We start from the raw sequence: 54,538 nt of genomic DNA on the forward strand, positions 1-54,538 counted from the left end.
ACGGTGGCCTACGAACTGGATGGGCAACTGCCCGAGCCGCCTCGGGCGCGCGGCGCCGGCGCGGCCGCCATGCCCGCGCAGAACATGCCCGCGAAGAACATCGAAGTGCAGGTTCGCAAACCCGTCAGGGCCCATTCGGGCCACTGACGCTTTATTCAACCCTTCTCTCTCGAAGACATCATGAAATCCAATCTCAAAAACACCGTCATCGCCGCACTTGCTGCTCTTGCCGCAGCCGGCGCCTTTGCGGCCGGAACCCATGCCGGCGGCCATGGCCACGATGACGCGATCGGCAAGCCGGGCGTCGCTGCGAAGGCGACACGCACCGTGAACGTCGACATGACCGATGGCATGCGTTTCAACCCTTCGAGCATCGACGTGAAGCAGAACGAGACGGTGCGCTTCGTCGTCACCAACTCCGGAAAGCTCAAGCACGAGCTGGTGCTCGGCACCGAGAAGGAGTTGAAGGAGCACTACGAAGTCATGAAGAAGAACCCGGAGATGGAACACGCCGATCCGAACATGGTGACGCTCGCCGCCGGCAAGACCGGCGAGATCGTCTGGCAGTTCACCAAGGCCGGGAAAGTCGACTTCGCGTGCCTGCAGCCGGGTCACTACGACGCCGGCATGAAAGGCGCCGTCAACGTGACCAAGGCCGCCGCTCGCAAGTAGTCAACCCCGACCCACTCCGAAGGAACTCACATGATCGACATTCGTACCGCTCTCGCCGCAGCCGTTGCTGCACTCGCCCTCTCCGGTTTGGCCTCCGCCAGCGACCTCGCCGAGGGCGAGGTCCGCAAGGTGGACAAGGAAGGCAAGAAGCTCACGCTCAAGCATGGTCCGATGAAGAACCTCGACATGCCTGCCATGACGATGGTCTTCCAGGTGAAGGAAGATGCCCTGCTGGACAAGGTCCAGGCCGGGGACAAGGTCCGTTTCCAGGCCGAGAAGATCGACGGCAAGTTCACCGTCACCAGGCTCGAAGCGGCGCGCTAGGTCTCGGTTCGCCGGCTCGGCCGGCACTTCAACCCAAGGAGAACGCCATGTCACACGAGAAATACGCCCAGTGCATCGCTGCCTGCAACGATTGCGCGACGGCGTGCAATCACTGCGCCGCGGCTTGCCTGGCCGAGGACGACGTGAAGATGATGGCCAAGTGCATCGCGCTGGACATCGATTGCGCTGCCATCTGCCAGTTGGCCGCTGCAGCGATGGCGCGCGGCAGCGCCTACGCGAGCGCCATCTGCAAGTTGTGCGCCGAGATCTGCACGGCTTGCGGCGACGAGTGCGCGAAGCACAAGGCGAAGCATTGCAAGGACTGCGCAAAGGCTTGCCACCGCTGTGCCGACGAGTGCCAGAAGATGGTCCACTAGGCCGCCTGCAAAGGGTTCCTCATCTGGCAAACGGCGTATCCCGCAAGGCCGCACCGATCTGCTCGCGAAGCGCCAGCAGCGGCGCACTCAGCGCAAGCGCCACCTCGTTCGCCGGGTCGGTGGTGGAGACGCTGGCATTGAGCACATGCACGCGCTCGTTCTCGAGCACCAGCGGCGTGGCGAGGGCGACGATCTCGGGCTGCCATGAGGCCACGCACCAGCCGCGCCGGCGCACGCTGTCGATCGCCTTGTCTATCTCCTTGCGAAGCCGCGGCCAGTCGCCGCGGCGCGCCTCGAATTCCTTCTGCAGTTCGGCACGCCGCGCCTGCGGCGCCACGGCCAGCCAGGCGCGCCCGAGCGAGGTGAGTTCGATCGGCACGCGCTGGCCGCTCACTACGCTGCGCAGCGACGCCTTCTTGTTGTAGCGGATCGATTCGAGATACAGCATCTCGGAACGGTCGGCGACCGCGAGCCCGACGTTGATGTGCAGCTTCTCAGCCACGGCACGCATCCGCGGCGCGGCCACCTGCAGCACGGCGGAGCCGGTGCGCATGGCGTGCGCGAAGCTCAGCACCGGCGCCGCCAACCGGTAGGCACGCGCCGAGCGGTCATGCTCGAGCAGGCCGGCGCCAACCAGCGTCTGCGTGAGGCGGCTCACGGTGGCCGGTGCCAGGCCGGTGCGCTCCGCGAGCTCGCCGTTGCCGAGCAGCGTGGAGCCGGGACGGAAGGCGCGGAGGATCTCGATTCCGCGTTCGAGCGAGCGGTTGGGTGGGGTCGCCATGCGATGTCTCCTTGCGCGCCTCCTCTCTAATTCCATCCAGTGGAATGAGGCGGGTGCGTTCGCCGAGTATGCGTCCTAAGCTTTGGACACATCGATTCACCCAGAGAAAGAGAGACATCCATGCATGCATTCCTTCGATTCGCCGCGACGCTCGCGTTCGCGGCGCTCACTGCGCCACCCGCCCTCGCGGCCTTCCCGGACAAGCCGCTGCGCGTCATCGTCCCCTTCGCGCCCGGCGGCGGCACCGACGCCATCACGCGCTCGCTCGGCATCGGCCTGAGCGAAGCGCTGGGCCAGCCCGTCATCGTCGACAACAAGCCGGGTGCGGGCACCATCATCGGCACCGACGCCGTCGCCAAGAGCGCGCCCGACGGCTACACGCTGGTGATGGCCACCTTCGCGCACGCCGTCAATCCCGCGCTGCAACCCAAGCTGCCTTACGACACGGACAAGGCCTTCGCACCGATCGCGCTGATCGGCGTCTCGCCCAACGTGCTGGTGGTGCGCGCCGACCGGCCCTACAAGACGGTCGCGGAGCTGGTGGCGGCTGCCAAGGCCAAGCCGGGTTCGCTGACCTTCGCCTCGCAGGGCAACGGCACTTCGGCGCACCTGGCCGGCGAGCTCTTCAAGAGCCTGGCCAAGGTCAACATCACCCACGTGCCCTACCGTGGCGCGGGGCCGGCGATGACCGACCTGCTCGGCGGCCAGGTCGACATGATGTTCGCCACCGCAGCTGCCGCGCGGCCCTTCGTCAGCGCGGGAAAGATGCGCGCGCTCGCAGTGACCACCGCGCATCGTTCGCCGGCCTATGCCGACGTGCCCACGCTCGCCGAATCCGGCGTGCCGGGCTACGCGGCGGAGAGTTGGTACGGCCTCTATGCGGCGGCCGGCACGCCCAAGGACGTGATCGCGCGCCTGAACGACGCGGTGCGCCGTGCCGTGAAGGCCGACGCCTTCGTGAAGCAGACCCAGGCGGAAGGCCTGGCGGTCAACGTCGGCACGCCGCAGGAACTCGATCGCTACGTGCGGGCCGAGGAGGTGCGTTGGCGCAAGGTCGTCAAGGACGGAAACATCACAGTCGATTGAAGAACCCATCATGAACACATCCACCCAGATCGAGCTGAAGGTCGAGGCCGGCATCGCCACCCTTACCCTCAACCGCCCCGAGAAGCGCAACGCCATCAGCGATGCGATGCGCAGCGAGCTCATCGCCGCGCTCGAACAGGTTGCCGGCGACGCCAAGATCCGCGCACTCGTGCTGACCGGCAACGGCAAGGGCTTCTGCGCCGGCGGCGACGTGGCCGGCATGCAGCGGCGCATGGACGCACCGGCCGGCGAAGTCGGCTTCAACGGCTGGACGCGACAGCAGCGCGTACATCACTCGGTCGCGTTGCTGCACACGATGCCGAAGCCGGTGATCGCGGCCGTGAACGGCTCGGCCAACGGCCTGGGCGCCGATATGGCGCTGGCCTGCGACTTCGTCATCGCTTCCGAAGAAGCCAGCTTCGCCTGGAGCTATATCAAGCGCGGGCTGATCCCCGACGGCGGCGGCATGTACTTCCTGCCGCGGCGCGTCGGCCTGTCGCGCGCCAAGCAGTTGATCTTCACGGGGCGCAAGGTCGAAGCCGCCGAGGCCCTGCAGCTCGGCATTGCCGATCGCCTGTGCCGGCCCGATGCGCTGCTGGCCGATGCGCAGGCCTGGGCAGGCGAACTGTCGCAGGGCTCGGCGGCGGCGCTGGCGTTCGGCAAATCCATCATCGACCAGAGCTTCGAGTTGCCGGCCGAGCAGGTCTTCGCGCGGGGCAGCCAGGCGCAGGGCATCTGCTACACGACGCAGGAACATCGCGATGCGGTGCTGGCCTTCCTGAATGTCGGCACGAAGGAGAAATCGGCATGAACGACGCGATCGCGCGCCTCCTCAAGCCCCGCAGCGTGGCAGTGATCGGCGCTTCGGCCGATCCGTCCAAGACGGCCGGCCGGCCAGTCGCCTACCTGACCAAGCACGGCTTCACCGGCGCGATCTACCCGGTGAATCCGCGCGCTGCCGAGATCGGCGGACTGAAGAGCTACCCCGATGTGCAGTCGCTGCCCGAGGCGCCCGACGTCGGCATCGTGCTCCTGGGCGCGGAGCGCGCGCATGAAGCGGTGCGCGAACTCGCCGCGCGCGGCACCTCGGCCGCGATCGTGCTGGCGAGCGGCTACACCGAGGTCGGCGAAGAAGGCGCGCGCCGCCAGCAGCAGTTGATGGAAGCCGCGGGCCGCATGCGCATCCTCGGACCCAACACGATCGGCCTGGTCAACCTCACCGACAGCATCACCTTGTCGGCGACCGGCGCGCTCGAGATGGAGGGCTTCGAGGCCGGCCACATCGGCGTAGTCTCGCAAAGCGGCGGCATCCTGGGCGCCCTGCTCTCGCGTGCGGCGGCGCGCGGCATCGGCCTGTCGAAGCTGATCTCGACCAGCAACGAGGTCGATCTCGACCTGGCCGATTTCGTCGACCACCTCGCGGACGACGAAGCCACTTCGGTGATCGCGCTCTACATGGAAGGCCTGCGCCATCCGGCCAGGTTCCGCGCGGCGGCACTGAAGGCGGCGCAGAAGGGCAAGCCGGTGGTGGTGTTCAAGGTCGGCCGCTCGGAGGCCGGCGCCACGGCCGCCGTGTCGCATACCGGCGCGCTGGCCGGCGCGGACCGCATGTACGACGCGCTGTTCCGCGAGGTCGGCGTGCTCCGCGCGCAGAGCTTTGCCGACCTGCTCGACATTCCCGCAGCGCTGGCGACGGCGCGCGTGCCGCGCGGCAAACGCGTGGCGGTGCTCACCTCGACGGGCGGCGCCGGCACGCTGGTGGCCGACAGCCTCGGCAGCGCGGGCTTCGAAACGCCGGCGCCGGATGCGGAAACCGCGGCTAGCCTGCGCGCGCTGCAGTCGGGCGAGCATGCGGTGCTCGACCGCAATCCGATCGACGTCACGCTCGCCGGCCTGCAGCCCGCCTTGCTGCGCGGCGCGATCAAGGCGCTGCTCGCGAGTCCGTCCTACGACGCGGTGGTCGTGATCGTGGGCTCTTCGGGTCTCGCGATGCCGGACCTGATGGCCGACGCCATCCACGACAGCCTGCCGGGCAGCGACAAGCCCTTGCTGGCCTACGTGAGTCCGCACGCGCCCGGCATCGCGAGCCTGCTGAACCAGCGCGGCGTGCCGGCCTTCATGGCGCCGGAGAGCTGCACCAGCGCGCTGGCCGCGATGCGCGAGCGGGCGCTGTGGGCCGCGCCCGCGGCGGGCTCCGCGCTTCCGGCGCCGGCAGGCATCGACGACCTGCCCCGCGGGTCGCTGAACGAAGCGCAGGCCAAGCAGCTGTTCGAACGCTTCGGCGTTCCTTGCGTGCGCGAGCGTGTCGTTGCGAATGCGCAGGAGGCAGCGCATGCTGCGCGCGAACTCGGCGGCACGGTGGTGCTGAAGATCCTGTCGTCCGAGATCACGCACAAGAGCGATGTGGGCGGCGTGGCCGTCAATGTCGATTCCGAGCTGGTGGGCGCGCGGCTGGAACGCATGGCCGTCGATGTGGAATCGCGCGCGGGCGTTCGGCCGCGGCAGTTCATCGTGCAGGAGATGGTGAGCGGCGGCGTCGAACTCATCCTGGGTTTTCATCGCGACCCGCTCGGTTGCGCCGTGCTGCTCGGCATGGGCGGCGTCACGGCCGAGCTTCTGAAGGACACCACGCTCAGGATGCTGCCGCCCAGCGGCCTGTCGCGCGAGCAAGCCGGCGCGCTGGTGCGCGAGCTCAAGACCTGGCCGCTGCTCGACGGCTTTCGCGGCCGGCCGGCGTGCGATGTCGATGCGCTGGTCTCGGCCATCGTGTGCTTCTCGCAGATGGCGGCGGCGCTCGGCGAACGCCTCATCGAAGCGGAGATCAATCCGATCTTCGTGCTGCCCCAGGGGCAAGGCGTGCGCGCCGCCGACGGCGTGGCCGTGCTCGCGCCCTGATTCGATCCACAACAAAGAACGGAGACACCATGAACCCGAACCGCATTTCGCGCCGAAACTTCAACCATGTCGTCGGCTTCGCGCTGGCGGCCTTGCCGCTGCTGGCGAACGCACAGGCCTTTCCGTCCAAGCCCATCCGCATCGTCGTGCCCTTCGCGGCCGGCGGCCCGACCGACCTGATGGCGCGCGCCATCGCCAAGAACATGGCGACCAGCATGGGGCAGCCGGTGATCGTCGACAACAAGCCGGGCGGCGGCGGCGTGATCGGCATGAGCGAGGTCGCGCGCGGGCCGGCCGACGGCTACACGATGGTGTTTCCCTCGATCCTTGCGGTCACCAATCCGGCGCTGATGCCCAACTACCCCTTCGACACGCTGCGCGACTTCGCGCCGCTCACGGTGGTGGGTTTCATTCCGCATGCGGTGGTCGTGAAGCCGGACTTCCCGGCCAAGACCTTGCAGGACCTGGTGGCGATGGCCAAGGCCAAACCCGAAAGCCTCTCCTACGGCTCCTCGGGCAACGGCACCTCGGCGCACCTGGGAGCCGCGCTGTTCGCGCAGCGCGCGGGCATCCGCGCGACGCATGTGCCCTACCGCGGCGCGGGCCCGGCGGTGCAGGACCTGCTGGGCGGACAGATCCAGTTCATGTTTCTCGACATGAGCTCGGCGCTGGCGCAGATCAAGGCCGGCAAGCTGCGCGCGCTCGCGGTGGCACCCAAGTCGCGCTTCGCCGGCCTGCCCGAGGTGCCGAGCGTGGCCGAGCAGGGCTATCCGGGGTTCGACGTACATGGCTGGTACGGGTTGCTGCTGAAGGCCGGCACGCCGGCGCCGGTCATGCAGTGGCTCTACGCCGAGGTCAAGCGCGCGCTCGATACGCAGGAGGTGCGCGAGATCTTCCAGGCCCAGGGCATCGAGCCCGGCGGCATGCCGCCGGCCGAGTTCACGGCACTGGTGCGCGACGACCTGGCGTTGTGGAAGCGCACCGTCGAGCAACTCAACATCACGCTGCAATGAACATCGCCATCCCTGACGACTACCAGGACTGCGTCCGCACGCTCGACTGCTTCGGCAAGCTGGCGGGACACGAGGTCCGCATCTTCCACGACTCGGTCAAGAGCACCGACGAGCTCGCCGCACGCTTCGCGGATGCCGAGGCCATCGTGCTCACGCGCGAACGCACGCGCATCGACACGGCGCTGCTCGAACGCCTGCCGAAGCTGCGCCTTGTCTGCCAGACCGGCAAGCTCGCGGGCCACGTCGATCTCGCGGCCTGCACGGGCCGCGGCGTGGTGGTGACGGAAGGCAGGGGCGCAGGCTCGGCCACGGCGGAGCTCACCTGGGCGCTGACGCTGGCGAGTCGCCGGCACCTGCTCGATGAAGCCACGCGCCTTCGACAAGGCCGATGGCAAGGCCATCTAGGCCAGCAGCTCGGCGGCCAGCGCTTGGGCGTGTGGAGCTACGGGCGCATCGGCCGCCAGGTGGCTGCCTACGGTCGCGTGTTCGGCATGAAGGTCTGGGTGTGGGGCCGCGAAGGCTCGACCTCGGCGGCCCGCGCGGATGGTTTCGAAGTGGCGCCCTCGCGCGAAGCCTTCTTCGCCGAAAGCGACGTGCTCAGCCTGCATCTGAGGCTCAACGCGCACACCTGGGGCATGGTCACGGACCACGACCTCGGCCGCATGAAGACCAGCTCCCTGCTCGTAAACACCAGCCGCGCCGAGCTGATTGCCGCCGGTGCGCTGGAGCGCGCGCTGATGCTGGGGCGGCCCGGCTTCGCAGCCGTCGACGTGTTCGAGGAAGAACCAGTGCGCGGTGCCGCGCATCCGCTCGTGCACCTGCCCAACGCGCTGTGCACGCCGCACATCGGCTACGTCGAACGCGACAACTACGAGCGCTACTTCGGCATCGCCTTCGACCACATCAACCAGTTTGCCGAGGGAAGATTGAAAGAGGCGCTCAATCCTTCGGTCTTGCCGACGGCTTAGGGCTTGTCCTCGGACGTCTGGCCGAAGCGCTGGAACATGGCCGACCCGAGCCGTTTGATCTCCATCATCGCATCGGTCTTCGGCGCTTCTTCGCCGGCAAGAACGGCCGCCGCGTGCGATGCGGAGGCGCTTGCCCTTCGCGCACGGTTCGCGCACTTGGCAAGCTCCTGCTTGCGCTCGCTCGGCGTGAAGTAGGCAGCGTCCCTCAGCAAGGTCTCGGCAACCCGCAGCGCGGCCTCTGCGGCACTCAGGCTCATGTGGATGCCGGCACGTACGCGATTGCCGTAATCGTTCTCTTCCTTGAGCCGAAGCTCCGCCTCCTGCTGGGATGACGGAAGGACGCCCAGATCGGTGGGCGCGAAGTAGGGCACGGCCTGCACCCCCAGGCTTCGACCTGCGATCACCTCTTCGATGGCAGTCCTAGCTTTCTCGATCGTTTCCAGATCCAGATTTTCCATGTCAGCCTCTTTTTGCGACAGGCTCAAGTGTGGGGCGAGCAGCGCTGATGCGCACGTCTTCTGCACTGGAAACTCGGGCAACTCGTCAATTTTTGGCAACAGAAGAATCGCACAGCCGCGACCGAGAAATGCTCGGCCGCGCGAAGGTAGAACTTAACTACTGATTCGAGGATCTCTTCGAGCCGGACGCCAAGTTATCCTGTCATTCCTCCCGTCTCGCACGAGTACTTCCACGTCCCCCCGCCCATCACGCCAAGCGCTAGCCCCTCATCAAGACTCTCATGCGCTTTGAAGGAACTCTCAAGACATGGAACGACGAGCGCGGCTTCGGATTCATCGAGTCCACTCAAGGCGGGCAGGAGATCTTCGTCCACGTCAAGGCGTTCAAGGCCCGAACTGGCCGGCCGCAGATCAATCAGGTGTTCTCGTTCGAGATTGAACTCGGGCCTCAGGGCAAGAAACGTGCAAAGAACGTTGCACCCGTGCGGGCCGTCCGCACGCGCCTCAAGTCGCGTGGCGAATCTCAGGCCCAGTGGGGAGTCGCCTCGCTGTTCGCCATTCCTGTCTTCTTGATCCTGTTCGTCGCAGTCAGCTTGCTCTGGAGACCACCCCTCTGGTTTGCCGCTGTCTACGTCGTTGGCAGTGCGCTCACGTTCCTGGCCTACGCAGTCGACAAGTCGGCTGCACGCCGCCAAGCTCGGCGCACGTCGGAAAGCACTCTTCACCTTCTGGCCCTTGCTGGGGGATGGCCAGGCGCGCTCCTCGCGCAACAGTGCCTGCGTCACAAGTCCACCAAGGCTGAGTTCCGCAGCGTATTCTGGGCAACGGTCGTTCTCAATGCGCTTGGCTTCGTGGCTTTGAGCTCTCCGCTGAGTAGTTTGTGGGCGCGAGCCTGAGGTCGAATCCTTCCTTCGAGCGGGCGCCCACGACCGTCTGCTCAAGTCAAACGTCAAGCTGCATTTCATGTCTCCATCCAAGCCTCCGCTCTTTCGCAAAGTGAACACTACTGCGCATGGTGTTCATCACGCGCGTGGCAGGATGTATCTCTATGAGCGGATCGATGAGCCCTTCCAGCCTTGTCCCGCAATGCAAGTGCTGCACACACACCTTCAACGGCATTCCGTTCACCCGGGCGTTCGCTGGTCTACGCGGGACCGTTGAGCCTGGAGGCGACAGGTCCTGGTCCCCTGCAGACCCCTTCTTCCGGGGACCCACAAGCAAAAAGGGCTAGCAGCCTGGTAACTGCTAACCCTCTTGATGTTTGGCGGAGTGGACGGGACTCGAACCCGCGACCCCCGGCGTGACAGGCCGGTATTCTAACCAACTGAACTACCACTCCTGGTAGACAACGTTCGCTCCACATGGAGCCAAGTGCTGCGACTTGTGCCTGCTTCACCACTCGGTGAAAACTGGCGACCCTACGGGGATTCGAACCCCGGTAGCCACCGTGAAAGGGTGGTGTCCTAGGCCTCTAGACGATAGGGTCAAAACCTTCGGAACCGCGCTGCGATCAGCGCTTGTTTTCTCGACGCCCTGATGGTGGAGGTAAGCGGGATCGAACCGCTGACCTCTTGCATGCCATGCAAGCGCTCTCCCAGCTGAGCTATACCCCCTTGGGTGTCGAGCCTCAAATTATAGCCTGAAAAATCAGGCCGCTTTCAATCTCGTGACGACTGTTTCACGAGAAAAGAGCGAGAGCACCGCGTCGAGCGACGGCGTCTGTGGCGTTCCCATCACGAGCACGCGCACCGGCATCGCGAGCGCAGGCATCTTGAGGCCGTGCGCGGCCAGCACTTCCTTGATGGCGGCTGCGATCGCCGCCTTGTCCCATGCGGCGACGTTCGCGAGCTTGTCGGCCAGCGTCGCGATCGCGGGGCGCACGGCGTCAGTCACATGCTGCGCACGATCGGTTTCGCTCGGCGCGACGTCGGCGTAGAAGGCGGCAGCCCAGTTCGCGAGGGCGACCGTGGTGTCACAGCGATCCTTGAAAAGACCGCAGATCGCAGGCAGCCGATCGTCGGCCGCGATGTCGAGCGTCTGCAGTTGGGCCGTGACCAGCGGCGCCAGCGCGTCGTCGGCCATCGCCTTCAGGTGCTGCGCATTGACCCAGCGCAGCTTGGCCTCGTCGAACTGCGCGGCGCTGCGGCCCAGGTGATCGAGATTGAACCACTCGATGAACTGTGCGCGCGTGAAGATCTCGTCGTCGCCATGGCTCCAGCCGAGCCGCGCGAGGTAGTTGACCATCGCATCGGGCAGGAAGCCTTCGTCGCGGAACTGCGTGACGGGCTTGGCGCCGTTGCGCTTGCTCATCTTCTCGCCCTGCTCGTTGAGCACGGTCGGCAGGTGGGCGTAGACCGGCGGCTCCTTGCCGAGCGCACGGAAGATGTTGATCTGGCGCGGCGTGTTGTTGACGTGGTCGTCGCCGCGGATCACGTGCGTGATGGCCATGTCGATGTCGTCGACCACCACGCAGAAGTTGTAGGTGGGCGTTCCGTCGGGGCGTGCGATCACGAGGTCGTCGAGCTCGTCGTTGCCGATCTCGATGCGACCCTTGACCTTGTCGTCCCAGGCCACCACGCCGCCGCGTGGATTGCGAAAACGCAGCACCGGCTGCACGCCCTCGGGGACGGGTGGCAGCGTCTTGCCGGGCTCCGGGCGCCAGGTGCCGTCGTAGCGCGGCTTCTGCTTGGCAGCCATCTGCTTCTCGCGCAGCGCGTCGAGTTCGGCCACGCTCATGTAGCAGGGGTAGACCTGGTTTGCCGCCTGCAGTTCGGCCAGCACCGCCTTGTAGCGGTCCATGCGCTGCATCTGGTAGTACGGGCCCTCGTCGTGGTCGAGGCCCAGCCATTGCATGCCTTCGAGGATCACGTCGACGGCCGCCTGCGAGGAGCGCTCGAGGTCGGTGTCCTCGATGCGCAGGATGAAGTCGCCGCCCGTGGAGCGCGCGAAAGCCCATGGGTAGAGGGCGGAGCGGATGTTGCCGAGGTGAATGAAGCCGGTCGGCGAGGGAGCGAAGCGGGTACGGGTCTTTTGCGTCATGCGAGGGTGCTCAAGCCGCGCAGCAAGTCGGCCTTGATGTCGTCGATATGGTCCAGCCCGACCGCCACGCGGACCAGGCCCTGGCCGATGCCGGCCGCCTGGCGCTGCGCCTCGGTGAGGCGGCCGTGCGAGGTGGTGGCCGGATGGGTGATGGTGGTCTTGGTGTCGCCGAGGTTGGCGGTGATGCTCAGCACGCGCGTGCTGTCGATCACATGAAAAGCGTTGGCGCGCGCCGACTGCGGCTCGTCGCCCCGCACGTCGAAGGAGACCACTGCACCGCCCTGCCCCGACTGCTGGCGCATCGCGAGCTCGTGCTGCGGATGCGAGGCCAGGCCGGGGTAGTAGACGCGCGTGATGCCCGGCTGCGTTTCGAGCCACTGCGCGAGCGCGAGCGCCGCGGCGCAATGCGCCTGCATGCGGATGCCCAGCGTTTCGAGCCCCTTGAGCACGACCCAGGCGTTGAAGGGCGACAGTGCCATGCCCGCGGTGCGCACTACCGGGCCGAATACGTCGTTGATAAGCTTGGCCGGGCCGCAGATCGCACCGGCCAGCACGCGGCCCTGCCCTTCGAGGTACTTGGTGCCCGAATGGATCACGAGGTCGGCCCCCAATTCGGTGGGCCGCTGCAGGGCCGGCGAACAGAAGCAGTTGTCGACCGCCAGCAGCGCGCCCGCGTCGTGCGTGAGATCGGCCAGCGCGCGGATGTCGCACACGTCGGTCAGCGGATTGGTCGGCGTCTCGGCGAAGAGCAGCTTGGTGCTCGGTCGCATGGCCGCTTTCCATTCGGCGACATCGGTCTGCGAGACGAAAGTGGTCTCAACGCCGAACTTGCCGAACTCGCGCCCAATCAGGTTGAGCGTGGAGCCGAACACCGAGCGCGAGCACACCACGTGATCGCCGGCCTTCAGCAGCCCCATGCACATCATGAGGATCGCGCCCATGCCGCTCGACGCGCCGATCGCGGCCTCGGTGCCTTCGAGCGCGGCCAGGCGCTGTTCGAAGCTCGCGACCGTCGGGTTCGAGGTGCGCGTGTAGGTGAAGCCTTCCTCGGTGCCCGCGAAGCGGCGCGCCGAAGTCTCGGCATCGGGCTGCACGAAGCTGCTCGTGAGGAACAGCGCCTCCGAGTTCTCGCCGTACTGGCTTCGCTCGAGCGCCGTGCGCACCGCGAGCGTGTCGCGGTGCAGGCCTGGGGGCAACGATCGGTCGGTCACGTCGTGGTTCTTCTTCTATTCGCTCAGATTGGGCAGCGCGAGGCGCGAGGAGTCTTCCTCGGTCTCCTCGATGCGGGGACGGTTGCCGTTCATGCGCGTGATGGCCTCGGTGTCGATGTCGCCGGTCACGTAGACGCCGTCGAAGCACGAGGCATCGAAGCCGTCGAGCTTCAGCGTTCCCGCCGTGCCCGGCATGGCTTTCAGGATGGCGCGCTTCATGCCTTCGACGTCCTGGTAGATCAGCGCGTCGCAGCCGATCAGCTCGCGCACCTCTTCGATGGTGCGGTCGTGCGCGACCAGTTCGTCCTTGGTCGGCATGTCGATGCCGTAGACGTTGGGGTAGCGCACCGGCGGCGCGGCGCTCGCGAGGTAGACCTTGCGCGCGCCGGCCTCGCGTGCCATCTGCACGATTTCGCGGCTGGTGGTGCCGCGCACGATCGAGTCGTCGACCAGCAGCACGTTGCGGCCCTTGAACTCGCTCGCGATCACATTGAGCTTCTGGCGCACCGACTTCTTGCGCACGCCCTGCCCCGGCATGATGAAGGTGCGGCCCACGTAGCGGTTCTTCACGAAGCCTTCGCGGTACGGGACGCCCAGCAGGTGCGCGAGCTGGGTCGCGCTCGGGCGGCTCGATTCGGGGATCGGGATGATCACGTCGATCTCGTTCGGCGGCACCGTCGAGACCACGCGCTTGGCCAGCGTTTCGCCGAGGTTCAGGCGCGCCTGATAGACCGAGATGCCGTCGAGCACGGAATCCGGCCGCGCCAGGTACACGAATTCGAAGATGCACGGATTCAGGGTCGGCGACTCGGCGCATTGCTCGGCATGCACCTGGCCCTGCAGGTCGATGAACACGGCTTCGCCCGGCGCGATGTTGCGTTCGAACACGTGGCCCGAGCCTTCGAGCGCCACCGATTCGCTGGCCACCATCACGGTGCCGTCGGCGTTGCGGCCCATCGCCAGCGGCCGGATGCCGTAGGGGTCGCGGAAAGCGAGCAGGCCGTGGCCTGAAATCAGCGCCACCACGGCATAGGAGCCGCGCAACCGGCGGTGCACGTTGCGCACAGCGGCGAACAGCGTCTCGGAAGTGAGCATGCCGTCGCGCGTCACGCGGTCGAGCTCGTGCGCCAGCACGTTGAGCAGCACTTCGGAATCGCTCTCGGTGTTGGTGTGGCGATGGTCGGTCGAGAACAGCTCTGCGCGCAGCGCATGCGCATTGGTGAGGTTGCCGTTGTGCACCAGCACGATGCCGAAGGGCGCGTTCACGTAGAAGGGCTGCGCCTCTTCCTCGCTGTAGGCATTGCCGGCGGTCGGATAGCGCACCTGCCCCAGCCCGACGCTGCCCGGCAGCGCCCGCATGTTGCGCGTGCGGAACACGTCGCGCACCATGCCCTTGGCCTTGTGCATGAAGAACTTGCGTTCCAGCAGGGTGACGATGCCGGCCGCATCCTGGCCGCGGTGCTGCAGCAGCAACAGCGCGTCATAGAGCAGCTGATTGACGGGTGCGTTGCTGACAACGCCGACGATTCCACACATGAAGCGATCCTCTCAGGGCAGGTAGCTTGCCAACTTTTCAGGCAGCGCGGGTTTCAGGCCCTGCAATGCCGCATCGAGAACAATGGCGCTGCGCGATTCCTGCCACCAGGCACTGTCGCTCAACGCCAGCAAATGAACCACGACCGCCATGGCCAGCAGGGCGACCGCCCCGCGCGCCACGCCGAAGGCCGCGCCCAGCACGCGGTCCACCGGCCGCAGCCCCACGGCCGCGATGAGCTTGCGCGTGATCGCTGCCACCAGCCCGACGCCGAACGCCACCGCGACGAACACCAGCACGAACCCCGCCGCATAGCGCCAGCTGGCCGCCGGGTCGCCGAAAGGCAGCCAAGCTCCAGCATCGTCCGCCAGCCACTGCGCGCAGAAGAAGGCGGCGACCCAGCCCGCCAGCGATATCACCTCGAACACCAGGCCGCGCACCAGGCCGAAAAGCATCGACACCACCAGCAGCACGATGGCGATCCAGTCGAAGAGCGCCACGCCAGTTCTACAAGCTGAGGACGGAGGCCGACAAAGACAAGCCCTTGACGCGGCTCGCCGCCTTGTCCGCCTCGGCGCGCGTGCCGAAGGGGCCGACGCGCACACGCGTGCGCTGCTCGCCGTCGGCCGTCTTCGCGACGTTGGTGTAAGTCTTGAGCCCGGCCTTTTCCAGCTTCTGCCGCACCTCGCGCGCCTTGTCGGCATCGGCGAAGGCGCCGACCTGGACGACGAAGCGGCCGCTGTCGTCGGATGCGACGGCGGGCTTGGCTGCTGCTGCGGCGGCGGCTTTGCCTTCGAGCAAGGCGCGGGCGCGGTTGCCGTCATCGGCCGGCTTGGCCGGCGCCGGCTTTTCGGGCTTGGCCTCGGCGCGCGCTTCGGGCTTGACCTCCGGCTTCGGCTTGGGTTCGGGCTTGGGTTCCGGCTTCGCTTCGGCGACGGGTGCGGCCGGCTTGGTGTCGGCGGGCGGCGCCCCGGGTACCGGCCTGGATGGTGGGATTTCGGCACCGTCCGCCGACTCGGTGATCATGCCGCCGCCGGAGGGCGCTGTGGCACCCGTGCTCGCGCCGGTCGACGGCGTGGTGGTCGTTGCGGGCGCGGGCGTCGAAGGCGGGGCGAGCGGCTTGGCCTTGCTGCGATCCGGAATCTCGATCGGGATGTCGACCGACACGGGGCGAGGCTGGGTGTCGAACAACAAGGGGAAGCCGATCACGCCGACCAGCACCAGCACCGCGGCGCCCAGAAGCCGGTGCCGCGCGCGGCGGCGCATCGCCTCGATACTTTCCGCCGGCGCCGCTGCGACGCTGGTGTTTCGCCCTTCGTTGGCCTGCGGACCGCGGCTGCGGAACTTGAAGAACGCCATGAAATTCGTTTCCCTGATGGAGTGCAGCGTGAGTTGGAAAAGGCGCCGGAAATCAGGCCAATCAGGAGCCCGGCGACAAGTGCCGAGCCCGCAGACGAGGTGTTCCGTGCTCGAGCACACCACCCACTGTGAAGAACGATCCGAAGACGACGATTCTATCAGCGGGGTCTGCGCGATCGATGGCCGCCTGCAAGGCTTCCATCGGTGCCGGGTGCACGCTGGCCGAGGCGTCGGCGCGCGTGTTCTGCGCCTGCCACCGGGCCAGCAGATCGGCCGCCTTGGCCGCGCGCGCGGTCGGCAGATCGGTGAAGTACCAGCGGTCGATCAAGGGCCCGATGCGGGCGAACATGGGCGCCAGGTCCTTGTCGGCCATCACGCCGAACACGCCATGGGTGGTCGGATAGAAGCCCATCGCGTCGAGGTTCTCCGTCAGCGCCGCGACCGCGTGCGGGTTGTGCGCCACGTCGAGCACCAGCGCCGGCTCGCCCGGAACGATCTGGAAGCGCCCCGGCAGCTCGACCATCGCGAGGCCGGTGCGCACGGCCTGCGCCGTGACCGGCAGCCGCTGCCGCAGCGATTCCAGCGCGGCCAGCACGCCGGCCGCATTGACCAGCTGGTTGGCGCCGCGCAGCGCCGGATAGGCCAGCCCGCTGTAGCGGCGGCCGCGGCCGCTCCAGCCCCACTGCTGCTTGTCGCCCGAGATGTTGAAGTCGCGGCCCGCGCGCCAGAGATCGGCGCCGATGGCCTCCGCGTGATCGATCACGCTTTGCGGCGGCATCGGGTCGCTGACGATTGCGGGACGGCCGGCGCGCATGATGCCGGCCTTCTCGAAGCCGATGCTTTCGCGGTCCGGCCCGAGAAAATCCATGTGGTCCAGGTCGATGCTGGTGATCACGGCACAGTCGGCGTCGACGATGTTGACCGCATCCAGCCGGCCGCCCAGGCCGACTTCCAGGATCGCGACGTCGGGCTTGCTCGCCGCCGTGCACAGCAGGATGGCCAGCGTCGTGAATTCGAAGTAAGTCAGCGCGACCTCGCCGCGCGCCTGCTCGACCGCCTCGAAATGCGTCGACAGCGCGTTGCCGTCGACCGCCTCGCCGGAGAGGCGCAGCCGCTCCTCGAAGCGCACCAGGTGCGGCGAGGTGAACACCGCCGTGCGGTAGCCCGCATGCGTGAGGATCGACTCGAGCATCGCGCAGGTCGAACCCTTGCCGTTGGTGCCGGCCACGGTGATCACCGGGCAGCCGAAGGCGAGGCCGAGCTTCAGGGCGACCGCGCGCACGCGGTCGAGCCCGAGCTCGATGTTCTTGGGATGCAGGCGCTCGGCGTGCGCGAGCCAGTCGGCAAGGCTTTTCATGGAGGCCGGAATTGTCGCCGACCCGCCGCGCGGGCATCATCGCGGGCATGACTACGCTCTATGGCATCACGAACTGCGACACCGTCAAACGCGCCCGCGCCTGGCTCGACGAGCATGGCGTGGCCTACCGCTTCCACGATTTCAAGAAGGAAGGCGTGCCCGAGGCCGAACTTGACCAGTGGCTGCGCGCGCCCGGCTGGGAGGCCCTGGTCAACCGCCGCGGCACCACTTGGCGTCGGCTCGACGATGCGACGCGCGCCTCGGTGGTCGATGCCGCCTCGGCGCGTGCGGCGCTGCTCGCCAATCCGAGCCTGATCAAGCGCCCGGTGGTCAACTGGGGCCCGCTGCACGGCGTTAGCACAGGGTTCGACGCCGCCCAATGGAAGAAAGACCACGCCGTGTAAACGGTTGAACCCTGGCCCTCGGCTCGCGTCCAACCGGCTTCAGCGGGGCTTGCGCCCCAACCTCAGGAGTTTCCGACATGCGCACGCAAAAAACCATTCGCAACACCACGGCCCTTTCGCTCCTGGCAGCCCTGGCCGGCACCGCCAGCCTGGCCCAGGCGGAGCAGGTCTGGGCCCGCGTGATCTCGGCCACGCCCCAGCACGAAGCGACCGGCACCACCCGCTACAACGTCACCTACGAATACGGCGGCCGGCAGTACACCACGATCACCGACACCCGCCCCGGCGCCAGTATCCCGATCGAGGTCGGCGACTACGGCGTCGCCACCACTTCGCCGGTGGCGCCCCAGCCGCAGCTGGCGCCCCGTCCCGCCGAGGCCGGCCAACCCGACTGGAACAACGTGGTGCCCGAGCCGGGCGTGGTGGTCTCGGGCGGCGGCGCTCCGGCGCCGGTCTACAGCCAGCCGGTTCCGGTCTACACGCAGCCGGCACCCGTCTACTACGCCCCGGCCCCGGTCTACGTGGCTCCCGCCTACTATCCGCAGCCCTATATCTATCCGCCGGTGGGCATTTCGCTCAACCTCGGCTACTCCCGCGGATGGGGCGGCTATCGCGGCGGCTACCACGGCCGCTGGCGCTGAGCCCCGGGCCGGAAGGCCTGCCGGTACAGCCTAAAATCACGGGCTTTCCACCGGCGCCAGGCCTTCCTTCCCATGACGACAACCGAATCCCTTCACAGCGCCGCGGTAGCGACCAAGGCGAACGTGTATTTCGACGGCAAGTGCGTGAGCCATAGCCTCACGCTCGCCGACGGCAGCAAGAAATCGGTGGGCGTGATCCTTCCGTCCACGCTCACTTTCAACACCGGCGCGCCCGAAGTCATGGAAGGCACCGGGGGCCGCTGCGAATACCTGCTCTCCGGCAGCAGCGAATGGGCAAGCTCGGGGCCGGGCGACAAGTTCAACGTGCCGGGCAACTCCAGCTTCCAGATCCGCGTGAGCGGCGAGCCCTACAGCTACATCTGCCACTTCGGCTGAACCGGGATTCCTCTCATGTCGACCATTCTTCAGAACGTTCCCGCCGGCCAGAAGGTTGGCATCGCCTTTTCAGGCGGCCTCGACACCAGCGCCGCGCTGCACTGGATGCGCAACAAGGGCGCCATTCCCTACGCCTACACCGCCAACCTGGGCCAGCCCGACGAGCCGGACTACGACGAGATCCCGCGCAAGGCCATGCTTTACGGCGCCGAGAAGGCGCGGCTGGTCGACTGCCGCACGCAGCTCGCCGCCGAAGGCCTTGCCGCGCTGCAGGCCGGCGCCTTCCACGTCACCACCGCCGGCGTCACCTACTTCAACACCACGCCGCTGGGCCGTGCCGTCACCGGCACCATGCTGGTGTCGGCCATGAAGGAAGACGACGTCCACATCTGGGGCGACGGCAGCACCTACAAGGGCAACGACATCGAGCGCTTCTATCGCTACGGCCTGCTCACCAACCCGGCGCTGAAGATCTACAAGCCCTGGCTGGACCAGGTCTTCATCGACGAGCTGGGCGGGCGCGCCGAGATGTCCGAATTCATGCAGAAGGCCGGCTTCGCCTACAAGATGTCGGCCGAGAAGGCCTACTCGACCGACTCCAACATGCTCGGCGCCACGCACGAGGCGAAAGACCTGGAGCACCTGAACAGCGGCATGAAGATCGTGCAGCCGATCATGGGCGTGGCCTTCTGGAAGGACGAGGTCGAAGTCAAATGCGAAGAGGTCACCGTTCGCTTCGAGGAGGGCCGCCCGGTCGCGATCAACGGCGTCGAATATCCGAGCCTGGTCGAGCTGCTGCTGGAAGCCAACCGCGTCGGCGGCCGCCACGGCCTGGGCATGAGCGACCAGATCGAGAACCGCATCATCGAGGCCAAGAGCCGCGGCATCTACGAGGCCCCCGGCCTGGCGCTGCTGTTCATCGCCTACGAGCGCCTGGTCACCGGCATCCACAACGAGGACACCATCGAGCAGTACCGCGACCACGGCCGCCGCCTGGGCCGCCTGCTCTACCAGGGCCGCTGGTTCGACCCGCAGGCCATCATGCTGCGCGAGACCGCGCAGCGCTGGGTGGCGCGCGCGGTGACGGGCGAAGTCACGGTCGAGCTGCGCCGCGGCAACGACTACTCGATCCTCAATACCGAGTCGCCCAATCTCACCTACAAGCCCGAGCGGCTGACGATGGAAAAAGGCGAATCGAGCTTCTCGCCGGCCGACCGCATCGGCCAGCTCACGATGCGCAACCTCGACATCGTCGACACGCGCGACAAACTGGCGATCTACACGCAGGCCGGGCTGCTGTCTTCGGGCCATGGCGCTTCGCTGCCCCGGCTGAAGAACGACGAACGCGAGTAAGCCTGAGCGGGGGCTGCGGTCAGTCGCCGCCTCCGCCGCAGCCCGAGCCGCCGTCGCCGCCATCCCCGCCGCTCGACTCGCTGCCGCCGAAGCCGCCGGAATCGCCCGACGCGCCACCGGAATCGCCGAAGCTGCTGCCGCAGTGGGTGCCGGAGGCGGCCTGGGCATCGATGTCCTTGCAGTCCGGAACGTAGCGGAATCCGCCTTCGATGCCGAACTTGGCGTCGAGCGCGAACAGGAGCGGCAGCCGCGCCGGCGTGCGCGGATCGATGCTCTCCTCCTTGCAGGTCCAGTACCAGGTACGGCGCAGCCCGTCGTTGCGACGCGCGTCCTGCCCCAGCACCTCCGCCGGCGTGTGGTGCAGCAGCCCGCCGAAAGCCGCCGCACACCAGCGCTGGTAGCCCTGCGTGTGCAGGATGAACTCGTGCCAGGCGGCGTCGACCAGCTTGGACGGCATGGCCACGAACTGGCGGCCGCTGCGCAGATGCGCCATGAAGAACTGGCGCAGGCCGCGCAGCACCAGGTCGCAATCGCGCTCCTGCAGCTGCGGATAGGCAGCGCGCAGCTTGGCGGCCAGGAAGCGCGGGAAGCTGGCCTCGCGCACGAACTGGCGCCGCACGCTCAATTCCCAGACGGCGAGCGCATGGCCGAACACCAGCGCAATGGCGCTGGCGCCGACCAGCGCGCCGGCGGTCCGGTAACTCAGAATCACCAGAATGGCGACCAGCCACATCAGCCGCCGGCCCCACAGTAGCGCCTGGATGCGGCGCCGGAAGTTGAGCTGCAGCAGCTCCGTCACACGACCACCGGCTCCGGCTCCAACCGGATGCCGAAACGTTCGTAGACGCTGGTCTGGATCGCCTTGGCCAGCGTCATGACCTCGCCGCCGGTCACCGGATGGGCGGCGCCGCCGCGGTTGACCAGCACCAGCGCCTGCTTCTCGTAGACGCCGGCATTGCCGACCGACTTGCCCTTCCAGCCGCAGGCATCGATCAGCCAGCCAGCCGCCAGCTTGATGCTGCCGTCGGCCATCGGGTAGTGCACGATTTTCGGATCGCGCGCGATGATGTCGGCGCACTGCTCGGGCGTGACGGTCGGGTTCTTGAAGAAGCTGCCGGCATTGCCGAGCACGCGCCAGTCGGGCAGCTTGGCCGTGCGGATGGCGCAGACCCAGTCGAAGATTTCGGTCGCGCTGGGCGTGAAGTTGCCGGATTCGGCCATCTTGCGCTCCAGGTCGAGGTAGCCGAGCACCGGTTTCCAGGGGCGGGGCAGCCGAAAGCGCACGCGCGTGATCAGCGCCCGCCCGCTCAGCCCGAAATCGTTCTCGCCGCTGGCCGTGTGCTTGAACACCGAGTCGCGGTAGCCGAAGGCGCATTGCGCGGCGTCGAGCGTGAAGGCGCGGCCGGTTTCCAGGTCGATGGCGTCGAGCGCGTCGAAGCGGTCCTGCAGCTCGACGCCGTAGGCGCCGATGTTCTGCACCGGCGCGCCGCCCACCGTGCCGGGGATCAGCGCCAGGTTTTCGAGGCCGGGGAATCCCTGATCCAGCGTCCAACGCACGACCTCGTGCCAGGTCTCCCCGGCGCCCACCTCCACGATCCAGGCGCGGGGCGTCTCTTCGACCAGCCGGCGGCCCTTGATCTCGACCTTGAGCACCAGCGGCTTGACGTCGCCGGTCAGCACGATGTTGCTGCCGCCGCCGAGCACGAACTTGGCCGCGCCGCGCCACTCTGCATCCGCCAGCACCGCCGCCACGTCGGCCTCGCCCGCGACGCGCACCAGGTGCTGGGCGCGCGCGACGATGCCGAAGCTGTTGTGCTGCTGCAGCGGTACGTTGTGCTCCACGATCATGGGAGAATTGTCGCATTCACACAGAGCGAAGCCGAGGAGAGTCCATGCCGTCTTTCGATACCGTCTGCGAGCCCAATCTGCCCGAGGTCAAGAATGCCGTCGAGAACACGGCCAAGGAAATCGCCACGCGTTTCGACTTCAAGGGCACCGCGGCCGCCGTCGAACTCAAGGACAAGGAAATCACGCTGATCGGCGACGCCGAATTCCAGCTGGTGCAGGTCGAGGACATCCTGCGCAGCAAGCTCACCAAGCGCAGCGTCGACGTGCGTTTCCTCGACAAGGGCGACGTGCAGAAGATCGGCGGCGACAAGGTCAAGCAGGTGATCAAGGTCAAGAACGGCATCGAGAGCGAGACCGCCAAGAAGATCCAGCGCCTGATCAAGGACAGCAAGCTCAAGGTGCAGGCCGCGATCCAGGGCGACGCGGTGCGCGTGACCGGTGCCAAGCGCGACGACCTGCAGGCCGCGATGGCGCTGATCAAGAAGGACGTGCCCGATATGCCGCTGTCCTTCAACAACTTCCGGGACTAGTCCCCTCATGAAACCGATCCTTCCGCTGCTGCTGCTGGCCGCGGCATGCAGCTTCGCGCACGCCCAATCGGTCATGCTCACCGGCACCATCGGCAGCCGCGCCATCCTGATCGTCAACGGCGGCGCGCCGAAGACGGTCGCAGTCGGCGAAACCTTCCAGGGCGTCAAGCTGCTCTCGCTGGGCGCCGAGCAGGCGACGGTGGAGGCCGACGGCAAGCGCGTGCTGCTGCGCATGGACACGCCGGTCAGCATCGGCGGCAGCGGCCCCGGCGGTGGCGGCGGCAACCGCATCGTGCTGCCTGCCGACAGCCGCGGGCACTTCATGACGCAGGGCACGATCAACGGCCGCACGGTCAACTTCATGCTCGACACCGGCGCCACCAGCGTCGCCCTGTCGGCTGCGGATGCGCAGCGCATCGGCCTCGACTTCAGCAAGGGGCAGCTGATCCGCATGAACACGGCCAACGGCGTCGCGCAGGCCTACCGACTGCGGCTCAATTCGGTGCGCGTGGGCGACGTCGAGGTCTACGACGTCGAGGCGGTGGTCTCTCAGCAGCCGATGCCCTATGTGCTGCTGGGCAACAGCTTCATCAACCGCTTCTCGATGCGGCGCGACGCGGATCAGATGGTCCTCGAAAAACGCTACTGAGCTGCGGCGGTCACGACAATCTCGATCTTGTAGGCCGGCTTGGCCATCGCCGCCTGCACCGTCGCGCGCGGCGGCGTGTGGCCGGCGGGGATCCATGCGTCCCATACTTCGTTCATCGCCGTGATGTCGGCGATGTCGGCCAGGAAGATCTGCGTCATGAGGATGCGCGACTTGTCGCTGCCGGCCTCGGCCAGCAGGCGGTCGACCATCGCGAGCACCTGCGAGGTCTGGCCGCGGATGTCCTGCGTCGTGTCGTCGGGCACCTGGCCCGCGAGGTAGATGGTGCCGTTGTGAACCGCCGTCTCGCTGAGGCGCGGACCGACGTGAAAGCGCTGAATGGTGCCCATGGCCGATTACTCCTGTGTCCTTGTCTTCGATCCGAGCCGGGACTCGGTGCCGGCCGCGAGCCGGCGAATGTTTTCGCGATGCCGCCAGATCAGCAGCAGGCTGATCGCGACCAGTGCCGCCAGCACCGTGGGATGCAGCGGCCAGGCGATGCCGCCGCCGATCAGGTAATAGGCCGGCGCGAAGAAGGCCGCCACCAGCGAAGCCAGCGACGAATAGCGGAAGAAGACGGCGATGATCAGCCAGGTGGTGCCGGTTGCCAGCCCCAGCAGCCATTCGATGCCGACCAGCGCACCGGCCGCCGTCGCGACGCCCTTGCCGCCCTGGAAACCGAAGAACACCGGGTAGAGATGCCCCAGAAAGGCCGCCAACCCGGCCAGCGCCGCCGTGCCAGGTCCCATGCCGAAATCGGCGCCGAAGCGATGGACCAGGAACACCGGCACCCAACCCTTGAGCGCATCGAGCAGCAGCGTCGCGAGCGCCGCCCCCTTGTTGCCCGAGCGCAGCACATTGGTGGCGCCCGGGTTCTTGCTGCCGTAGCTGCGGGGGTCGGCCATGCCGAGCGATTTGCTGACGATCACCGCGAAGGACAGCGATCCGAGCAGGTAGGACAGAACGATCGCGATGAGCGAGGGAAGGTAGGAACTCACGGTGTCTCCAGGCGGCCGGCTATTCTGCCAGCGCGCACTGCACCGGTTTGGCGTCGAGCAGCCGGACGCAGACCTGCGGGTCGATACCGACCAGGTAGCCCCGCCGCCCGCCGTTGATCGCGATCTTCGGCAGATCGAGGATGGTCGACTCCACATAGACCGGCATCGCCCGCCGCGTGCCGAAGGGCGAGGTGCCGCCGACCAGGTAGCCGCTGTGCCGATTCGCCACCTCCGGCTTGCAGGGCTCGACCGACTTGGCGCCGATCTGCCGCGCCAGGTTCTTGGTCGACACCGTGCGGTTGCCGTGCATCAGCACGATCAGCGGCCTGGCGTCCTGGTCCTGCATCACCAGCGTCTTCACCACCGTGAACGGATCGAGTCCCAGCACCTCGGCGCTGTGCTGCGCGCCGCCGTACTCGAGGTACTCGTACGGGTGTTCGGTGAAGGCGACGCCGTTCGCCCGCAGCAGCTCGGTCGCGGGCGTTTCGCTGACGTGGGCCTTCTTCTTTTTCAAATGGCAGGGTCCCTCATTTCCCAGCGCAGCTTGTCGACCTCGCCCATCACCTCCGGCGTCAGCGTCGTGCCCCAGGCATCGATGTTCTCGTCGAGTTGCGCCACCGAGGTCACGCCGATGATGGTGCTTGCGACCAGCCACTTGGTATGGCAGAAGGCCAGCGCAAACTGCGTCGGCGTCATGCCGACTTCGCGCGCCAGCGCGTTGTAGCGGCGCGCCGCGTTCAGCGACTCGGGCCGGCCCCAGCGCTGCTTGCGCACCGACTCGTAGCGCGTGATGCGCGCCTCCTGAGGCGCATCGGGGCCGAGGATGCCGCTCTTGTCGTACTTGCCGGTCAGGAGCCCGAAGGCGAGCGGCGAATAGGCCAGGAAGGAAACGCCGAGCCGGTGTATGGTCTCGTCGAGCCCGTTCTGGGCCGCGCGGCTCAGCAGGTTGTAGACGTTCTGCACCGTGGCCACGCGCGGCAGGCCGTGCGCTTCGGCCAGCCGCACGAATTCATGCACGCCGTAGGGCGTCTCGTTCGAGAGGCCGATGGCACGCACCTTGCCGGCCTTCACCAGCCCCGCCAGCGCCTCGAGCTGCTCGCGGAGGGAGGTTTGCGAACGCTCCTTGGCCGGGTCGTAGTAGATGTTGCCGAAGGCCGGCACGTGCCGCTCGGGCCAGTGGATCTGATAGAGGTCGATCACGTCGGTCTGCAGGCGCCGGAGGCTGCCCTCGCAGGAGGCGACGATATCGGCCGCCGTCATGCCGCTGCCTTCTCGCACCCAGGGCGTCGCGCGCGAGGGGCCTGCAACCTTGGTGGCGAGCACGGTCCTGGCCCGCGCGCCGGGATTCTTGGCAAACCAGTTGCCGATGATGGTTTCGGTCGCGCCGTAGGTCTCCTCGCGCGTCGGCACCGCGTACATCTCGGCGGTGTCGATGAAGTCGACGCCGCGCTCGAGCGAGCGGTGGAGGATGGCGTGGGCCGTGGCTTCGTCCACCTGCTCGCCGAAAGTCATGGTGCCGAGGCAGATCGGCGTGACGCGGAGGTCGCTCTGACCGAGTTGGATTTTTTGCATGCGCGAAATGCTACAGCGGGTGCGTGTCCTGCGCCGGACTGCGCGGCTCGGTTGGCTTCCCTATCATCGACCGGATGTACCAAGCCATCCGCCCCTCCCTCAACGAATTCATCCCCGTGCGCAACCTCCGCTACCACGTGCGCGTCTGGGGCCAACCGTCGCCGAAACGCCCGCCGCTGGTGCTGCTGCACGGCTGGATGGACGTGGCCGCCTCCTGGCAGTTCGTGGTCGATGCGCTGGCCGAGGAGCGCCATGTGATCGCGCCTGACTGGCGCGGTTTCGGCCTCACCGAGGGCGGCGGCGTCGACAACTACTGGATGCCCGACTACCTGGCCGACCTGGACTGGCTGCTCGACCACTACGCGGGCGAGACGCCGGTCGACCTGGTCGGCCACAGCATGGGCGGCAACATCGCGATGCAGTACGGCGGCGTGCGCCCGCAGCGGGTGCGCCGGCTGGTCAACCTCGAAGGCTTCGGCATGCCGCTGCTGCAGCCGGACGAAGCGCCGCAGCGCTACGGCAAATGGATCGACGAGCTCAAGCGCCTGCATCGAGGCGAAATGGCACTCGCCAACTACCAGGCGCCCGCAGGCGTCGCGCGGCGCCTCATGAAGACCAACCCGCGCCTCACGCAGGACAAGGCCGACTGGCTGGCCGGCCAATGGTCCGCCGCCCGGCACCTGCCCGAGGGCGGCGAGCGCTGGGAGATCCTCGGCGACCCGGCGCACAAGATCATCAACGCCAACCTCTTCCGCGTCGACGAGGCGCTCGCGCTCTACGCCGGCATCGCCGCGCCGGTGCTGGCGGTGGTGGCCTCCGACGACAGCCTCGGCAAGTGGTGGAAGGGCCGCTACACCCTGGCCGACTTCCAGGAACGCCTCAGATCCGTGCCCGACGTGCGGCTGGCCCGCGTCGAGGAGGCCGGCCACATGCTGCACCACGACCAGCCCGCGCGGGTGGCCGCCCTGATCGAAGAGTTCCTCGCCTGAAACCGGGGCTTGACGGGCATGAGAAAATGCCCGGTTTCCCCCGAACACCGTCAGGACACCCCATGGATGCAGAGCAAATCAACCAAATCGGCGCAACCCTCGCGGACCTGAGCGCACGGACCGTCGATTTACGGAGGTATCTTTGACTACGATGCCAAAGCCGAACGTCTGAGGACGGTCAACGCATCGCTCGAAGATCCCAAGGTCTGGGACGACCCGAAGAAGGCCCAGGAGCTGGGCCGCGAGAAGAAGTCGCTCGATGACGTGGTCGTCACGCTCGACCGGCTCACCAGCGGCCTCTCGGACAACACCGAGCTCTTCGAGATGTCGAAGGAAGAAGGCGACATGGACGGCCTGCAGGCCATCGCCGATGACGCCGCCAAGCTCGAAGCCGACATCAAGCAGCTCGAGTTCCGCCGGATGTTCAACAATCCGGCCGATCCGCTCAACGCCTTCGTCGACATCCAGGCCGGCGCCGGCGGCACCGAGGCCTGCGACTGGGCCAGCATGCTGCTGCGCCAGTACCTGAAGTACGCCGAGCGCAAGGGCTTCAAGACCCAGATCGAGGACGAGACGCCCGGCGACACGGCCGGCATCAAGGGCGCCACCATCAAGGTCGAGGGCGACTACGCCTTCGGCTTGCTGCGCACCGAGACCGGCGTGCACCGCCTGGTGCGCAAGTCGCCCTTCGACTCCTCGGGCGGGCGCCACACCAGCTTTGCCAGCATCTTCGTCTACCCCGAGATCGACGACTCGATCGAGATCGAGATCAACCCGGCCGACGTGCGCACCGACACCTTCCGCGCCAGCGGCGCCGGCGGCCAGCACATCAACAAGACCGACTCGGCCGTGCGGCTCACGCACATCCCGACCGGCATCGTGGTGCAGTGCCAGGACGGCCGCAGCCAGCACAGCAACCGCGACGTGGCCTGGAAGCGCCTGCGCTCGCGCCTGTACGACCACGAGATGCGCAAGCGCCAGGAAGAGCAGCAGAAGCTGGAAGACAGCAAGACCGACGTCGGCTGGGGCCACCAGATCCGCAGCTACGTGCTGGACAACAGCCGCATCAAGGACCTGCGCACCAACGTCGAGATCAGCAACACACAGAAGGTGCTCGACGGCGACCTCGACCCCTTCATCGAAGCCTCGTTGAAGCAAGGCGTCTGATGCAGGGCGCTTCGCACAAGGCGGAAGCCCTGATCTTCGACATGGACGGCACCATGGTCGACTCCATGCCCTGGCACGCCAAGGCATGGGTCGAGTACGGCCGCCGCAAGGGCCTGGCGATCGACATCCCGGACTTCATGCGCCGCACCACCGGCCGCACGGCCTTCGAATGCGCCTGCGAGCTCATGGGCCGCGAGGTGACGGAGGCCGAGAGCATCGAGATCACGCACGCCAAGGAGTCGATCTACCGCGAGCTCTTCGGCGCGGCCTTCTGCGAAGTCGCAGGCTTCAGCAGCTTCGCAAGCGCCGCAGCCGCGCGCGGCTTCAAGATCGCGGTCGGCACGGCGGGCGACAAGCACAACATCGCCTTCACCATGTCGCAGCTCAAGCTGAACCCGGCGCCGCTCGCCATCGTGGGCGGCGACGAGGGCCTGCCCGGCAAGCCGCAACCCGCGATCTTTCTCGAAGCCGCGCGCCGCATCGGCGTGCCGCCGGCGCGCTGCGTCGTGTTCGAGGACGCACCCTTCGGCATCGAGGCCGCGCGTCGCGGCGGCATGCGCGCGGTGGCGGTCTGCAGCACCCACTCTGCCTCCGAACTCGCAGGGCCGCATGTGATTGCGGCCGTGCGCGACTACAACGAACTCGCAAAATCAAACTTTCTGGAGACGCTCGATGCACTTGCGTGATGCCCAAGGCGAACCCGTCGCGATCCGCCGCGAGGACTACCGCGCCCCCGCCTACTGGATCGACACCGTCGACCTGACCTTCGACCTCGACCCGGCCAAGACGCGCGTGCTCAACCGCATGCGCCTGCGCCGCAACCCCGACGTGCCGGCCGAGCCGCTGCGCCTGGACGGCGACGAGCTCAACCTGGCGCGGGTGCTGGTCGACGGCCAGGGCGCGTCCTTCCGCATGGAGGCCGAGCAGCTCGTCATCGACAACCTGCCCGACGCTTTCGAGCTCGAGCTCTTCACCACCTGCGCGCCCGCGAAGAACACCAAGCTCATGGGCCTGTTCGTGAGCGAGGACACCTTCTTCACGCAGTGCGAGGCCGAAGGCTTCCGCCGCATCACCTACTTCCTCGACCGTCCCGACGTGATGGCGAGCTACACGGTGACGATCCGCGCCGCCAAGGCCGCCTACCCGGTGCTGCTGTCGAACGGCAACCTGGTCGAGCAGGGCGAGCTGCCCGAGGGCCGCCACTTCGCGAAGTGGGTCGACCCCTTCCGCAAGCCCTGCTACCTGTTCGCGCTGGTGGCCGGCAAGCTGGTCGCGCGCGAGCAGCGCATCAAGGCGCGCAACGGCAAGGAGCACCTGCTGCAGGTCTACGTGCGTGCCGGCGACCTCGACAAGACCGAGCACGCGATGAACTCGCTGATCAACTCTGTGACGTGGGACGAAGCCCGCTTCGGCCTGCCGCTGGACCTGGACCGCTTCATGATCGTCGCCACCAGCGACTTCAACATGGGCGCCATGGAGAACAAGGGCCTGAACATCTTCAACACGAAGTACGTTCTGGCCAACCAGGCCACCGCCACCGACGCCGACTACAGCAACATCGAAAGCGTGGTCGGCCACGAGTACTTCCACAACTGGAGCGGCGACCGCGTGACCTGCCGCGACTGGTTCCAGCTCTCGCTGAAGGAAGGCCTCACCGTCTTCCGCGACCAGGAGTTCAGCCAGGACCTGTGCGCCGACGCCTCGGCGCGCGCCGTCAAGCGCATTGAGGACGTGCGCGTGCTGCGCACCGCCCAGTTCCCCGAAGACGCGGGCCCGATGGCGCACCCGGTGCGACCCGACAGCTACATCGAGATCAGCAACTTCTACACCGTCACGATCTACGAGAAGGGTGCCGAGGTGGTGCGCATGATGCAGACGCTGGTCGGCCGCAAGGGCTTCGAGCGCGGCATCACGCTGTACTTCGAGCGCCACGATGGCCAGGCCGTGACCTGCGACGACTTCGCGCAGGCCATTGCCGACGCCAACCCCGAGTCCGACCTCGCGCGCCTGCTGCCGCAGTTCAAGCGCTGGTACAGCCAGGCGGGCACGCCGCGCCTGGCGGCCCACGGCGTGTACGACGCCGCGGCGCGCAGCTACACGCTGAGCTTCGTGCAGACCTGCGCGCCGACGCCGGGCCAGCCGGTCAAGGATCCCTTCGTGATCCCGGTGAACCTCGGCCTGCTCGGCGCCGACGGCCGCGAGCTGCCGCTGCAGCTGGCCGGCGAAGAGGAGGCCACGCAAGGCACGCGCACCCTCGTGCTCACGCGACCCGGCGAGCAGTTCACCTTCACCAACATCGACGCCGAACCGGTGCCCTCGATCCTGCGCGGCTTCAGCGCGCCGGTGATCCTCGACCACGAGTACAGCGATGCCCAGCTGCTCACGCTGCTGGCCAACGACCCCGACCCCTTCAACCGCTGGGAAGCCGGCCAGCGCCTGGCGCTGCGCGCCGCGATCCACGCGATCGGCACGCCCGCCGTCAGCGCCAGCGAAACGCCGCTCAACGAGGCCTACCTCGACGCCATGCGCCGCGTGCTGCGCGACCCGAAGCTCGACGCCGCCTTCAAGGAACTGGTGCTCACCCTGCCCTCGGAAACCTACATCGCCGAGCAGCTGGAAGTGGTCGACCCGCAGCGCGTGCACGCCGTGCGCGAAGCCATGCGCGCACAGCTCGCAGCCGGCCTCTTCGCCGACTGGGAGCAGGCCTACGAGCAGAACCGCGACACCGGCGCCTACCAGCCCGACCCGGTGTCCTCGGGCCGCCGCGCGTTGGCGGGCCTCGCCCTCACCTACCTGTGCCTTGCCGCCAGGGCGAGCGGCGACACCCTCTGGCCCGGCAAGACGCTGCAGCGCTTCAAGGACGCGGGCAACATGACCGACCGCTTCAACGCGCTCAACGCCCTGGTCTCCTCGGGCCATGCGCTGGCGGCGCAGGCGCTGGCGCGCTTCCACGCCATCTTCAAGAACGAGGCGCTGGTCATCGACAAGTGGTTCTCGCTGCAGGCCGGCGCGCCCGACCGCGGCGGCGACATCCTGCCGCTGGTCAAGCAGCTCATGAAGCACCCCGACTTCTCGCTCAAGAACCCGAACCGCGCGCGCAGCGTGATCTTCAGCTATTGCAGCGGCAACCCCGGCGGCCTGCACCGCCCCGATGCGGCCGGCTACGTGTTCTGGAGCGAGCGCGTGATCGAGCTCGACGCCATCAATCCGCAGGTCGCGGCCCGCCTCGCGCGCGCGCTCGACCGCTGGAGCAAGCTGGCCGAGCCGTACCGCAGCGCGGCCCGCGAGGCCATCGTGCGCGTGGCCGCCAAGCCCGATCTCAGCAAGGACACGCACGAGGTCGTGACCCGCGCCCTCGCGAGCTAGTCAAGAAGAAAACACCAGAACCATGGCTCATCAACAGAAGATCTCCCTCACCCGCTACCTGGTCGAACAACAGCGCGCCGACGGCCTGATCCCCGGCCAGCTGCGCCTCCTGCTCGAAGTGGTGGCGCGCGCCTGCAAGACCATCAGCCAGGCCGTCAACAAGGGCGCGCTCGGCGGCGTGCTCGGCACGGCCGAGAGCGAGAACGTGCAGGGCGAGATCCAGAAGAAGCTGGACATCATCGCCAACGAGGTGCTGATCGAGGCCAACGAATGGGGCGGCCACCTCGCCGCCATGGCCAGCGAGGAGATGGACAGCATTCACGTGGTGCCCAACCGCTACCCGCAGGGCGAATACCTGCTCTTGTTCGACCCGCTCGACGGCTCGAGCAACATCGACGTCAACGTCAGCATCGGCACCATCTTCAGCGTGCTGAAGAAGCCCGACGACGCCCCCGGCGTGCAGGAGGCCGACTTCCTGCAGGCCGGCAGCAGGCAGGTGGCGGCCGGCTACTGCATCTACGGCCCGCAGACCACGCTGGTGCTGACCGTGGGCAACGGCGTCGCGATGTTCACGCTCGACCGTGAGCAGGGTTCCTTCATGCTCACGCAGGAGGACATCCAGATCCCGGCTGACACCAAGGAATTCGCCGTCAACATGAGCAACATGCGCCACTGGGACGCCCCGGTGAAGCGCTACATCGACGAATGCCTGGCCGGCAAGGACGGCCCGCGCGGCAAGGACTTCAACATGCGCTGGATTGCCAGCATGGTGGCCGACGTGCACCGCATCCTGATGCGCGGCGGCGTCTTCATGTACCCCTGGGACAAGCGCGAGCCCGAGAAGGCCGGCAAGCTGCGCCTCATGTACGAGGCCAACCCGATGAGCTGGCTGGTCGAGCAGGCCGGCGGCGCCGCCACCAACGGCAAGAAGCGCATCCTCGACCTCGAGCCCACCAAGCTGCACGAGCGGGTGGCTGTTGTGTTGGGGTCAAAGAACGAGGTCGAGCGCCTGACCGGGTATCACGAACCGCTATAATTGCGGGCTTAGCCGGTGTAGCTCAGTCGGTAGAGCAGCTCATTCGTAATGAGAAGGTCGGGTGTTCGATTCATCTCTCCGGCACCAAATCCCACGTATAAAGTCTGCTATCGAACAGGTAGCAGACTTTATGTGCAGTTCCTGAAGCACACAGCTTTTCTCGGCACCGCACCAAGCTCGCTCCACGCGACTTGCGAGCCCGCTCACCAACTGGTCGCATCCATCACTTCGATCCGGGCGTGAAATCAGCCATCTCCACACTACTCGTCATTTCGGCTGCACTCAGCGCATGCGACGGCAGCAGGACAGGATCAACGGCCCATGAACCCGTTGCCGGTGCCCCTTCGCAAGCGCCCATTCCGCCGATGTCCGAGTCAGCTGCAGCCGACTGCTCGCTGGTCCTGTACGGCGATTCGATCCTGAACGGGTCCTATGTCCTTGCCGAACACGCGATGCGGCACGTGCGCAATCCCGCCGCCGAACTCAAGGCGCAGCGGCCGGCTTGGCAGATCGATGACCGCACGCAACCGGGGCAGTCCCTCGCGAAGCTGGCCAAGGTCTTCGCAAACGATCCGCGGTCGTCGCGTGTCGTCGTGATCGGCAGCGGCATCGCCGAGGGCTGGTCCGGGGACTCGGTGATGTCCAATCTGCCATGGATGCTCGAAGCCGTGCGCTATGAGGGTCGGACCCCGGTACTGACCGGCTACGCGCGCCAAGTACCCAATTCCTTCATCACGCCAGACAAGATGGCTGGGCGTGACCATGTGGACACCGAAGCAAAGGCCCTGGCTGGCAAAAGCGGTGTCGAGTTCGCCGATTTTGGGGCTGCCGGGCCGGTCGAAACTGTCGACGACGTGCATCCGACACAGACATACAGCCTGCGCCTCACCGGCAAGCTGATCGAGGCGCTGGATCGCGTGGCGCCGGAATGCAGTCATTGACCAGGCCAAGGCGGTCATCGCGGCGCCGGGCTGCGCTGTCGTACCCACGGCCGCAGTAGGCAGACTGACAAGAACAGCCGCCGCAGCCATACTGGGGCTCTCCACAAACGGGAGATCGCACATGGCCCAGCATGCAATTACCGCTGTTCACTACGCGGGCGGGAAGATCGATCTCGTCGCCATTCACCCGGTTCTGGACAAGGAATTCGGTTCCACGGAACTGACGCTTGGCACGGCGCGGCGCATCGGCGTCGACGAATGCCTCGAGCTGTTGGCCGCCGGCGAGGAGGTCTGCGTCGTGCGCCGCACCGAAGACCACGCCTGGGAGATCGTTTGCGACGTCAAGGCACTGCCGGGCGGCAAGGGCATCACCGGCGTCGACATCGTCGACCAGCCCAACGACGCTTTGCAGAATCTTCCGAAGTGGGACTAGATACGCGCTGGGACTATTCTGCACACACCACCTATGCGCGGCGCCGAACAGACGGAGCGCGCGCATTCGGTCACAGTGACCGGATGACCCACTCCGAATTCACTGCCGACGCCATGGTTCGTGTATACCTGCGTGGACGCATCTTGCCGGAAATCTTGCACGGTGCGGTTGTGTGGGTGGCCGAAACACGGCTGAGCAGCGGCAAGACGCCGGTGCTCGACCAGACCTTGCGCACGGACATCGACAACCAGGCCATCGCGCCGCCGAGATGCATCGGAGCCACCTCCGCGGCTGAGGGGCCGGCCGTGTGTGCCTTGCTCCAACCAGCTCCCGCATAACTCACTGAAAGGTGGACATCATGAAAACAACATCCTGGATGACAGCAGCGGCGATCAGTTCGCTCCTGACTTTGGCCGGATGCGCGACCGGTCCCAACCAGCAGCTCGGTATCGCCGGCGGCGCGGTCGGCGGCGCGGTGCTTGGCAACGCGATCGGCGGCAACACAGCTTCTACGGTGGGAGGGGCGGCCATCGGCGGCCTGATCGGCAATGAAGTGGGGCGGAACGCGGACCAGCGCAACTACAACAACCGCGGCTACTACCCCCACAACGGCCCCCGCTACTGAGCGCTCCCGCTTTCACAGACGTGCCATGAGGCACGTTTTTTTTTAGCTGTAGCAGCGCAGCGTTCGAGAAAACTCGCGCAACGCACCAATGCCGCTTTCCTCGGCGCGCCGGCACCAGTCTTCCAACTGTTTCACCAGCTGCTCCTTCGAGACGGCAGATCGGCTCCACAGGGCAGTGAGATCCTGCCGCATCGAGTAGATGGTGCTCAGCACCGTGCTGGAGTGCAGCGCCTCTTGCAGGACTGCGCTTTCCTTCTCCGGCAATTCCGCCGCGTCCCTTTGCAGCAAGTACTTGACGGGGTCCAGACCGGCCCGCAGGCTGAGGAGTTCCTCCACGGCAGTCGGGCGCAAGGACCTCGCGAACTTGGCCAGCACGTCGTAGCGGTGGGTGATGACGGCCTGCAGGGTCCCCGCGTCGCAACGGGTCTTGGATGTGTCGTAGCGAATCCTGGGCGCAACCTTGCGCACCTTCGCCAAGTGAATCATTTCCAGGATGCGGATGTACATCCAGCCGATGTCGAATTCCCACCACTTGCTGGACAGCCTGGCGGAGGTGACATAGGCGTGGTGGTTGTTGTGCAGTTCTTCACCGCCGATCAGGATGCCCCACGGCACGACATTGCTGGAGCTGTCGTTCGGCGCGAAATTGCGGTAGCCCCAATAGTGGCCGACGCCGTTGATGACGCCCGCGGCGAAGAACGGAATCCACAGCATCTGCACCGCCCACATGCTCAGTCCGATCGGGCCGAACAGGACGATGTCGATGCCCAGCACGAGGCCGATGCCGAGCCGGGTGTGCCTCGCGTACAGGTTGCGCTCGATCCAGTCGTCAGGGGTGCCGTGGCCGTATTTTTCGAGCGTTGCGGCATTTCTGGCTTCCATGCGATAGAGCTCGGTGCCTTCGAACAGCACTTTCCCGATGCCATGGATCTGCGGGCTGTGGGGGTCTTCGGAGCTTTCGCAGTTGGCGTGGTGCTTGCGGTGGATCGCCGTCCATTCCTTGGTCACCATCCCGGTGGTGAGCCACAGCCAGAAACGGAAAAAGTGGCTGGCGACCGGATGCAGTTCCAGTGCGCGATGCGCCTGATGCCTATGCAGAAAAATGGTGACCGCGGCGATGGTGACGTGGGTCGAGCCCAACGTGACCAGCACAAGACCCCACCAAGGCAGATCGAGCAGGCTGAGTTGCATCACAAGGTCCGTTGCGGGGCTGCGCAATGCCCCACTTGCAATGCTAGTCAAAACGATGAAAAGCGTCTGTACGCTACCGCACAATGAGACCGCGTTCCCGGAGCCGGTCGGTGTTTCATCGGCTGATTCGGCTCTTGCTTTCATCCGGAAAGCGTAGGATGGTTGGCGTCTCAGTCCCCGCCTTCGAGCAGCCACCATGAGCGACCCGGACTTCACGGCCCTGCAGCAGCACATGCTCGCGGAAATCGCCGCGAAGACGATTTTCTCGACCTCCTACCTGGGCAAGGCGGCGCTGGACCCTCGGGTCATGGATGCCATGGCCAAGGTGCCGCGCCACGAGTTCGTGCCGCTCGAACTGCGGCCCTTCGCCTACGTCGACACGCCCTTGCCCATCGGCTACGGCAAGACCATCTCGCAGCCCTTCATCGTCGCGGTGATGACCGACCTGCTCGACGTGCAGCCCACCGACACGGTGCTGGAGATCGGCACCGGGCTGGGCTACCAGTCGGCGATCCTGGCGGAGCTCGCGCGGCAGGTCTACAGCATCGAGCTGATCGAAGAACTGGCCACGCGCGCGATGAACCGGCTGGCTCGGCAGGGCCATCTCAACGTCGACGTCAAGATCGGCAACGGCTGCCACGGCTGGCCCGAGCACGCGCCCTTCGACAAGGTGATCGTGACGGCGGCGCCGGAGCTGATTCCGCCGGCGCTCATTTACCAATTGAAACCCGGCGGCAAGATGGTGATCCCCGCCGGCCTGCCCGAGGCCCAGCAGCTGATCCTGGCGGAGAAGGACCTCGGCGGTTCGCTCTCGACGAAGGACATCTTTCCGGTGCTGTTCTCCTCGCTCGAGGACGAGGACGCCGAATCGCGCTGAGCGCGCCGTGTCGGCCGGCACACCTTTGGCCTCTATCTTCGTCGAGGCGATCGCGCTACATTGCCTCCGCAGTCGTAGTTCACCCATGAAGCGCCCACCCGGCGCTTTTTCCATTCAGCCACCCTGAGGGGAAGCCATGATTTACGTCATCAAAGTGAACGGCAAGGAGCGGCGCGTCGACGCCGACGACGACACTCCGCTCCTGTGGGCCCTGCGTGACAACCTGAAACTGACCGGCACCAAGTTCGGCTGCGGCATCGCCCAGTGCGGTGCCTGCACCGTCTACATCGAAGGCCAGCCGCTGCGCTCCTGTTCGATCCCGATCGCCGCGGTGGGCAAGCGGGCCATCACCACCATCGAGGGCCTCACGGGCCGCGAAGCCAAGGCGGTGCAAGCGGCGTGGATCGCGCACGACGTGCCGCAGTGCGGCTACTGCCAGTCGGGCCAGGTGATGAGCGCGGTGGCGCTGCTCAGGCAGGTCAAGAAGCCGACCGACCGCGACATCGACCTGGCGATGAACGGCAACATCTGCCGCTGCGCCACCTACGACCGCATCCGCGCCACCATCCACGACGCGGCGCGCACGCTGGGAGCCTGAGCCATGGCCAACACGCAAGCCTCGCTGAAGCTCTCGCGCCGCACGGTGCTGAAGAGCACGACCGGCCTGGTCGTCGCCGCCTACCTGGCACCCTTCGCCGGCAGCGCACTGGCGGCCACCAAGGCGCGCGCGGCGCAAGCCGTCTTCGCGCCCAACGCCTTCATCCGCGTCGGCGCCGACAACACGGTCACCGTGCTGGTCAAGCACATCGAGTTCGGCCAGGGGCCCTTCACCGGCCTCGCCACGATCGTGGCCGAGGAGATGGATGCCGACTGGGCCCAGATGCGCGCCGAGCACGCGCCGGCCGACGCCAAGCTCTACAACAACCTGGCCTTCGGCCCGGTGCAGGGCACGGGCGGCTCGACGGCGATCGCCAACTCCTACGACCAGCTGCGCCAGGCCGGCGCCACCGCACGCGCGCTGCTGGTGCAGGCGGCGGCCGAGCGCTGGCGCGTGCCGGCCAAGGAGATCACGGTCGAGCGCGGCGTGCTGCGGCACGCGGCTTCGGGCAAGCAGGGCCGCTTCGGCGAATTCGCGCTCGCGGCATCGCGACTGCCGGCCCCAGCGCCCGCCGAGCTGCGGCTGAAAGACCCGTCCGAGTTCCGCCTGATCGGTCGCGAAGGCGCGGTCCGCAAGCTCGACGTGCCGGCCAAGACCAACGGCACCGCGCAGTTCACCATCGACATCCACGAGCCGGGCATGCTCACCGTGGTGGTCGCGCATCCGCCACTCTTCGGCGCCAAGGTGGCGTCCTTCGACGCGATCGAGGCGCTGGCGGTCAAGGGCGTGGTGGAGGTGAAGCAGGTGCCGACCGGCGTGGCCGTCTACGCGGAGAGCACCTGGCCGGCCATCAAGGGGCGCGAGAAGCTGCGCATCACCTGGGACGAGTCGGCAGCCGAGAAGCGCGGCAGCGAACAGATCCTCGCCGAATACCGTGCCGCCGCGCGCTCGCCGGGTGCCGTCGCCGATGCGCACGGCAATGTCGACGCCAGCCTCGCCTCGGCCGAGCGGGTGATCGAAACCGAGTACGCCTTCCCCTACCTGGCCCATTCGCCGATGGAGCCGCTGGACGGCTTCCTGCGCTGGAACGACAAGGGCGCCACCGCGCGCTTCGGCTCGCAGATCCAGACCCTCGACCAGGCCGTCATCGCCGGCGTGCTGGGGCTCAAGCCCGAGCAGGTGGCCATCGAGACCATGCTGGCCGGCGGCAGCTTCGGCCGCCGCGGCGAGATGGGCTCGGACTTCGCGACCGAGCTGGCGCAGGTGGCCAAGGCCATCGGCCCCGCGCGCCCCGTCAAGCTGATGTGGACGCGCGACGACGACGTGCAAGGCGGGCGCTACCGTCCGATGTTCGTGCACCGCATGCGCGGCGGCTTGCGCGGCGGCAAGGTCGTGGCCTGGTCCGACACCATCGTGGGCCAGTCCTTCATCCAGGGCACGATGTTCGAATCGATGCTGTTCAAGAACGGCATCGACGCCACCATGGTCGAAGGCGCGAACGAGATCCCCTACAAGATCGAGAACTTCCGCTGCGACCTGCACATCCAGAAGGTCGGCGTGCCCACGCTGTCGTGGCGCTCGGTCGGCTCCACGCACACAGGCTACGCGGTCGAGTGCTTCGTCGACCAGTTGCTGCAGGCCGCGGGCCAAGACCCGGTCGAAGGCCGCATGGCGCTCTTCGGCGACGACCCGCGCTTCAAGGGCACGCTGCGCGCCGTGGCCGAGCTGGCCAAGTGGTCGGGGCCGGCCGCGGGCAGCGGGCGCGCGCGCGGCGTGTCGATCGTGAAGGCCTTCGGCACCTACGTCGCGCACATCGCCGAGGTGTCGATGGGCGAGAACGGCGAGCCGCGCGTGCACAAGGTGTGGTGCGCGGTGGACTGCGGCCGCGTGGTCAACCCCGACATCGTGCGCGCTCAGATGGAAGGCGGCATCGGCTTCGGCCTGGGCCACATCCTCTACGGCGAGATCCGGCTCGAAGGCGGACGCCGCGTGCAGCGCAACTTCGACACCTACCGGTCGCTGCGCATCCACGAGATGCCGGCGATCGAAGTGAAGATCGTCGACTCGACCGAGAAGCCCACCGGCGTCGGCGAACCGGGCGTGCCGCCGATCGGGCCCGCGGTGGCCAACGCGCTCGCGAGGCTCGCGGGCGGCGAAAGGCCGCGGCAGTTGCCGATGGTCAGGGAGGCCGCGTGATGAAACGCATCGTTCTGGCCGCCCTCCTCGCGCTGAGCGCGGTCGTGGCCGCACAGCAGCCAGCCGCCAACAGCACGCTCAAGCCGGTGTCCGAGTTCGACAAGATCGCCGACAGGCAGGAGCGCGCTGTCGCCCTCTTCACCGAGGCCGGCAAGGTGATCAACAGCCCGCGCTGCCTCAACTGCCATCCCGCGGGCGACCGGCCCACGCAGAGCAATGCGCTGAATCCGCACCAGCCCTGGGTGGTGCGCGGCGCCGACGGCTTCGGCGCCGCCGCGATGCGCTGCGCCACCTGCCACCAGGCCGCCAACTACGACAACGCGCGCACGCCGGGCCATCCCAAGTGGCACCTGGCGCCGGCGTCCATGGCCTGGCAGGGCCGCACGCTGGGCCAGATCTGCGAGCAGATCAAGGACAAGTCGCGCAACCACAACATGGACATGGCCAAGCTGGTGCACCACATGGCCGAGGACACGCTGGTCGGATGGGCCTGGAAACCGGGCGCGGGGCGCACGCCGGCGCCGGGCACGCAGAAGGAATTCGGCGCACTGATCAAGGCCTGGGCCGAGGCCGGGGCTTTCTGTCCGCGTTCCTGAGCGCCACCTTCAACGCAGCCTCGCCGACACGCTGCTGCCGCCGCGCCGGAAGAAGGCGGCCCAGTCGCTCTTCGCGCGCGCGGCGTCGATGTCGATCGGGTATTCGGCCTGCGTCACCAGCCGCAGCGCGTCTTCGCTCGGCAGCGCCTTCGAGGTGTAGAGAAAGCGCAGCTGGCACTCCCCCATCGTGATCGCGTCGCCGTTCTTCAGCGCGTGCTCGAAGATGCGGTGCCGGTTGACGAAGGTGCCGTTGAAGCTCGCCATGTCGGTCAGCACGAAGCGGTCGCCGGTCCAGTGGATCGTGGCATGGCGCCGGCTGACGCCGATGCTGTCGATCTGCACCTCGCAAAGCTGGTCGCGGCCGATGGTCGTGATCGGCCCGGTGATGTTGAACTGCCTGACGCTGCCATGTCGGGCGAGAACGATGAGTCTGGACATTTTCTTTCTGCTCGCTGTTTGAATTGCACCTGCATGACATGTCGGCGTCCGGGCGCAACTTCTGAAGTCGCAAGCACTACAAGTGCGGTAATTTTTTGCACTTCCGTCTACTAACGCGACTGAGGTTCGACCCATGCCTCATAGCGCTTCGCGTGCTGCGGTGGTAAGGCTTTTTCTTCGACCTTCGCAGACCGCCGCACCTCGTTCATCCACGCCACCAGGATCTGCGTGTACTCCTGGCGCCAGGCCTTCTTCGAGAGCGCGTGGTCGGCGCCCATCTGCACCCGGTGGGTCATCGAGCGCACGTGCTTGAAGGCGGCGAGGTAGTTCTCGATGACCGGGTGCGGCACGATGGTGTCGTGCTCCGATTCGACGATCAGCACGTCGCCGATGAAGTCTTCGCAGGCCGCCAGCGCGCGATTCTTTTCGGGCTCGATCGCGGTCTGGCGGTAGAGCGTGAGGTCGTCGCCGTTGAGGCGCCGCTTCGGGTGCTCCCAGTTCTCGTCGCGGTAGATGGCGGGCACGCGCATCGCCAGCCAGCGCACGGGGCGCAGCGAGCTCAGCACCGCGGCCAGGTAGCCGCCGTAGCTCGCGCCGACGACGGCGACCGCGCTCGGGTCCACGGCCGGATGGCCCACCAGCACGTCGTAGGCGGCCAGCACGTCGCGCAGGTTGTCCTCGCGCGTGACGGCCTCGCGCTGAGCCAGGTGCCGCGCATGGCCGCGCAGGTCGAAGGTCAGGCAGATGCAGCCCAGCGCCGCGAGCTCGTGGGCGCGCGTGATGTCCTGCTGCTGGCTGCCGTCCCAGCCGTGCACCAGCAGCACGCCCGGCACCACGGTCGATGGTGCGATGAGCGTTCCGGCGATATGCACGCCGTCGACCGGGATGTCGATGAGGGCATGGCGGGTGGGCATCAGGGCTCGGCCACGGTGTACTTCGTGAGCGGGCCGGCGGTCGCGTCCACGCCGCTGAAATACACGGTGGCGTTCGGCGGCGGCACCACGTTCTCGCCGTAGACCTCGAAGCAGGACGCATTGACCACGGCGCGCTCGGGCTGCTCTTCGAAGATCTCGAGCGCGGCGATCTCGGCGCCGCTCGCGCCGCCGACGCGCCATGACTGCTCGAGCACGCCCGAGCACCACCGGCCGGCGCTATTGGCTCCCTGCGCCACGTCGTAGTTGATGCGCGATGCGAAGAAGCCCGGGAACGTGGCCTCGACGGCGCGATGGAAGATGCGCGCCTGCTCGACGGCCAGCCGGATCTCGGCCGGGAAGCTCAACGCCAGCAGCGCGTCGAAATCGCCGTGCGCCACCGTGAGGTCCGAGCCGCCGTAGACCTGGTTGCCGTGGTTGTCGGTCGTGAGCCGCTGCCAGCCGTAGTAGCTGGCGATCATCCGGCCCACGTGCACCTGGCCGACGCTGAAGGTGACGGGCTGCTGGAGGTTCTCCTCCAGCACCAGGCCGTGGGTCGCGATCTCCGCCGTGTCCATGCCGTCGAGGCAGCGCGCCAGTTCGCGCTTGTCGCGCGCGACCTGCTGGCCGCGGCCGCCGGTCGCACGCACCGGCTTGACGCGCACCGCGCCGTGCTCGAGCAGGCGCAGGCCGGCGAGATCGGCATCCTCGCGGCTGAAGACCGAGAAGCCCTCGAGCACCGCGCTGGCCGCCCGATCGGCGAAATCGGGCTTCCAGCCCTCGGGCGCGGCGGCGCCGGCATCGATCAGCGGATGGGCGATCACCTTGGTCAGAACGAAGGGATGCGACACCACGCCGCCGAACAGGCCGTGGTGGCTGGCGATGCCCAGAGCGCCGATCAGCTCGTCGCCGACGAGCGTGTCGCTCGGAACGAAATAGACCGGCGCGGCATAGCTTCGGGACTTGTCGTATTCGCCCTGGAAGTTGGACTTCTTGAGCTGCGCCAGCCGCCATGCGATCTGGCTGCGGGTCACGCGCTCGTGCTCGCTGCAGTAGGCGTGATGGTCCGCCGTCAGCGCGACCACGGTGCCCTGCAGCCCCGGCTCGGCGAGCACGGCCTGGTCGCCCGGGAGCATCTCGGAATTTCCGGTCAGCGTGCTGATGAGCGCGTCCATGGCTGGCAATGTGGGCGATTGCGCTGCGGAGATCAACCATTGCCACGATGCTCGCGACGTTTTCCTACACGCGGGGCCGGCACCGGGCCGGTGCAAGCGCAAATCGCCTGGGGCTACATGGGCTCATGTCCATGCAGAAGCAAGGAGCCACGATGTCGAATTCGCAGAACGATCGCAAGGGCCACACCGAGCACAACAAGGGCGGCCACCAGCCCGTGACGCAGAGGAACGAGCCGAAGCGCACGCCCGAAAGCCGGCACGACCGCGAGAGCCAGGTCGGCGGCAGCAACCAGACACAGACTCGCAAGGGCGCGGCCCCTACTGGACATTGAGCGCTACAGAATCTCCTTCAGCGCCGCCCGCAACCGGCTGATCGCCTGGCTGTGGAGCTGGCATACGCGCGACTGGCTCACTTCGAGGATGGCGCCGATCTCGCGCAGGTTGAGCTCTTCCTCGTAGTAGAGATTGAGCAGCAGCTGGTCGCGCTCGGGCAGCGTGCCGATGGCCTCCACCAGTTGGTGGCGAAAACCGCTTTCGAGCAGTTGCTCCAGCGGGTCGTCGCTGCCGCCGCGCTCGCTGCGCGCGCCGCGCGCGTTCTGGTCGAGAAAGGGGCTGTCGGATTCGCCCTGCGTGAAGTCCTCGACGTACAGCAGCTGGCAGCCCTGGATTTCCTGCAGCTGGGCCTGGTAGGCATCCAGGCTCATCTTCAGTTCCTTGGCGATCTCGCCTTCGGAAGGGGCGCGGCCCAGCCGGTGCTCGAGCGCCTGGATGGCCGCCTCCAACTTGCGCGCCGACTGGCGCAGCCCGCGCGAGCCCCAGTCGTTGGCGCGCAGCTCGTCGAGCATGGCGCCGCGGATGCGCTGGCTGGCAAAGGTCTCGAACTGCGCGCCGCGGTTGTCCTCGTAGCGGCTGGACGCGTCCAAGAGGCCGATCATGCCGGCCTGGATCAGGTCGTCGAGCTCCACGCTGGCAGGCAGCTTGGCGATCATCTGGAGCGCCATGCGGCGCACCATCGGCTGATGCTGCTTCAGAAGATGGGACTTCTCGATGGTTCCCTGTGCGGTGTACACGGCCGTTCTTTTCCTTCTCCAAGTTGCCGCGGCCTCAGGAGGCGGCGGCGGTATTCGAGCCCTGCGTCTCGCGCGCGGGCGGCACGGCGAGGCTGGCGCCCGGGCGCCAGGGCCACTGCCCCATGTCGGCAGCGATGCGCCGGAAATCCACCGCCGCCGGGCTGGCCGGAAAGGCCTCGACCACCGTGCGGGAAAGGCGCCTGGCATCGCGCAGGTGCGGATCGGCGCGCACCCATCCGGCCGGCTGCAGCGACACGGCCAGGTAGCGGCTGCCGGTGTGGACCAGGTTGGCCATGATCTGCTGCGCCGCCTCGGGATCGGCGACGCCGTTGATCAGCAAGCGCAGTTGTCGGAGCGCATGCGCGTAGTGCAGCCGCTTGATGCCCGAGTAAGCGGAGGTGATAGATGTCGCATGGGGCTGCAGCACCAGCACCAGTTCGTCAGCCATCTGCGCCAGCTCCGACAGCCGGCCCTCGCCGTCGAACACGGCGTCGATCAGGATCACGTCGCCCTGCCACAGCCGGCGCGGGTCCGCGCTCTGCTCCGGCACGCCGGGCAGCGCCGGCAGCACCCTGACGCCGCAGCTGGCACGCGCAGCGGCGCCCTCGCAGGTCAGCCGCCGCAAGGCCACGTCGGCCAGCGTGCCGAGCGGATCGAGCGACCAGAGGGCGCAGGTGGAATCCACCGCCATCCCGTGCTCGTCGAGCAGCAGCACGTCCTTGCCCTGCAGCACCAGGGCCGCGCCCAGATTCATCGCCGCCGTGGTGGCGCCCAGCTCGCGCTCCATGCCGGCCACGGCGACGACACGCGTCGGCGTGTGCGCCAGCAGGCGCCGCAGGCCATCGGCTTGATCGGCAACCATCTTGTTGCTCACGTGCCCAGGGCCTCCAGCAGCAGGAAGAGCTTGCCCACGCCGACGTAGAGCGCGTTGCCCGAGGGCGCGCGGTCGAGCCGTGCCGGCCGGCCGGTCAGCTGATTCAGCAGTGCGCGCGTGCGCTCGGCCCAATCGCCGCGCGCATGCAGCAGGCGCCAGACGGTGGTGGTCACCTGGCCCGCGACGAGCAGCCGTTTCATCATGTGCGGATCGCCGAGCTCGCCCATGCCGCCGACCAGCTGCAGGCCCTGGCGGATCAGCCGGAAGCAGGGCTCGGCTTCCGCGGCCCAGGCTTGCCACTGCGCGAGCTGGCGCACCGTGACCTCGCTGCCGACATTCGACAACGCATAGCCCTGCGCGAGGATCTTGCGCGTCTTCGCATCCGTCACGCGGGTCGCGACGCAGCGCAGCGGCGGCAGCTCGGCGTCTCCGCGCAGCAGCACCTCGGCATGCGCCTCGGACTGCAGCGCCGCCTTGCCCTTGAAGCGCACGGACCGCGCTTCGCCGAACGTCAGCGCAAGGCGCGCGAGGCTCGAGGCCTTGCCCGAGATCGGGTCGGCAATGGCCGTTGCGCCCGGCGCCCGCGCCAGCCAGAGCTGGCCCTGCGCCATGAATTCGCTGCCGGGCAGCCGGGGCAGCACGTGCACCACCGCCTTGCCGAAATCCTGCTGGCGCAGCCACTGGGCCTGGCGCATGCCGGGCTTGCGGGCGACATCGCCAGCGCTACGGGTCGTGGCGGTCGAGAGCCACTGGTTCGGCGCCGCCAGCGGCAGGCCGCTCCGGTCGGACAGGAGCAGGCTGCTCCGGCACTCGTAGGCATCGCCGCCCTCGTTCGACTTGAGGCCGACCTGGCCGCTGAGCGCGAGCACGTGCGTGTCGCAGCCGGCGGCGATCTCGCTCTTCGCGTGCGCCATCAGCGACTGCAGCACCGCCTTGTGGAGCACGTTTTCGTCGGCGGCCTGGCGCCAGAGCTCGCGCGCATGCTCGAAGCCCAGCTCGGCGCCGGTGAGCGCCGCCGCGGCGGCCGCCACTTCCTGTGCATCGTGGGCCATGGCCTGGATCAGCCGCTGGTACTGCATGCGCAGCCGGTCGGTCTCGGCCTGCGCCTGCTCGACTTCCGCCGAGGCGTCCGCGCCGGCAGGCTTGTCCTGCAGATCGCTTTCGCCGGGCACGAAGAGCGCGCTCGGGCTCCTGGCCTGGAATACGCTGTCCACCAGCTGGGCGCGCTCGGCCGGAATCAGGTTCTCCGGCACCTTCTGGCCGCTGGAGATGTAGTGCACCGGCAGGCGATGGCGGATCACGGTGTCGATCAGCGCGCCCGGATGGGTGGCCTCGTCGACCTTGGTGAAGATGCATCCGGCCAGCGCGCTGCCGCTGCTGGCGTCGCCGTGGCGGTACGCATGCACCACCTCGTTGAGCGTGTCGCCATGGCTGGCGGCGTTGAGCAGCAGCAGCCGCTTCACCGGCCGTTGGCTGCTGCACAGCATCGCGATCTGGTCGGACACGGCGCGGTCGCGCTGGCTCATGCCGACCGTGTCGATCAGCACCATGTGCTTGTCGCGCAGGTCCTCCAGCACCAGGTGCAGGTCGGCCGCGTCCTTCACCGCATACACCGGCACGTTGAGGATCTGGCCGTAGATGCGCAGCTGCTCGTAGGCGCCGATCCGGTAGCTGTCGGTGGTCACCAGCGCCAGCTTGTCGGCGCCGTAGCGCATCACGCAGCGCGCCGCGAGCTTGGCGGTGGTGGTGGTCTTGCCGACGCCGGTCGGTCCCATCAGGGCATAGACGCCGCCTTGCGACAGGAGCGCATCCTCGTTCTCGAGAATCGGCAGCGTGCGCATCAGCTCGGAGCGCACGAAGGCCATGCCCTGCGCGTAGCTCTGGTTCGCAGGCAGATGCTCCAGCATCGCCTTCGACAGCCGCGCGCTGAAGCCAGCGCCGAGCAGGGTGCGCAAGAGGCGCCCGCGCATCGGGTCGCGGCGCTGCTTGTCGTTCCAGACCACGCTAGCGAGCTGCTCTTCGATCATGCCGCGCATCGAATGCAGTTCGCTCAGCACGCTGTCGGTAGGAGCGGCCGGCGCGGGCGCCGGCTGGGGCGCGGGCACCGGCACGGGCGCCGCGATCGGGGCCGCGGGCTGCTCGCGCATCGCGGGCATTCCAGGCGCGGCGGGTGCAGCGGGTGCCGCCGGTACGACCGGCGCGAGCGCTGCAACCGGCGCCTCGGGCGCGGCCTGCTCCAGCACCTGCTCGACTTCGTCCGGCGCCATCGCGACGATCTCGACGCCGTCGGCCAGCTGGCGGTTGGTCAGCACCATGGCTTCTGCGCCGAGGGCTTCGCGCGCCAGGCGCAGCGCCTCGCGGCTGGTGGTGGCAATGAACTTGCGCGCGGTCGTCCGCACGTCCGTGATGATGTTCAAACTCTTCCTCCGATGGTGGCGGTGATCTTGATGCGGCGGGAATCAGGGATCTCGGCGTGCGAGAGCACCTTGAGCTGCGGCAGGCTGCGCCGCAGGAAGCGAGAGAGCAGCACGCGCAGCGCGTGCTGCACGACCAGCACCGGCGCCAGGCCCATCTGCTCCTGGCGCACGATGGCGGCCTGGGCCTGCGTCAGCAGGCTGTCGGCCAGGCCCGGCTCGATGCCGCTGTTGCTGGCGAGGGCCTGCTGCAGCACGCCGTCGAGCGTGCCGTCGAGGCCGATCACCTGCATCTCGGCATCGCCCGGGAACAGCTGCTGCACGATCGCGCGGCCCAGCGCCAGGCGCGTGAGCGTGGTGAGCTCGGTGGGGTCCTTGACGGTCGGCGCATGCTCGGCCATCACGTCGAGGATGGTGCGCATGTCGCGGATCGGCACCTCTTCCTCCAGCAGGTTCTGCAGCACCTTGTGCAGCGTGCTCAGCGTCAGCACCTTGGGCACCAGGTCCTCGGTCAGCTTCGGCGCGGTCTTGCCGACCTGGTCGAGCAGCTGCTGCACTTCCTGGCGGCCCAGCAGCTCGGCGGCATTGGTCTGGATCAGGTGGTTCAGATGCGTGGCCATCACCGTGCAGGCATCGACCACCGTGTAGCCGAAGACCTGCGCCTGCTGACGCTGGCCGGCGTCGATCCAGACCGCCGGCAGGCCGAATGCCGGGTCCTGTGTCGGCGTGCCGGGCAGCGTGCCCGTCACCTGCCCCGGGTTGATCGCCATCCACTGGTTGGGGAAGGCTTCGCCGCGGCCGATCTCGACGCCCTTGAGGCTGATGATGTAGGTGTTGGGCTGGATCTCGAGGTTGTCGCGGATGTGCACCACCGGAACCAGGAAGCCGAGCTCCTGCGCGATCTTCTTGCGGATGCTCTTGATGCGGCCCAGCAGTTCGCCGTTCTGCGACTGGTCCACCAGCGGGATCAGGCGGTAGCCCACTTCCATGCCGAGCGGATCGACCAGCGCCACGTCGTCCCAGGTGGCTTCGGCGGATTCGGCCGCCGGCATCGCCGTCGCCTGCGCCGCCGCGGCGGCTTGTTCGGCGGCCTTCTGCGGCGCGCGCAGCAGCAGGCGCCGGCCCAGCCAGACCAGGCCGCCCGCGATCAACAGGAAGGCCACGTTCGGCATGCCGGGGATCATCCCCATCAGGCCGATGATGGCCGCCGTCAGGAACAGCACCTGCGGGTTGGAGAACAGCTGCCCGGTGAGCTGACGCCCAACGTCCTCGTCGGTGGTCACGCGCGAGACGATCACGCCGGCCGCGGTCGAGATCACCAGCGCCGGGATCTGCGCCACCAGGCCATCGCCGATGGCCAGCAGCGTGTAGGTCTTGCCGGCGGTGGAAAAGTCCAGCCCGTGCTGCACCATGCCGACCACCAGGCCGCCGATGATGTTGATCACCATGATGAGCAGGCCGGCCACCGCGTCGCCGCGCACGAACTTGCTGGCGCCGTCCATCGAGCCGTAGAAGTCGGCTTCCTGCGCCACCTCGGTGCGGCGCTTGCGCGCCACGTCCTCGCCGATCAGCCCGGCGTTGAGGTCGGCGTCGATCGCCATCTGCTTGCCGGGCATGGCGTCGAGCATGAAGCGCGCGCCGACCTCGGCGATGCGGCCCGCGCCCTTGGTGATGACCATGAAGTTGATCAGCACCAGGATGATGAAGACCATCACGCCGACCGCGAAGTTGCCGCCGACCAGGAAGTGGCCGAAGGCCTCGATCACCTTGCCGGCCGCATCGGTCCCGGTGTGGCCGTGCATCAGCACCACGCGCGTCGAGGCCACGTTGAGCGACAGCCGCAGCAGCGTGGAGAACAAGAGCACCGCCGGGAAGGCCGCGAAGTCCAGCGCCTTCATGGTGTACATGCTCACCAGCAGCACCATCACCGACATCGCGATGTTGAAGGTGAACAGCAGGTCCAGCAGGAAGGGCGGCAGCGGCAGCACCATCATGCTCAGGATCATGATGATGAGGATCGGGCCGGCCAGTCCCTTGAACTGGCTGCCCGAGAAGAGCTGCGCCGGCTGGCGCATCAGGCTGGCGAGGGCGTTCATGCGGCTTTCACGTTGTATTCGAGGGCCTCGGGAACCGGCAGGTCGGCCGGCGTGCGCGGCGCTTCGCCGCCTTCGCTCCTCCAGCGCTTGAGCTGGTAGACCCAGGCCAGCACCTCGGCCACGGCGGTGTAGAGGCCGGTGGGAATCTCGTCCCCCAGCCTGGTGTGCTTGTAGAGCGCGCGCGTGAGCGGCGGCGCCTCGAGGATCGCGACCTTGTTCTCGCGCGCGATCTCGCGGATGCGCTCGGCCACGGCGTCGACGCCCTTGGCCACCACGCGCGGCGCGCGCATGTCGTTGTCGACGTACTTCAGCGCGACGGCGAAGTGCGTGGGGTTGGTGACCACGATGTCGGCCTTGGGCACCTCGGACATCATGCGGCGCCGCGCCATCTGCTGCTGCTGGCGGCGGATCTGCGCCTTGATGTGCGGATCGCCCTCGCTTTCCTTGTGCTCCTGGCGCAGGTCCTCGCGCGACATGCGCAGCTTGCGGTAGTAGCTCCAGAGCTGGAAGGGCACGTCGACCAGGGCGATGAGCAGCAGCGCGGCCGTGATCAGCGCGCAGTTGCGCGCCACCAGCCGGATCGTCTGCGGCAGCGCGGCGCGTTCCGACTGCGCCATCAGCGCATTGACCTCGTCCATGTTGTCCATGATCACCAGCCAGGCCACGCCGCCGATCAGCAGCGACTTGCCCAGCGCCTTCAGCAGCTCGGCCAGCGACTGCGCGGAGAACAGGCGCTTGATGCCGGCGATCGGATCGAGCTTGTCGAACTTGGGGCCGATGGCCTTGGCCGAGAACAGCCAGCCGCCCAGCATCAGCGGCGCCGCCAGCGCGGCGAGCACGACCATGCCGGCGAGCGGCGCCAGCGCGATCAGCGACTGCATCGCCATCAGCCCGGCCTGGGCCAGCATGTAGGAGGGATCGAAGGCGGCCGCGCGATCGAAGTGCAGGCCGTGGCGCAGCCCGCCGCGCATGGTGTTGCCGACCGATTCCGCCGTGAGCCACAGGCCGGCGACGGCGGTTGCGAGCAGCACGAAAGTGACCAGCTCGCGCGAACGGGCCACGTTGCCTTCTTCGCGCGCCTTCTCCAGGCGCCGCGGCGAGGCCGGTTCCGTTTTCTCGAGATCGCTTTCTTCAGCCATTCATGCTCCGAAAGAGCATCGGCGAAAACCTCAGCTCATGGCTGAATTATTGGATTCGGTGCCTTGGAACAATCGTTCGATCAAGGCCCGGATTGCCCTCCAACTCGGGCGATCGCCTCCTAGAAACCGAGGCTTTCCAGCAGATCGTCGACTTGTGCCTGGTCGGTCACCGCCTCGGGATTGGCGGCGTTGATCTGCGGGCCGTTGAGCAGGTTGCTCTGCGCGCTCGGCGCGGGCTCGTGGCGCTTCTCCATCGGCGCGTTGTCGATCAGCACCTGCAGGAGCTGCGTCTCGACATCGTTGACCACTTCCATCATCTTCTTGATGACCTGGCCGGTCAGGTCCTGGAAATCCTGCGCCATCATGATTTCCATCAGCTGCGTGTTGATCGCGCTGGCCTGGCTCGGCACGTGCTGCAGGTAGCCGCGCGTGTCCATCACCAGTTCGCGCGCATGGTCGAGTTCGATCGGGTTCTGGAACCACTCGTCCCAGCGCTTGGTGAGGCCCTTGGCCCGGTCGGCCAGCTCTTCCTGCAGCGGCTGCGCGAGCTCGATCGCATTCAGCGCGCGGTGCGCCGCCCGCTCGGTCATGCTGGCGACGTAGTTGAGGCGGTCGCGCGCATCGGGAATGGCCTGCGCGGCACGGGCGACCTGCTTGTCCAGGCCCAGCTCGCGCAGGCCCTCGCGCAGCTGGCGCGTCAGGTGCCCGATGCGTCCGAGCAGTTCTTCGTGGGTGTTGGCCTGCCCTGCGGCATCGAGCGCGTTCTGCGTCATCTCATGCACTCTCTTTCTGGAGCTTCTCGAAGATCTTGACGATCTTTTCCTCCAGCGTAGCGGCGGTGAAGGGCTTGACCACGTAGCCGTTGGCGCCGGCCTGCGCGGCGGCGATGATGTTTTCCTTCTTGGCCTCGGCGGTGACCATCAGCACCGGCAGCTTGGCCAGTTCGGGGTCGGCCCGGATGGTCTGCAGCATGGTCAGGCCGTCCATGTTGGGCATGTTCCAGTCCGAGACCACGAAGCCGAAGTTGCCGCCGCGCAGCTTCTCGATGCCGGCCGCGCCGTCCTCGGCCTCGTCGACGTTGAGGAACTCCAGCTCCTTCAACAGGTTGCGCACGATGCGGCGCATGGTCGGGAAGTCGTCCACGACCAAAATTTTGATGCTCTTATCGATCACGATTTCTCCACTGACAGTTCAAAAAGGTTCAAACCCGGTTCGTTCGTTCGCCGAAGGTGCGAAGGTGCGCCAGCACGCGGCGGCTGATCTCGGCGAGCGGCGACACCTCGTCCACCGCGCCCAGCGCGACCGCCTCGCGCGGCATGCCGTAGACCACGCAGCTCGCCTCGTCCTGCGCCAGCGTGTGGGCGCCGGCACGCTTCATGCGCAGCAGGCCCTCGGCGCCGTCCTTGCCCATGCCGGTCAGGATCATCCCGATCGCGTTCTTGCCCGCGTGCCTGGCCACCGAATCGAACAGCACGTCGATCGAAGGCCGATGCCGGTTCACCGGCGGCTCCTGGTCCAGATGGGCGACGTAGTTGGCGCCGCTGCGGGCGAGCGAGAGGTGATAGCCGCCGGGCGCGATGTAGGCGTAGCCCGGCAGCACGCGCTCGCCGTGCTCGGCCTCCTTCACGTGGATGCGGCACAGGCCGTCCAGCCGCTGGGCGAAGGAGCGCGTGAAGCCGGGCGGCATGTGCTGGGCGATCAGCACCGCCGGCGCATCGGGCGGCAGCGGCTGCAGCACCTCGCGGATCGCCTCCGTCCCGCCGGTGGAGGCGCCGATGATGATGAGCTTCTCGGTCGAGAGCAGCGGGCTGCGCAGCAGCGGCTCCTGCGCATGATCCGCCGCGGGGCGCTGCGCGCTCGCATGCCGGCTCGGCAGCAGGCGCGCGCCGGCCGCGACGCGGATCTTGCCGGCGATGAGTTCGGTGTAGTTGAGCAGGCCGTCGCGCACGCCGAGCCGCGGCTTGGTGACGAAATCGATCGCGCCCAGCTCCAGCGCGCGCAGCGCGATCTCGGAGCCGCGCTCGGTCAGCGAGGACACCATGACCACCGGCATCGGCCGCAGGCGCATCAGCTTCTCGAGGAATTCCAGGCCGTCCATGCGCGGCATCTCGACGTCCAGCGTGAGCACGTCGGGGTTGGTCTGCTTGATGAGGTCGCGCGCCACCAGCGGATCCGCCGCCGTGCCGACCACGCTCATGTCGCTCTGGCTGTTGATGATCTCGGTCATCACGCTGCGGATCAGCGCCGAATCGTCGACGCAGAGCACCTTGATCTTGTTGCCGCTCATTGCACGCAGCTCCCTTTGTCTTTGTTTACAGCGGAGAGCCGGCGCAGCAGCTCGCCCTCCTCGCGTTGAATCGACTGCACGTCGAGCTGCGTGCGCAGCTTGCGAACCACGGCCTTGCCGCTCTTCGGCAACAGGCACACCCGGCGCGCATGCTGGCCGCGCAGGTCCTGCGCGGCCACGGCGATGCGCTCGGCCTTCAGGTAGCGCAGCACGAAGTCGGCGTTGCGGTCGCCGATGTTGAGCGTGGTCATGTTGGCGAGCACCGCGGCGCCGCCGAAGACCTTGGCCTGCAGGCGCTCGCGGCGCGCGCCGGCGCGCAGCATCTCGCCGATCAGCACCTCCATCGCATAGGCGCCGTAGCGCATCGACTCGACCTGGCCGCGCGTGCCGGGCTCGCCGTCCTCGGGCAGCATGAAGTGGTTCATGCCCGCGACGCCGGCGTCCAGGTCGACGATGCAGGCCGCCACGCAGGAGCCCAGCACCGTGGTCAGCGCGATGTCGGTGGTGGTGACGTAGTACTCGGAGGGCAGCAACTTGACCGCCATGCAATCGAGGTCGCGGTCGAAGTAGTGATGGCTCGCGACCGAGCCAGGCACGGCAGCAGTCATGCACGCACCTTGCTGAGCTCATACACGGTCTGACCCACCGCCTTGAAGCCCGGGCTGACCAGCGAGGCGTTCTCGGAATGGCCGGCGAACAGCAGGCCCTCGGGCTTGAGCAGCGGCGCGAAGCGGTCGAGCACCTTCTTCTGCGTCGGCTTGTCGAAATAGATCATCACGTTGCGGCAGAAGATTGCATCCACCGGTTCCTTCACCGGCCAGGAGGGATCGAGCAGGTTGAGCCGCGAGAACTTGACCATCGCGGCGACCTCGGGCCGCACGCGCACCTTGCCGGCGTTGCTGCCGGTGCCCTTGTTGAAGAAGCGCCGCAGCCGCTCCGTGGACAGGCGGTTGACCTGCTCCAGCGTGAAGACGCCGGCCGAGGCCTTGGCCAGCACCGCGGTGTCGATGTCGGTGGCGATCACGCGGGCCGTGCTCGCGCGCTCGCCGAGCGCCTCGATCAGCGTGATGGCGATCGAATAGGGCTCCTCGCCGGTGGACGCGGCCGCGCACCAGATCGTGACCGGCTGCTTGCTCTTGCGCACGTGCGCGGCGAGCACCGGGAAATGGTGGGCCTCGCGGAAGAAGGACGTGAGGTTGGTAGTCAGCGAGTTGATGAAGGCCTGCCACTCCTCCCCGTCGCGGCTGGCTTCGAGCAGCTCCAGGTAGGTCGAGAACTCGGGCAGCTGGAGCTCACGCAGTCGGCGCGAGAGCCGGCTGTAGACCATCTGGCGCTTCTGCTCGCCCAGGGCGATGCCGGCGCGGCGATGGATCAGCGTCCGGATCCTGGAGAAATCGCTATCGGTAAAGAGGAATTCGGAGGTCACATTCAGCGCCGGTACATGAGTTTCAATGTACACAGCGCTCACCTTTTCCAATGGCCCGATCAAGGGTGCAAAAGTGCTGCATCTCGGGCCACGCCTTCATCAATAGGACGCTTCGGCCGGGCTCACGTCCTGCGCCCAGACCAGCGCCGACAGGTGTGCCGCATTCACTTGCTCGGTGCTCATGAACAGCGCCTCCGACAGGCGGGCCGCCTTGACGCCGTCTTCATCGCAGCTCTCGGCCAGCGCAAGAAAAGGCCCGTACACGCCTTCGCGCACAAGAATGGCTTGCTGCACCGATTCGCTCAGCTGAACCTTGCCCAGCACTTCCTGCATGGTCACGCCCAGCAGTTGGTCGATCATCGAGAACATGCCGACCACGAACAGGTTGTCGGCCTCGCCGGCCGGCAGCATGCCTTCGCCCATCAGCTCGACGAAGCGGCCGCGCATGATCGCCTTCTTCATCAGGAAGGGCGGGCTGGCCCTGGCGTTGCTGGTGGCGAGCAGCAGCGACAGCCAGCGGAACAATGGCGAATAGCCGAGCATGGTCACCGCGTGGCGCAGCGAATGGATTTCCACGCCCACACCGATAGCGGGCGAATTGATGTGGCGCAGCAGCCGGTAGGTCAGCGCGGCGTCGTGCTTGAGGGCCGCCTCGACCTCGCGCAGGTCCTCGTTGCGCTGGATCATCTGCATCAGCCGCACGATCAGCATCGACTCGGGCTGCAGGGTGCGGCTGGCCTCCTCCTTTTCCGGCTGCATGCCGGCGCCGTCGAGGAACACGTCGACGCGCCGCGCCGCGCAGGCATCGAAGTCCTTCCAGGTGGCGATGCGCGTGGCGATGAGGTGCAGCGGCTGGCCCGGCGGCTCCTCGCGCCGCAGCTGGGCGACCAGGTCGAGATCGCCGGCGCCGACATCGAAGTGGGTGACCAGGCCGCGCAGCTCGGGAGCTTCAGGCAACGCCCCGGCGCCGCACAGCATGAAGCGGAAGCCCTGCTCGCGCAGGAATAGCAGGATGGGCCGCACGTCCGCATCCATGAGCGCGTCCAGCCCCAGGCACAGCACCACGTTGTCAGGCGGCAGCCCCTGCAGCTCGCTGGCTGCCAGTGTCTCGGCCGTCACGTCGAAGAAGAGCACGGTATGGCCGAGCCGCCATCCGGTCTTGGGCGGGTTGAGCTGCCTGGCCACGCAGCTCACGAGCGCCTTGAACAGCTCGCCCGCCCCCGCGGCGTTG

The 54,538-nt window shown here is 67.4% G+C and carries 57 protein-coding genes and 4 tRNA genes (1 of these 61 cut by a window edge); 29 read left to right on the top strand and 32 right to left on the bottom strand.

Annotation, left to right across the window (positions count from 1 at the left end; genetic code table 11):
* Positions 1-180: 180 nt before the first annotated feature.
* Genes AC3A6B_RS25070 through AC3A6B_RS25080 form a run of 3 tightly spaced genes read left to right on the top strand, consistent with a single transcriptional unit; the run spans position 181 to position 1,373 of the window.
* Positions 181-672: a cupredoxin domain-containing protein gene (locus tag AC3A6B_RS25070; RefSeq protein ID WP_487839357.1), complete on the top strand. Its 492-nt coding sequence runs from the start codon at positions 181-183 to the stop codon at positions 670-672.
* A gap of 30 nt (positions 673-702) precedes the next feature.
* Entirely contained in the window at positions 703-996 is a 294-nt protein-coding gene (locus tag AC3A6B_RS25075) for a copper-binding protein (protein WP_487839358.1), read from the top strand.
* Between the two features lie 47 nt (positions 997-1,043).
* Complete coding sequence (locus AC3A6B_RS25080; RefSeq protein ID WP_487839359.1) at positions 1,044-1,373, top strand: four-helix bundle copper-binding protein; 330 nt, start codon at positions 1,044-1,046, stop codon at positions 1,371-1,373.
* Positions 1,374-1,392: 19 nt separating this feature from the next.
* On the opposite strand, the gene AC3A6B_RS25085 is transcribed toward AC3A6B_RS25080, so the two are convergent.
* Positions 1,393-2,154: an IclR family transcriptional regulator gene (locus tag AC3A6B_RS25085; protein WP_487839360.1), complete on the bottom strand. Its 762-nt coding sequence runs from the start codon at positions 2,152-2,154 to the stop codon at positions 1,393-1,395.
* 120 nt (positions 2,155-2,274) lie between these two features.
* Between AC3A6B_RS25085 and AC3A6B_RS25090 the strand changes: the two genes are divergently transcribed.
* Genes AC3A6B_RS25090 through AC3A6B_RS25110 form a run of 5 tightly spaced genes read left to right on the top strand, consistent with a single transcriptional unit; the run spans position 2,275 to position 8,116 of the window.
* Positions 2,275-3,240 carry a tripartite tricarboxylate transporter substrate binding protein gene (locus AC3A6B_RS25090; RefSeq protein WP_487839361.1) on the top strand — a complete coding sequence of 322 codons (966 nt, stop codon included), beginning with the start codon at positions 2,275-2,277 and terminating at the stop codon, positions 3,238-3,240.
* Positions 3,241-3,250: 10 nt separating this feature from the next.
* On the top strand, positions 3,251-4,051 hold the full coding sequence (locus AC3A6B_RS25095) for an enoyl-CoA hydratase/isomerase family protein (protein WP_487839362.1): 801 nt from the start codon (positions 3,251-3,253) through the stop codon (positions 4,049-4,051).
* Positions 4,048-6,135, top strand: a complete 2,088-nt coding sequence (locus AC3A6B_RS25100) for an acetate--CoA ligase family protein (RefSeq protein WP_487839363.1) — start codon at positions 4,048-4,050, stop codon at positions 6,133-6,135. Before AC3A6B_RS25095 ends, AC3A6B_RS25100 begins: the two co-directional genes overlap by 4 nt.
* Before the next feature lie 29 nt (positions 6,136-6,164).
* A complete protein-coding gene (locus AC3A6B_RS25105) occupies positions 6,165-7,148 on the top strand; it encodes a Bug family tripartite tricarboxylate transporter substrate binding protein (protein ID WP_487839364.1) in 984 nt (327 codons plus the stop codon).
* Positions 7,145-8,116 (top strand): D-2-hydroxyacid dehydrogenase family protein, encoded by a 972-nt coding sequence (locus AC3A6B_RS25110; protein ID WP_487839365.1) that lies wholly within the window; start codon positions 7,145-7,147, stop codon positions 8,114-8,116. Before AC3A6B_RS25105 ends, AC3A6B_RS25110 begins: the two co-directional genes overlap by 4 nt.
* On the opposite strand, the gene AC3A6B_RS25115 is transcribed toward AC3A6B_RS25110, so the two are convergent.
* Complete coding sequence (locus AC3A6B_RS25115; RefSeq protein ID WP_487839366.1) at positions 8,113-8,601, bottom strand: hypothetical protein; 489 nt, start codon at positions 8,599-8,601, stop codon at positions 8,113-8,115. The two genes, AC3A6B_RS25110 and AC3A6B_RS25115, sit on opposite strands and share 4 nt — an antisense overlap.
* A gap of 254 nt (positions 8,602-8,855) precedes the next feature.
* On the opposite strand from AC3A6B_RS25115, the gene AC3A6B_RS25120 reads away from it, so the two are divergent.
* The gene (locus AC3A6B_RS25120; protein WP_487839367.1) at positions 8,856-9,470 is read left to right on the top strand and encodes a DUF1294 domain-containing protein; all 615 of its coding nucleotides are present in this window, start codon (positions 8,856-8,858) and stop codon (positions 9,468-9,470) included.
* A 366-nt stretch (positions 9,471-9,836) separates the two neighbouring features.
* Here AC3A6B_RS25120 and AC3A6B_RS25125 read toward each other — a convergent pair.
* The 9 genes from AC3A6B_RS25125 to folC all read right to left on the bottom strand — a co-directional run bounded on the left by AC3A6B_RS25125 (position 9,837) and on the right by folC (position 17,074).
* Positions 9,837-9,913 (bottom strand) — tRNA-Asp (locus AC3A6B_RS25125).
* A 71-nt stretch (positions 9,914-9,984) separates the two neighbouring features.
* A tRNA-Glu gene (locus AC3A6B_RS25130) sits at positions 9,985-10,060 on the bottom strand.
* Between the two features lie 51 nt (positions 10,061-10,111).
* Positions 10,112-10,187, bottom strand: a tRNA-Ala gene (locus AC3A6B_RS25135).
* A 34-nt stretch (positions 10,188-10,221) separates the two neighbouring features.
* On the bottom strand, positions 10,222-11,613 hold the full coding sequence (gltX, locus tag AC3A6B_RS25140) for a glutamate--tRNA ligase (protein ID WP_487839368.1): 1,392 nt from the start codon (positions 11,611-11,613) through the stop codon (positions 10,222-10,224).
* On the bottom strand, positions 11,610-12,824 hold the full coding sequence (locus AC3A6B_RS25145; protein WP_487839369.1) for an O-succinylhomoserine sulfhydrylase: 1,215 nt from the start codon (positions 12,822-12,824) through the stop codon (positions 11,610-11,612). The genes gltX and AC3A6B_RS25145 overlap by 4 nt, the downstream gene beginning before the upstream one ends.
* A 15-nt stretch (positions 12,825-12,839) precedes the next feature.
* Positions 12,840-14,360, bottom strand: coding sequence for an amidophosphoribosyltransferase (gene purF / locus AC3A6B_RS25150; protein ID WP_487839370.1), 1,521 nt, complete (start codon positions 14,358-14,360; stop codon positions 12,840-12,842).
* Positions 14,361-14,372: 12 nt separating this feature from the next.
* Positions 14,373-14,858, bottom strand: a complete 486-nt coding sequence (locus AC3A6B_RS25155; RefSeq protein WP_487839371.1) for a CvpA family protein — start codon at positions 14,856-14,858, stop codon at positions 14,373-14,375.
* A 7-nt stretch (positions 14,859-14,865) separates the two neighbouring features.
* Entirely contained in the window at positions 14,866-15,717 is an 852-nt protein-coding gene (locus tag AC3A6B_RS25160) for an SPOR domain-containing protein (protein WP_487839372.1), read from the bottom strand.
* 61 nt (positions 15,718-15,778) lie between these two features.
* Positions 15,779-17,074 carry a bifunctional tetrahydrofolate synthase/dihydrofolate synthase gene (folC, locus tag AC3A6B_RS25165; protein ID WP_487839373.1) on the bottom strand — a complete coding sequence of 432 codons (1,296 nt, stop codon included), beginning with the start codon at positions 17,072-17,074 and terminating at the stop codon, positions 15,779-15,781.
* 47 nt (positions 17,075-17,121) lie between these two features.
* Between folC and AC3A6B_RS25170 the strand changes: the two genes are divergently transcribed.
* The 4 genes from AC3A6B_RS25170 to argG all read left to right on the top strand — a co-directional run bounded on the left by AC3A6B_RS25170 (position 17,122) and on the right by argG (position 19,868).
* Positions 17,122-17,478, top strand: coding sequence for an ArsC family reductase (locus AC3A6B_RS25170; protein WP_487839470.1), 357 nt, complete (start codon positions 17,122-17,124; stop codon positions 17,476-17,478).
* Positions 17,479-17,555: 77 nt separating this feature from the next.
* Entirely contained in the window at positions 17,556-18,119 is a 564-nt protein-coding gene (locus AC3A6B_RS25175; RefSeq protein WP_487839374.1) for a hypothetical protein, read from the top strand.
* 72 nt (positions 18,120-18,191) lie between these two features.
* Positions 18,192-18,515: a pyrimidine/purine nucleoside phosphorylase gene (gene ppnP, locus AC3A6B_RS25180; protein ID WP_487839375.1), complete on the top strand. Its 324-nt coding sequence runs from the start codon at positions 18,192-18,194 to the stop codon at positions 18,513-18,515.
* Positions 18,516-18,530: 15 nt separating this feature from the next.
* A complete protein-coding gene (gene argG, locus AC3A6B_RS25185; RefSeq protein WP_487839376.1) occupies positions 18,531-19,868 on the top strand; it encodes an argininosuccinate synthase in 1,338 nt (445 codons plus the stop codon).
* Between the two features lie 19 nt (positions 19,869-19,887).
* Here the strand turns inward: argG and AC3A6B_RS25190 are convergent, their stop codons facing one another.
* Positions 19,888-20,601, bottom strand: coding sequence for a glycine-rich domain-containing protein (locus AC3A6B_RS25190; RefSeq protein WP_487839471.1), 714 nt, complete (start codon positions 20,599-20,601; stop codon positions 19,888-19,890).
* A 62-nt stretch (positions 20,602-20,663) separates the two neighbouring features.
* The gene (murB, locus tag AC3A6B_RS25195) at positions 20,664-21,716 is read right to left on the bottom strand and encodes a UDP-N-acetylmuramate dehydrogenase (RefSeq protein WP_487839377.1); all 1,053 of its coding nucleotides are present in this window, start codon (positions 21,714-21,716) and stop codon (positions 20,664-20,666) included.
* Between the two features lie 44 nt (positions 21,717-21,760).
* On the opposite strand from murB, the gene AC3A6B_RS25200 reads away from it, so the two are divergent.
* Positions 21,761-22,246 (top strand): YajQ family cyclic di-GMP-binding protein, encoded by a 486-nt coding sequence (locus AC3A6B_RS25200; RefSeq protein ID WP_126838876.1) that lies wholly within the window; start codon positions 21,761-21,763, stop codon positions 22,244-22,246.
* A gap of 7 nt (positions 22,247-22,253) precedes the next feature.
* A complete protein-coding gene (locus AC3A6B_RS25205; protein ID WP_487839378.1) occupies positions 22,254-22,895 on the top strand; it encodes a retropepsin-like aspartic protease family protein in 642 nt (213 codons plus the stop codon).
* Here AC3A6B_RS25205 and AC3A6B_RS25210 read toward each other — a convergent pair.
* From AC3A6B_RS25210 to AC3A6B_RS25225, 4 genes are read right to left on the bottom strand one after another with little or no spacing between them, the layout of a single operon-like run.
* Complete coding sequence (locus tag AC3A6B_RS25210; RefSeq protein WP_487839379.1) at positions 22,889-23,242, bottom strand: RidA family protein; 354 nt, start codon at positions 23,240-23,242, stop codon at positions 22,889-22,891. The genes AC3A6B_RS25205 and AC3A6B_RS25210 overlap by 7 nt on opposite strands.
* 6 nt (positions 23,243-23,248) lie before the next feature.
* Entirely contained in the window at positions 23,249-23,890 is a 642-nt protein-coding gene (plsY, locus tag AC3A6B_RS25215) for a glycerol-3-phosphate 1-O-acyltransferase PlsY (RefSeq protein ID WP_487839380.1), read from the bottom strand.
* A gap of 19 nt (positions 23,891-23,909) precedes the next feature.
* Positions 23,910-24,404, bottom strand: a complete 495-nt coding sequence (locus tag AC3A6B_RS25220) for an aminoacyl-tRNA deacylase (protein WP_487839381.1) — start codon at positions 24,402-24,404, stop codon at positions 23,910-23,912.
* Positions 24,401-25,462, bottom strand: a complete 1,062-nt coding sequence (locus tag AC3A6B_RS25225) for an aldo/keto reductase (RefSeq protein WP_487839382.1) — start codon at positions 25,460-25,462, stop codon at positions 24,401-24,403. The genes AC3A6B_RS25220 and AC3A6B_RS25225 overlap by 4 nt, the downstream gene beginning before the upstream one ends.
* 74 nt (positions 25,463-25,536) lie before the next feature.
* Between AC3A6B_RS25225 and AC3A6B_RS25230 the strand changes: the two genes are divergently transcribed.
* The 9 genes from AC3A6B_RS25230 to AC3A6B_RS25270 all read left to right on the top strand — a co-directional run bounded on the left by AC3A6B_RS25230 (position 25,537) and on the right by AC3A6B_RS25270 (position 34,019).
* Entirely contained in the window at positions 25,537-26,451 is a 915-nt protein-coding gene (locus tag AC3A6B_RS25230) for an alpha/beta fold hydrolase (RefSeq protein ID WP_487839383.1), read from the top strand.
* 62 nt (positions 26,452-26,513) lie between these two features.
* A protein-coding gene (gene prfB / locus AC3A6B_RS25235; protein WP_487839384.1) for a peptide chain release factor 2 occupies positions 26,514-27,618 on the top strand; the annotation gives its coding sequence in 2 pieces (ribosomal slippage) (positions 26,514-26,594 and positions 26,596-27,618; 1,104 coding nt in all).
* On the top strand, positions 27,618-28,304 hold the full coding sequence (locus AC3A6B_RS25240; RefSeq protein ID WP_487839385.1) for an HAD family hydrolase: 687 nt from the start codon (positions 27,618-27,620) through the stop codon (positions 28,302-28,304). Before prfB ends, AC3A6B_RS25240 begins: the two co-directional genes overlap by 1 nt.
* Positions 28,291-30,984: an aminopeptidase N gene (pepN, locus tag AC3A6B_RS25245; protein WP_487839386.1), complete on the top strand. Its 2,694-nt coding sequence runs from the start codon at positions 28,291-28,293 to the stop codon at positions 30,982-30,984. Before AC3A6B_RS25240 ends, pepN begins: the two co-directional genes overlap by 14 nt.
* 22 nt (positions 30,985-31,006) lie before the next feature.
* A complete protein-coding gene (locus AC3A6B_RS25250; protein ID WP_487839387.1) occupies positions 31,007-32,020 on the top strand; it encodes a class 1 fructose-bisphosphatase in 1,014 nt (337 codons plus the stop codon).
* An 11-nt stretch (positions 32,021-32,031) separates the two neighbouring features.
* Positions 32,032-32,107, top strand: a tRNA-Thr gene (locus tag AC3A6B_RS25255).
* A gap of 152 nt (positions 32,108-32,259) precedes the next feature.
* A complete protein-coding gene (locus tag AC3A6B_RS25260; protein ID WP_487839388.1) occupies positions 32,260-32,961 on the top strand; it encodes a hypothetical protein in 702 nt (233 codons plus the stop codon).
* A gap of 121 nt (positions 32,962-33,082) precedes the next feature.
* On the top strand, positions 33,083-33,394 hold the full coding sequence (locus AC3A6B_RS25265; RefSeq protein ID WP_487839389.1) for a hypothetical protein: 312 nt from the start codon (positions 33,083-33,085) through the stop codon (positions 33,392-33,394).
* Positions 33,395-33,752: 358 nt separating this feature from the next.
* Positions 33,753-34,019: a YMGG-like glycine zipper-containing protein gene (locus AC3A6B_RS25270; RefSeq protein WP_487839390.1), complete on the top strand. Its 267-nt coding sequence runs from the start codon at positions 33,753-33,755 to the stop codon at positions 34,017-34,019.
* Positions 34,020-34,061: 42 nt separating this feature from the next.
* Here the strand turns inward: AC3A6B_RS25270 and AC3A6B_RS25275 are convergent, their stop codons facing one another.
* Positions 34,062-35,210, bottom strand: coding sequence for a DesA family fatty acid desaturase (locus AC3A6B_RS25275; protein ID WP_487839391.1), 1,149 nt, complete (start codon positions 35,208-35,210; stop codon positions 34,062-34,064).
* A gap of 196 nt (positions 35,211-35,406) precedes the next feature.
* Between AC3A6B_RS25275 and AC3A6B_RS25280 the strand changes: the two genes are divergently transcribed.
* From AC3A6B_RS25280 to AC3A6B_RS25295, 4 genes are all read left to right on the top strand, one after another.
* Positions 35,407-36,087: a protein-L-isoaspartate(D-aspartate) O-methyltransferase gene (locus AC3A6B_RS25280; RefSeq protein ID WP_487839392.1), complete on the top strand. Its 681-nt coding sequence runs from the start codon at positions 35,407-35,409 to the stop codon at positions 36,085-36,087.
* A gap of 136 nt (positions 36,088-36,223) precedes the next feature.
* Positions 36,224-36,685 (top strand): (2Fe-2S)-binding protein, encoded by a 462-nt coding sequence (locus AC3A6B_RS25285; protein ID WP_487839393.1) that lies wholly within the window; start codon positions 36,224-36,226, stop codon positions 36,683-36,685.
* A 3-nt stretch (positions 36,686-36,688) separates the two neighbouring features.
* Positions 36,689-38,881 carry a xanthine dehydrogenase family protein molybdopterin-binding subunit gene (locus tag AC3A6B_RS25290; protein WP_487839394.1) on the top strand — a complete coding sequence of 731 codons (2,193 nt, stop codon included), beginning with the start codon at positions 36,689-36,691 and terminating at the stop codon, positions 38,879-38,881.
* Positions 38,881-39,477, top strand: coding sequence for an Isoquinoline 1-oxidoreductase subunit (locus AC3A6B_RS25295; protein WP_487839395.1), 597 nt, complete (start codon positions 38,881-38,883; stop codon positions 39,475-39,477). The genes AC3A6B_RS25290 and AC3A6B_RS25295 overlap by 1 nt, the downstream gene beginning before the upstream one ends.
* A gap of 9 nt (positions 39,478-39,486) precedes the next feature.
* Here the strand turns inward: AC3A6B_RS25295 and AC3A6B_RS25300 are convergent, their stop codons facing one another.
* The 3 genes from AC3A6B_RS25300 to AC3A6B_RS25310 form a co-directional block, all read right to left on the bottom strand.
* Positions 39,487-39,915 carry an FHA domain-containing protein gene (locus AC3A6B_RS25300; protein WP_487839396.1) on the bottom strand — a complete coding sequence of 143 codons (429 nt, stop codon included), beginning with the start codon at positions 39,913-39,915 and terminating at the stop codon, positions 39,487-39,489.
* A 110-nt stretch (positions 39,916-40,025) separates the two neighbouring features.
* Positions 40,026-40,829: an alpha/beta hydrolase family protein gene (locus AC3A6B_RS25305; protein ID WP_487839397.1), complete on the bottom strand. Its 804-nt coding sequence runs from the start codon at positions 40,827-40,829 to the stop codon at positions 40,026-40,028.
* Positions 40,829-42,001, bottom strand: a complete 1,173-nt coding sequence (locus AC3A6B_RS25310) for a DUF3182 family protein (protein WP_487839398.1) — start codon at positions 41,999-42,001, stop codon at positions 40,829-40,831. Before AC3A6B_RS25310 ends, AC3A6B_RS25305 begins: the two co-directional genes overlap by 1 nt.
* Before the next feature lie 152 nt (positions 42,002-42,153).
* Here AC3A6B_RS25310 and AC3A6B_RS25315 point away from each other — a divergent pair, with 152 nt between their 5' ends.
* Positions 42,154-42,333 carry a hypothetical protein gene (locus AC3A6B_RS25315; RefSeq protein WP_487839399.1) on the top strand — a complete coding sequence of 60 codons (180 nt, stop codon included), beginning with the start codon at positions 42,154-42,156 and terminating at the stop codon, positions 42,331-42,333.
* A 3-nt stretch (positions 42,334-42,336) separates the two neighbouring features.
* Here AC3A6B_RS25315 and AC3A6B_RS25320 read toward each other — a convergent pair whose 3' ends face one another.
* From AC3A6B_RS25320 to AC3A6B_RS25370, 11 genes are all read right to left on the bottom strand, one after another.
* Positions 42,337-43,071: an RNA polymerase sigma factor FliA gene (locus tag AC3A6B_RS25320; RefSeq protein WP_487839400.1), complete on the bottom strand. Its 735-nt coding sequence runs from the start codon at positions 43,069-43,071 to the stop codon at positions 42,337-42,339.
* Between the two features lie 34 nt (positions 43,072-43,105).
* Positions 43,106-43,933: a MinD/ParA family ATP-binding protein gene (locus AC3A6B_RS25325; RefSeq protein WP_487839401.1), complete on the bottom strand. Its 828-nt coding sequence runs from the start codon at positions 43,931-43,933 to the stop codon at positions 43,106-43,108.
* Between the two features lie 8 nt (positions 43,934-43,941).
* Entirely contained in the window at positions 43,942-46,362 is a 2,421-nt protein-coding gene (flhF, locus tag AC3A6B_RS25330; protein WP_487839402.1) for a flagellar biosynthesis GTPase FlhF, read from the bottom strand.
* Positions 46,359-48,455 (bottom strand): flagellar biosynthesis protein FlhA, encoded by a 2,097-nt coding sequence (gene flhA, locus AC3A6B_RS25335; protein WP_487839403.1) that lies wholly within the window; start codon positions 48,453-48,455, stop codon positions 46,359-46,361. The genes flhF and flhA overlap by 4 nt, the downstream gene beginning before the upstream one ends.
* Positions 48,452-49,594, bottom strand: coding sequence for a flagellar biosynthesis protein FlhB (flhB, locus tag AC3A6B_RS25340; RefSeq protein ID WP_487839404.1), 1,143 nt, complete (start codon positions 49,592-49,594; stop codon positions 48,452-48,454). Before flhB ends, flhA begins: the two co-directional genes overlap by 4 nt.
* Before the next feature lie 119 nt (positions 49,595-49,713).
* Complete coding sequence (cheZ, locus tag AC3A6B_RS25345) at positions 49,714-50,367, bottom strand: protein phosphatase CheZ (RefSeq protein ID WP_487839405.1); 654 nt, start codon at positions 50,365-50,367, stop codon at positions 49,714-49,716.
* Position 50,368: 1 nt separating this feature from the next.
* Positions 50,369-50,764, bottom strand: coding sequence for a chemotaxis response regulator CheY (gene cheY, locus AC3A6B_RS25350; RefSeq protein WP_214694478.1), 396 nt, complete (start codon positions 50,762-50,764; stop codon positions 50,369-50,371).
* Between the two features lie 31 nt (positions 50,765-50,795).
* Complete coding sequence (locus tag AC3A6B_RS25355; protein WP_487839406.1) at positions 50,796-51,881, bottom strand: protein-glutamate methylesterase/protein-glutamine glutaminase; 1,086 nt, start codon at positions 51,879-51,881, stop codon at positions 50,796-50,798.
* The gene (cheD, locus tag AC3A6B_RS25360) at positions 51,878-52,489 is read right to left on the bottom strand and encodes a chemoreceptor glutamine deamidase CheD (RefSeq protein WP_487839407.1); all 612 of its coding nucleotides are present in this window, start codon (positions 52,487-52,489) and stop codon (positions 51,878-51,880) included. Before cheD ends, AC3A6B_RS25355 begins: the two co-directional genes overlap by 4 nt.
* Positions 52,486-53,307 carry a CheR family methyltransferase gene (locus AC3A6B_RS25365; RefSeq protein ID WP_487839408.1) on the bottom strand — a complete coding sequence of 274 codons (822 nt, stop codon included), beginning with the start codon at positions 53,305-53,307 and terminating at the stop codon, positions 52,486-52,488. The genes cheD and AC3A6B_RS25365 overlap by 4 nt, the downstream gene beginning before the upstream one ends.
* 99 nt (positions 53,308-53,406) lie before the next feature.
* Positions 53,407-54,538, bottom strand: partial view of an EAL and HDOD domain-containing protein gene (locus AC3A6B_RS25370; protein WP_487839409.1) — the 3' portion only. The gene runs 197 nt beyond the window's last position; only the last 1,132 of its 1,329 coding nucleotides appear in the window; its start codon lies off the right edge, out of view; it ends in the stop codon at positions 53,407-53,409.

Source organism: Variovorax sp. Soil_C_33, assembly GCF_057656935.1.

What these genes read in the sequence shown, in the direction of transcription:
- flhB (WP_487839404.1), bottom strand. Translation starts at nt 49,594, where the DNA reads ATGGCTGAAGAAAGCGATCTCGAGAAAACGGAACCGGCCTCGCCGCGG.
- flhA (WP_487839403.1), bottom strand. Translation starts at nt 48,455, where the DNA reads ATGAACGCCCTCGCCAGCCTGATGCGCCAGCCGGCGCAGCTCTTCTCG.
- folC (WP_487839373.1), bottom strand. Translation starts at nt 17,074, where the DNA reads ATGAAAAGCCTTGCCGACTGGCTCGCGCACGCCGAGCGCCTGCATCCC.
- AC3A6B_RS25250 (WP_487839387.1), top strand. Translation starts at nt 31,007, where the DNA reads ATGGCTCATCAACAGAAGATCTCCCTCACCCGCTACCTGGTCGAACAA.
- AC3A6B_RS25230 (WP_487839383.1), top strand. Translation starts at nt 25,537, where the DNA reads ATGTACCAAGCCATCCGCCCCTCCCTCAACGAATTCATCCCCGTGCGC.
- pepN (WP_487839386.1), top strand. Translation starts at nt 28,291, where the DNA reads ATGCACTTGCGTGATGCCCAAGGCGAACCCGTCGCGATCCGCCGCGAG.
- AC3A6B_RS25085 (WP_487839360.1), bottom strand. Translation starts at nt 2,154, where the DNA reads ATGGCGACCCCACCCAACCGCTCGCTCGAACGCGGAATCGAGATCCTC.
- AC3A6B_RS25305 (WP_487839397.1), bottom strand. Translation starts at nt 40,829, where the DNA reads ATGCCCACCCGCCATGCCCTCATCGACATCCCGGTCGACGGCGTGCAT.
- gltX (WP_487839368.1), bottom strand. Translation starts at nt 11,613, where the DNA reads ATGACGCAAAAGACCCGTACCCGCTTCGCTCCCTCGCCGACCGGCTTC.
- AC3A6B_RS25160 (WP_487839372.1), bottom strand. Translation starts at nt 15,717, where the DNA reads ATGGCGTTCTTCAAGTTCCGCAGCCGCGGTCCGCAGGCCAACGAAGGG.
- AC3A6B_RS25120 (WP_487839367.1), top strand. Translation starts at nt 8,856, where the DNA reads ATGCGCTTTGAAGGAACTCTCAAGACATGGAACGACGAGCGCGGCTTC.
- AC3A6B_RS25095 (WP_487839362.1), top strand. Translation starts at nt 3,251, where the DNA reads ATGAACACATCCACCCAGATCGAGCTGAAGGTCGAGGCCGGCATCGCC.
- cheD (WP_487839407.1), bottom strand. Translation starts at nt 52,489, where the DNA reads ATGACTGCTGCCGTGCCTGGCTCGGTCGCGAGCCATCACTACTTCGAC.
- AC3A6B_RS25105 (WP_487839364.1), top strand. Translation starts at nt 6,165, where the DNA reads ATGAACCCGAACCGCATTTCGCGCCGAAACTTCAACCATGTCGTCGGC.
- cheZ (WP_487839405.1), bottom strand. Translation starts at nt 50,367, where the DNA reads ATGACGCAGAACGCGCTCGATGCCGCAGGGCAGGCCAACACCCACGAA.
- AC3A6B_RS25110 (WP_487839365.1), top strand. Translation starts at nt 7,145, where the DNA reads ATGAACATCGCCATCCCTGACGACTACCAGGACTGCGTCCGCACGCTC.
- AC3A6B_RS25090 (WP_487839361.1), top strand. Translation starts at nt 2,275, where the DNA reads ATGCATGCATTCCTTCGATTCGCCGCGACGCTCGCGTTCGCGGCGCTC.
- AC3A6B_RS25070 (WP_487839357.1), top strand. Translation starts at nt 181, where the DNA reads ATGAAATCCAATCTCAAAAACACCGTCATCGCCGCACTTGCTGCTCTT.
- ppnP (WP_487839375.1), top strand. Translation starts at nt 18,192, where the DNA reads ATGACGACAACCGAATCCCTTCACAGCGCCGCGGTAGCGACCAAGGCG.
- AC3A6B_RS25280 (WP_487839392.1), top strand. Translation starts at nt 35,407, where the DNA reads ATGAGCGACCCGGACTTCACGGCCCTGCAGCAGCACATGCTCGCGGAA.
- AC3A6B_RS25175 (WP_487839374.1), top strand. Translation starts at nt 17,556, where the DNA reads ATGCGCACGCAAAAAACCATTCGCAACACCACGGCCCTTTCGCTCCTG.
- AC3A6B_RS25275 (WP_487839391.1), bottom strand. Translation starts at nt 35,210, where the DNA reads ATGCAACTCAGCCTGCTCGATCTGCCTTGGTGGGGTCTTGTGCTGGTC.
- AC3A6B_RS25290 (WP_487839394.1), top strand. Translation starts at nt 36,689, where the DNA reads ATGGCCAACACGCAAGCCTCGCTGAAGCTCTCGCGCCGCACGGTGCTG.
- AC3A6B_RS25355 (WP_487839406.1), bottom strand. Translation starts at nt 51,881, where the DNA reads ATGAGCGGCAACAAGATCAAGGTGCTCTGCGTCGACGATTCGGCGCTG.
- AC3A6B_RS25205 (WP_487839378.1), top strand. Translation starts at nt 22,254, where the DNA reads ATGAAACCGATCCTTCCGCTGCTGCTGCTGGCCGCGGCATGCAGCTTC.
- murB (WP_487839377.1), bottom strand. Translation starts at nt 21,716, where the DNA reads ATGATCGTGGAGCACAACGTACCGCTGCAGCAGCACAACAGCTTCGGC.
- AC3A6B_RS25295 (WP_487839395.1), top strand. Translation starts at nt 38,881, where the DNA reads ATGAAACGCATCGTTCTGGCCGCCCTCCTCGCGCTGAGCGCGGTCGTG.
- AC3A6B_RS25315 (WP_487839399.1), top strand. Translation starts at nt 42,154, where the DNA reads ATGTCGAATTCGCAGAACGATCGCAAGGGCCACACCGAGCACAACAAG.
- AC3A6B_RS25285 (WP_487839393.1), top strand. Translation starts at nt 36,224, where the DNA reads ATGATTTACGTCATCAAAGTGAACGGCAAGGAGCGGCGCGTCGACGCC.
- AC3A6B_RS25325 (WP_487839401.1), bottom strand. Translation starts at nt 43,933, where the DNA reads ATGGTTGCCGATCAAGCCGATGGCCTGCGGCGCCTGCTGGCGCACACG.
- AC3A6B_RS25100 (WP_487839363.1), top strand. Translation starts at nt 4,048, where the DNA reads ATGAACGACGCGATCGCGCGCCTCCTCAAGCCCCGCAGCGTGGCAGTG.
- AC3A6B_RS25225 (WP_487839382.1), bottom strand. Translation starts at nt 25,462, where the DNA reads ATGCAAAAAATCCAACTCGGTCAGAGCGACCTCCGCGTCACGCCGATC.
- AC3A6B_RS25310 (WP_487839398.1), bottom strand. Translation starts at nt 42,001, where the DNA reads ATGGACGCGCTCATCAGCACGCTGACCGGAAATTCCGAGATGCTCCCG.
- AC3A6B_RS25075 (WP_487839358.1), top strand. Translation starts at nt 703, where the DNA reads ATGATCGACATTCGTACCGCTCTCGCCGCAGCCGTTGCTGCACTCGCC.
- AC3A6B_RS25300 (WP_487839396.1), bottom strand. Translation starts at nt 39,915, where the DNA reads ATGTCCAGACTCATCGTTCTCGCCCGACATGGCAGCGTCAGGCAGTTC.
- AC3A6B_RS25200 (WP_126838876.1), top strand. Translation starts at nt 21,761, where the DNA reads ATGCCGTCTTTCGATACCGTCTGCGAGCCCAATCTGCCCGAGGTCAAG.
- AC3A6B_RS25240 (WP_487839385.1), top strand. Translation starts at nt 27,618, where the DNA reads ATGCAGGGCGCTTCGCACAAGGCGGAAGCCCTGATCTTCGACATGGAC.
- AC3A6B_RS25210 (WP_487839379.1), bottom strand. Translation starts at nt 23,242, where the DNA reads ATGGGCACCATTCAGCGCTTTCACGTCGGTCCGCGCCTCAGCGAGACG.
- AC3A6B_RS25190 (WP_487839471.1), bottom strand. Translation starts at nt 20,601, where the DNA reads ATGTGGCTGGTCGCCATTCTGGTGATTCTGAGTTACCGGACCGCCGGC.
- AC3A6B_RS25080 (WP_487839359.1), top strand. Translation starts at nt 1,044, where the DNA reads ATGTCACACGAGAAATACGCCCAGTGCATCGCTGCCTGCAACGATTGC.
- AC3A6B_RS25170 (WP_487839470.1), top strand. Translation starts at nt 17,122, where the DNA reads ATGACTACGCTCTATGGCATCACGAACTGCGACACCGTCAAACGCGCC.
- purF (WP_487839370.1), bottom strand. Translation starts at nt 14,360, where the DNA reads ATGTGTGGAATCGTCGGCGTTGTCAGCAACGCACCCGTCAATCAGCTG.
- AC3A6B_RS25265 (WP_487839389.1), top strand. Translation starts at nt 33,083, where the DNA reads ATGGCCCAGCATGCAATTACCGCTGTTCACTACGCGGGCGGGAAGATC.
- argG (WP_487839376.1), top strand. Translation starts at nt 18,531, where the DNA reads ATGTCGACCATTCTTCAGAACGTTCCCGCCGGCCAGAAGGTTGGCATC.
- AC3A6B_RS25270 (WP_487839390.1), top strand. Translation starts at nt 33,753, where the DNA reads ATGAAAACAACATCCTGGATGACAGCAGCGGCGATCAGTTCGCTCCTG.